Origin of the sequence: Janibacter massiliensis (genome assembly GCF_900289115.1) — a bacterium.
GTDB classification, from domain to species: domain Bacteria; phylum Actinomycetota; class Actinomycetes; order Actinomycetales; family Dermatophilaceae; genus Janibacter_A; species Janibacter_A massiliensis.
On record NZ_LT985196.1, the window covers coordinates 336,405 to 392,649 of the forward strand.

The following is a 56,245-nucleotide window of genomic DNA, read 5'->3' on the forward strand; positions in this document are numbered from 1 at the left end:
CGTGGCGACCCCGCGGACGTGGGAGGAGGTCGAGACCGGCGCCGACGGCGGGCGGTTCGAGCAGGTGCTCGTGTGGGACCTGCCGCCGCGGCTCGAGAAGCACGGCGATCTCCTCGCGGATCTCGCGCCCTAGCGGGGGCAGCCGGCGCACTCCGTGCATCCGGGAACCCGCACGAGGAGGCAGCACGTCGGCCGGGCCGGGGGCGGGAGACGTTCGCCGCGGGCCGTGCGGGCGCGGTGCTCGGCGAGCGCCCACGCATCGCGGACGAGGCACCAGCGCCGGTGCGGCCCCATCGGGTGGCGGGCCGGGAACCGATCGAGGAGCCCGGCGAGCGAGTCCTCGTACCGGCGCTCGGCCGACCGGTCACCGGCCAGGGAGCGGGCGATCCACGGCGCGGCGGCCGCGTCGAGCAGGAGCATGAGGACGGTCGTGTCCGCGAGCCCCTTGGGCAGCGGATCACCCGCCCATGCACGGGCCCCGGCCGCCCACTCGTCGCGAAGACGAGCCAGCTGCGCCGGGGCCGCGGTGCGCGGATCGACCGCGTCGATCAGGCGTGCGCCTTGTCGTAGGCCGCCTGGATGTCGGCCTTGATGCGGCCGCGGTCGGAGACCTCGTAGCCGTTCGAGCGGGCCCACTCGCGGACCTTCGTCAGGTCAGCGCTGCTGCTGGCGTTGCTCGTCCGGCGGGCCGTGGTGGAGCGGCTGGTCGTCTTCCGCCCGCCGGCGCGACGGGCGTGCCCGATCCACGTCGACAGGTCGTCCCGCAGCTTCTGGGCGTTGGCATCGGTGAGGTCGATCTCGTAGGAGACGCCATCGAGGGAGAACGTCACGGTCTCGTCCGCGTCGCTTCCGTCGATGTCGTCGACGAGGAGAACCTGAACCTTCTGCGCCATGAATTTTCGACCCTTCTTGGTGGTAATGCGGAACGGCATTCCGGACCGCTGCGCTCAGGATATCTCAGGCGCGCGCAGGAAAAAACTCCCGAAACAATTCCACCCGGTCATCCACGGGGCTCGAAGCATGGCGCGCCCGTCAGCGCCGCGGGCGCTTCTCGGAATCCGGCGAGTGCTCGTCGGCAAAATTCCTGCCCGGGTTCTCGCGCTCCCACCGCGCCTGCGCTGCGCGCTCGTTCCGATCGGCGGTGATGAGGTTCTTGATGACGATCCAGAAGAGGATCGCAACCCCGATCGTCGGGAGGATCGCGGCGAGGTAGGGCCAGACCTGCGACATCTCGATCAGCTCCTACTCGTGGGCTTCAGGTGGGGAAAGAGGATCGTCTCGCGGATGCTCGCGCCCGTGAAGAGCATGACGAGCCGGTCGATGCCGCACCCGAGCCCACCCATCGGCGGGGCACCGAGCTCCAGGGCGGTGAGGAAGTCCTCGTCGAGCTGCATCGCCTCGGGATCGCCGGCGGCCGCCTTGAGGGACTGCTCGGTGAGCACCTGGCGCTGGATGACGGGGTCGATGAGCTCGGAGAACCCGGTGCCACGCTCGACCCCGCCGATGATGAGGTCCCACGCCTCGATGAGCCCGGGCTCGCTGCGGTGGCGGCGGGCCAGCGGCTGCGCCGAGGCGGGGTAGTCGTAGAGGAACGTCGGCTGGATCAGCCCGGGCTCGACGAGCTCGCCGAGGAGCTCGAGGGCGATCTTCTCGCCGTCCCACGTCGGGTCGATCTCCACGCCGCGCTCCGCCGCGATCTCCCGCAGCCGGGTGGCGGGCGTGTCGACGGTGATCGTCTCCCCGACCGCCTCGGAGATGCCGTCGTAGACCTTGAGCCAGCGCCAGTCCCCGTCGAGGTCGATCGTGCCCGCCGGCGTCTCGATCCGGCGCGAGCCGAACGCATCGGCCGCGGCGAGGATGACGTCCTGCAGGAGACGGGCGATCGTGTGCTGGTCGCCGTACGCCTGATAGGCCTCGAGCATCGTGAACTCGGGGCTGTGCGTGGCGTCCACGCCCTCGTTGCGGAAGATGCGGCCCATCTCGTAGACGCGATCGACCCCGCCGACGACCGCCTTCTTGAGGTTGAGCTCGAGTGCGATCCGCAGCGACATCGGCTGGTCGAAAGCATTCATGTGGGTGTTGAACGGACGGGCCGCTGCGCCACCGTGGACGAGCTGGAGGATCGGGGTCTCGACCTCGAGATAACCCTGGCGCTCGAGCTCGTGCCGGATCGCCGCGAGGATCGCGCCCTTCGTCCGCACCATGTCGCGCGACTCCTGGCGGACGACGAGGTCGGCGTACCGCTGCCGGACCCGCGCCTCCTCCGAGAGGTCCTTGTGCATGACCGGCAGGGGCCGCAGCGCCTTGCTCGCCATGACCCAGCTCGTCGCCATGACCGACAGCTCGCCGCGACGGGAGGAGATGACCCGGCCGGTGACGGCGATGTGGTCGCCCAGGTCCACGTCGGTCTTGAACCGGGCGAGGGCCTCCTCGCCGACCTCCGCGAGCGAGAGCATGACCTGCAGCCGGGTGCCGATGCCCTCCTGGAGGGTGGCGAACGCGAGCTTGCCCGTCGTACGGACGAAGATCACGCGTCCGGCGACGGCGACGACGTCCTGCGTCTCCTCCCCCGTCTCGAGGTGGCCCCAGCGCTCGCGGACCGCGGCGAGGGTGTGGGTGCGCCCGACGGTGACGGGATAGGCCTCGCCGCCGGTGGCGAGGATCCGGTCGCGCTTCTCCCGCCGGACCCGCAGCTGCTCGGGCAGGTCGTTCTCGTCGGGGGCGGTCGCGTTCGGCTCGGTCACGGGGCCCAAGGGTAACGATGCGGGCGCGACCGTCCGACGCCGACGCCGTCGGTCCGCCGGCCGTCAGGCGCCGGTTCCGTCGAAGACCTCGAGCGGGCCGCCCCCTGGCCCCAGGAGCATCGGACGGTTGTCGATGAGCCGGGTCGTGCCGACCTTCGCGGCGACGGCGAGCAGGGCCTCGCCGCTGTACCACTCGGGCACGTCCTTGAGGGTCGTCGGGTGGACGAGGACGAGGTAGTCGACGAGGGCCAGCGGCTCGGCCACGAGCACCGCGCGGGCCGCGCGCCGGACGGCGGAGGGGCCCTCGGCGGCAGCCGCGGCGCCGGCCGCGAGCGCCCGGGACAGGCACAGCGCCACCTCGCGGTCGGCCTCGGAGAGATAGGTGTTGCGGCTGCTCATCGCGAGCCCGTCGTCCTCCCGCACGGTCGGGACCGACACCACCCGCACCGGGAAGTCGAGGTCGCGGACCATCCGGCGGATGAGGAGCAGCTGCTGCGCATCCTTCTGGCCGAAGTAGAACGCGGTCCCACCGGTGAGGTGCATGAGCTTGGCGACGACGGTGAGCACCCCGTCGAAGTGACCCGGGCGCGAGGCTCCCTCGAGCACGTCGCCGAGCGGGCCGGCACTGACCCGCACGCCGGGGTCACCGTCGGGGTAGACGACGTCCGGGGTCGGGGCGAAGACGAGGTCGACGCCCTGGCGGCGACACAGCGCCAGGTCGGCGTCGAAGGTGCGCGGGTAGCGGCTGAGGTCCTCCTTGGGCCCGAACTGCAGGGGGTTGAGGAAGATCGTGACGATGACCTGCTCGGCCCGCTCCCGGGCGGTGCGGATGAGGGTGGCGTGGCCCTCGTGGAGCGCGCCCATCGTCATGACGACCGCGACCTCGCCGCCGGCGGCCGGCTCGATCGCGGCGCGGGCGGCCTTCATCTCGTCGCGGGTCCGGGCGACGACCGGCTCGTTCGGGGTCACGGTGCGGAAGTCTCCCCCATCCCGGCGCCGGCGTCGTCGTCCGCCGCGTCGAGCACGCGCCGGAGCTCGTCCGCAGCGGGGCCCGGCAGGCGGCCCGCCGACCCCGCGCGGCGGGCCGTCGCCCGGGCCAGGGCCAGGTAGGTCGCGCGGATGTCGGGCGACTCCTGCGTGAGCGCGGCGAGGTGGTCGGCGACGGTGCCGGCGTCGCCGCGGGCGACGGGACCGGTGAGCGCGGCATCGCCGGCCCTCAGGGCGTTGTCGAGGCTCGCGGACAGCAGCGGCCGGAGCATCGTCGCCGGGTCCTCGATGCCCGTCCCGCGGAGGATCTCCATCGCCTGCGCGACGAGGGTGACGAGGTGGTTCGAGCCGTGGGCGAGCGCGGCGTGGTAGCTGATCCGCTCGGCGTCGGGCACCCAGACCGGCTCGCCGCCCATCTCGAGCACGAGCGCCTCCGCGACCGGTCGCAGGTCCCCCGCGCAGGTGATCCCGAACGGGCAACCACGCAGCCGCTCCAGGTCGAGGGAGGTGCCCGTGAACGTCATCGCCGGGTGCAGCGCGAGACCGACGACGCCGAGCGCCCCCGCGGGGTCGAACGGCGCCAGGCCGTGACGCCCGGAGGTGTGGACGAGGATCCGACCCTCCCCCAGGGCGCCCGTGGCCACCAGGCCGGCGACGAGGTCGGCGAGGACGTCGTCCGGCACGGCGAGGAGGACGAGGTCGGCGTCCGCGACGACCTCGTCGGCGGTGCGGACCGGCACCCCCGGCAGCAGGGCCTCGGCCCGGGTGCGCGAGGCCTCGGACACGGCCGACACGGCGACGACGTCGTGCCCGGCGACCCGCAGGGCGGCCCCGAGCACGGCCCCGACCCGCCCGGCCCCGACGACGCCGACCCGGAGTCGGGCGGGGACCCGGTGGGCCCGGCCGGTCGCGTGCTCGCTCACCGTCCCATCATGCCCGGGGGGTTGTCCCTCGCGCCTCCCTGCCCTAGGGTCCTCGTCATTACCCGTGAGTAATGCTTCCCTCGGAGGGATCCTGATGAGCTTTCGCCGCCCCACGTCCGCGATCGGCGCCACCGTCCTGACGCTCGCCGCGTCGAGCATCGCCGTCGCCGGCGCGGCCTCGCCCGCGCACGCCGACCAGGTCACGAAGGACCTCACCTACGACTGCAATTTCGACGTGCTCGGGGTCGGTGACGCGGGCAACAGCACGGTGAAGGTGTCGGTGACGGCCGACATCCCGAGCACGCCGCTCCAGGTCGGCACGGCGGCTCCCCGGGTCCCGGTCCAGGCGGTCGTGACCATCCCCGACGACCGTCGCGTCGCGCTCTACGACCTCCTGGCCGTCCGGTCCGTCGACGCGCCCGACGCCGAGACGGCGACGGCCGCCGTCGACCTGAACAAGGACGGCATCGTGACGAGCGCCGACGTCCTCGTCGGGGACACGACCGTCAAGGCCCCGCTCACGGCCCCGGTCACGCTCGTGCCCGCCTCCGGTGACTTCGACGTCACCGCCTCGGGGTCGACCGAGAGCTTCACCCCGACGACGGAGGGTGAGCTCGCGATCGAGGTCGGCGACTTCACGGGCTTCATCCGGGGCTTCTCGAGCGCGGACGGCACGAACTACAAGACGAACATCAAGCTCCGCTGCACGAACACGTCCGCGGACGCCTCGATCGGCGCCTTCACCGTCGAGGCTGCGCCGGTGGACGAGCCGGCGCCCGCGCCCGAGCCCGCGCCCGAGCCGGGGGACGAGCCCGCGCCCGAGCCGACGGACGAGCCCGCCGCGGCGCCCACCGACCAGCCGACCGAGACGCCCCAGGACGGCGGCGCGGAAGCAGCTCCGCCCACGCCTTCCGTGGTGAACACCGGCTCCGGCGCCGACGGTGACGGGTACCTCGTGCTCGGCGGGTTCGCCGCGGCCGGCAGCCTCGTGGCCGGTGGTCTGCTCGGCGCCGCCAGCCGCCGCCGCAAGGACGCCGCGCACTGACCCCGTCTCGCGCTCGCCACCGCGAGCATGATGCGACGACCACCGACGTGGACCCCGATGGACGGCCCGGCGTCCCGGTCACGCGCGCGGAGGCGAGCCGACGGCGTCGCTCGTCGGCTCGCCTCGGCTGGCTGGCCGTCGTCGCCACCATCGTCGGGCTGACGCTCGCCAACGTGGTGGCGTACCGAGCCGCCGAGGGCGGGGGCACCCCCACCCCGGGTACGTACGTCGCGCCGTCGGAGATCGAGGCGTCCCCACCCTCGACGTCGACGTCCACGGCACCGACCCGCACGGCGCGCAGCCGGGCGGTCGACCCCGCCACCGGGGATCGTCGCACGGCGTCGGCCGCCACCGGAGCCACGATCGCCGTGACGCCCGGGAACGTCACGGTGACCGCGCGAGGCGGTCGGGTCCTCGTGGACACCGGAGTGGTCCCGACCTACCTGGCGGCCGGGGGCGAGCTCGCGCCCCCGGCGGGCACCGCGGGCTGGTACGCCGAGCGCGGATGGCCCAGGCCCGGCGAGCCGGGGGCCTCGATCCTCGTCGGACACGTCGACCAGGGCGGCCGGCCCGACGTCTTCTGGAACCTCCCGCAAGCAACGGCCGGGGACCGGGTGTCGGTGCGCGACGCATCCGGCAGGTCGGTCGACTTCCGGGTCGTGAGGTCGCAGGCCATGGCCAAGACCCAGGTGCCGAAGGACACGACGATCTGGGACTGGAAGAACCCGCGGCCGCTCCTGCGGCTCATCACCTGCGACCCGACGACGCCGATCAACGCCGGGCACTACGAGGGGAACTGGGTCGTCTGGGCCGAGCCGGTCTGACCGAGGGTCAGGCGGGGTCGAGATCCTCGGGGCCCAGGCCGACCGCCACGCCGGGTCCGCGGGGGTCGTCGTCGTTCTCGTCGGCGCGCACCCGGCACCACCGCTGCACGACGAGGCCGGCGACGAGAAGCACGAACGCCGACCCCGCCGCGAGGGCGGCACGGGCGAGGATCGGCCGGAACGGGGCGAAGCCGGCGTCGGGCAGCAGCGCGAGGGCCTGGCCCGCCCACACCCCCGTGAGGACCGACCCGGTGAGGATGGCCGCCTGCGCGAGCGCGAGGGTCCGCGTCGCGCGCAGGGGGTCGATGCGGCGCCGGACGGGCGCCGACCGGTCGTCCCGGCGCTGCCACGAGCGCACGCCCCAGCCGTACCCGACGACGACCCCGGCGGCACCGAGGTGGAAGAGGATCGTCATCCACGGCACCCGGCCGGGGATGGTCCCCTGCCGGAGGAGCAGGTGCCACACGACGCCGACGACGAGCGCGACGACGGCGGCGATCCACGCTGCCAGGCGCCCGCTGATCCCGGACCTCACGGGACGTCCTCGAGCGCGCGCACCGCGGAGGCGTCGAGCCCCTCGAGCAGCTCCCGGACGGACAGGGTCCGTCCGCCGGTCGCGAGCGCCGCGCGCGGGTCGGCGTCGAGCCACGGCACCAGGACGAACGCCCGCTCGTGCGCCCGCGGGTGCGGCAGGACGAGGTCACCGTCGAGCAGCGCGAGCGAGGCGGGGTCGTCGGGGTGGCCGTGCTGGACGAGGTCGAGGTCGAGGGTGCGCGCTCCCCAGCGAACCTCGCGCGTGCGCCCGGCCGCAGCCTCGATCTCGTGGAGGCGGCGCATGAGGTGGGTGGGACCGAGGGCGGTCGTGCCGACGACGACGGCGTTGAGGTAGTCCGGCTGCGGGACGCCGCCCACCGGGTCCGTCTCGAACAACGCCGACCGGCCGGTGACGGTGACGAACGACGACAGGCGGGCGATCGCGTCCTCCAGCACCGCGCGGCGGTCGCCGAGGTTGGAGCCGAGGGCGATGACGACGGGGTGGCGGCCCGGCGCCTCGAGCGAGACGGAGACGTCCCCGAAGGGCACCCCGACCGGGGCCTGCGGCTTGTGCACCGTCACCCTGGCCCGTTCGACGAACGGTCGCCGCACGACGTCGGCGAGAATGCGCGCCGCGAGGGTCTCGACGAGGTCGAGCGCGCCGTCCTGCACCCGCTGGATGACCTCCGCGGCGACGTCGGCGTAGCTCACGGTGAGCGCGAGGTCGTCGGCCGCGGCGGCGGCAGCGGCGTCGACGTCGTACTCCACGTCGACGACGAACTCCTGGCCCGCCTCCTTCTCGCTGGGCAGCACCCCGTGGTGCCCCCGGGCCCGGACGCCGCTGAGGACGATCGTCGTCAGGCCCGGCATCGCGCCGTCGGCGCCCGTCCGCGCCGTCATCGGGCACCGCTGGCGGTCAGCAGTGCCTGCGTGACGTCGAAGGCGTCGACCGTCGCGGGCACGTCGTGGACCCGCACGGCCCACGCGCCGGCGCGCATCGACGCCGCGGACACGACCGCCGTCGCGACGTCCCGGGCGTCGACGGGCCGCAGGTCGTGCGGCGCGACCTCGCCCGTCGCGGGGTCGACCGGTCGCCCGACGGAGCCGAGGAAGCGCTTGCGGGAGGCCCCGACGAGCACGCGCGATCCCGTCGCGACGAAGCGGTCGAGCGCGGCGAGCAGCTGCCAGTTGTGCTCGGCCGTCTTCGAGAACCCGATCCCGGGATCGAGGACGAGCCGTGCCGGGTCGACCCCGGCGCCGACGAGCGCCCGGACGCGGCCGTCGAGCTCGGCGAGGACGTCGGTGACGACGTCGTCGTACTCGGCGAGGTTCTGCATCGTCGCGCTGTGCGCCCGCCAGTGCATGACGACGAAGGGGACGTCGAGCGAGGCGACGGTCCCGGGCATCACCGGGTCCGCGAGGCCGCCGCTCACGTCGTTGACGATGCCCGCGCCGACCCCGACGCAGGCCCGCGCGACCCTGGCCCGGGTCGTGTCGATCGACACCTTGATCCCCTCGGCCGCGAGCGCCTCGACGACGGGCACGACCCGGCGCAGCTCCTCCGCCTCGTCGACGCGGGCCGCCCCGGGGCGGGTCGACTCGCCGCCGACGTCGACCAGATCCGCGCCCTGCGCGACGAGCCGCCGGCCGTGCTCGACCGCCGCCTCCGTCGTCGCGTGCTCGCCGCCGTCGCTGAAGCTGTCCGGGGTGACGTTGAGGATCCCCATGACGAGGGGACGACGCACGGGTCCGGCATCGCTCATCGCGCGAGCACCTCCCTCGCGGTGGCCGCGGGCTCCGCGCGCCGACGGCCCGGGAAGAGCTGCCGCAGCGGCGGGACCACGAGGAAGCCCTCGGCCTCGCCCATGGCGAACCCGACCCGGACGACGTCCCCGACGCGGGGGTAGACGACGAACCGGGGCGTCCACTCCGGCTCGAACTTCGCGTTGAAGGTGTAGAGGCTCTCCAGCTGGAACCACCGGTTGCCCCACACGAGGGAGCCGCGGAAGAGCTTCGTCAGCGGGCCGGCCCCGAGCTTCTGGCCCCGCTCGAAGGTGCTGCGGAACATCGCGAAGTTCAAGGACACCCGCCGGATCCCGAACCGGGGCGCCTGCTCGAGGGCCTCGACGATGAGCAGCTCGTTGATGCCCGGGGCGGCGTCCCGGGAGCGCCGCATGAGGTCGAGGCTCATGCCGTCCGAGCCCCAGGGCGCGAACTGGAGGAAGCCGTGGGTGACGCCGTCCTTCGTCGCGGCGATGACGAGCGCGTCGGGGTCGCGCGGGTCGAGGACCCGGCTGGTGGCCATCGAGAATCCGCGCTCGGTGCCCGCCCCGCGCCACGCCGCGGCGTCGCGGACGGCCTGACGGCGGATCTCCTCCGAGGCGTCGCGGACGCGGAACATGTGGGTGCGGTACCCCAGCCGTCGCACCCGCCCGACCATCTGCCGCACGTTGCGCATCGATCGACCCTCGAGGTCGAAGCGCCCCGTCTCGACGATCGCCTCGTCCCCGAGCTCGAGGACCTGGAAGCCGGTCTCGCGCACCCACGTCCGGCCCGCACGCTCGGAGCACCCGAGGACCGCCGGGGTCCACCCGTGCTCGTCGGCGACGGCGAGGAACGCCGCGATCGCCCCCGGCCAGGCCTCGGGATCGCCGACCGGGTCGCCCCCGGCGAGCATGACGCCCTGGACCACCCGGTAGCAGATGCCCGCCTTGCCGGACTCGGACCACACGACGGACTTGTCGCGGCGGGTGGCGAAGTACCCGAGCGAGTCGGGGTGCTCCGCGAGCAGCCGGCGGATGCGGGCGTCGTCGTCGTCGGAGAGGGTCGCCGGCTGGTTGGCCGAGCGGAAGAAGGTCCACGCGACGGACAGGAGCGTGAGGACGCCGAGGCCGAGGTTGAGGCCGTACGAGGCGAGCTCGGTCCGGTGACGGGCCTGATCGAACGTCAACCCCCCGTCGATGCCGACGAGTCCGAGCGCCACGTGGCGGGCGACCGTCACGCTCCCCGGCCATCCCCCGACGAGGGCCCGGTCGTTGACGGCGAGGTAGGCCGACCCGAGGGCGATCGACAGCGGCACGAGGGTGAGGACCGTCCAGAGGGCGTCCCAGCGGTCGCGCGGGTCAGGCTGCGCCGTGAACTGACGGCGGTAGACCACGAGCAGGACGAGCCCGACGACGCTGAGGACGAGGGCGACCGGGGCGAGCTGCCGGCCGTGGGCGAGCTGGAGGAGGATGCTGGCGACGGTCAGCCCGGTGGCGAGCGCCCAGGCCCGCCGCTTGCGCCGTCCGAGCGAGTGCGCGAGCAGGAGCAGCGCCAGCCCGGTGACGACGGTGGCGGCGGCCGCGGCATCGCTGAGCAGGCCGGGGACGGCGGTCGTGACGTCGTACAGCCGCACCCGCCAGGAGTGGATCGTCCCGCTGACGATGTCGAGGAAGGCGATGGCGTAGACGAGCCAGGCGATCCGGCGCGGCGCCCTCGAGGGGTGGAGGAAGCGATCGAGCAGCCGCCCGTCGGGCCCGTGGCCGGACCCCCGCTCGCGGGAGGCGGCGTCCATCGCCGCGACGAGATCGCGCTGCTCCCGGCGCGGTCGGCGGGTGCTCGGCGGCTGCGCCGCATCGACCCGGGCCCGGTGCGCGCGGGCGATCGCCCGGCCGCGTTCCCACGTGGCCCGGGCGACCTCCCGCTCGGCCTCCTCCAGGGAGGCACCGCGGGCGAGGGCCGCCTGAAGGACGGCCTCCCGCTCGACGCGCCGCCGGCGACGCCGGGCCCGCTGGGACTCTGCCTCGAGGAGGGGCAGGTCCTCCGTCACGAACGGCCCCCGAGCATGAGCGACATCGCCTCGGCGCGCGTGGCCGGGTCGCGCAGCTGCCCCCGGACGGCCGAGGTGACCGTCGAGGCGCCCGGCTTGCGGATGCCGCGCATGGACATGCACAGGTGCTCGGCCTGGACGACGACGAGAACGCCTTGCGCGTCGAGGTGCCGGACGAGCGCGTCGGCGACCTGGCTCGTGAGCCGTTCCTGGACCTGCGGTCGGCGGGCGTACAGCTCGACGAGCCGGGCGATCTTGCTCAGGCCGGTCACCCGACCGTTCGGCGCGGGGATGTACCCGACGTGGGCGACGCCGTGGAAGGGCACGAGGTGGTGCTCGCACACGCTGTACAGCTCGATGTCCCGGACCACGATGAGCTCGTCGTGCTCGATCTCGAAGGTCGTGGAGAGAACCTCCGCCGGGTCGGCGCGCAGCCCCGCGAAGATCTCCGCGTAGGAGCGGGCGACCCGGGCCGGGGTGTCCCGCAGACCGTCACGGTCGGGGTCCTCGCCGACGGCCAGGAGGATCTCCCGGACGGCCGCCTCGATGCGCGGCAGGTCGACCTCCCGCGCCGTGTCGACCTGCTGGGCCGTGTCGACCTCGTGCGCCGCGTCCGCTCCCGGGTCAGCGGGGCCCATCCGGGTCCACCTGGCCGTCGGGCGGGATCGGCGCGACCCGGTCGGGCTCGCCGCCGAGGTCCTCCGCGTACGGGCTGGCCCCGCCACGGGCGGCGTCGTCGATGGCCTGCCGCATCCCCGGGTCGCCCGGGGTGAGCGTCGCGCCCGCCGGCGCGTTCGCCCCCGGCGGGGGGAGGGGGGTGCCACCGAGCGGCCCGGTCGGAACGGTGCCGCCACCGGCGAGCGCCGCCTCCTCGGCCGGGGTGAGCACCGGGGGCTTGTCGGACAGCAGGCGCCGCTCGCTCGAGAGCCACGTCTCGCGCAGGGGGCGCTTGCGGACGTCGCGGAAGATCTCGGCGATCTCCTTCTGGTTGAGCGTCTCGTGCTCGAGCAGCTCGAGGACGAGACGGTCGAGGACGTCCCGGTTGTCGTTGAGGGCGTGCCACGCCTCGTCGTGCGCGGCCTCGATGAGGGAGCGCACCTCCTCGTCGACGATGCGCGCGACGTGCTCGGAGTAGTCGCGCTGGTGGCCCATGTCGCGGCCGAGGAAGACCTCGCCCTGGGACTGACCGAGCTTGATGGCACCGACCCGCTCGGACATGCCGAACTCGGTGACCATCTTGCGGGCCATCGCGGTGGCCTTCTCGATGTCGTTCGCCGCGCCCGTCGTCGGGTCGTGGAAGATGATCTCCTCCGCGACGCGCCCGCCGAGGGCGTACGCGAGCTGGTCGAGGATCTCGTTGCGCGTCGTCGAGTACTTGTCGTCCGTCGGCAGGACCATCGTGTAGCCCAGCGCCCGGCCGCGCGGAAGGATCGTCACCTTGCTCACCGGGTCGGTGTGGTTCATCGCCGCGGCGACGAGCGCGTGACCGCCCTCGTGGTAGGCGGTGATCTTCCGCTCCTTGGCGGACATGATCCGCGTCCGCTTCTGCGGACCGGCCATGACGCGGTCGATCGCCTCGTCGAGGATCGAGTCGTCGATGACCTGCTTGCCCAGCCGCGCCGTGAGGAGCGCGGCCTCGTTGAGGACGTTCGCCAGGTCCGCGCCGGACATGCCGGGCGTGCGGCGGGCGACGGCCATGAGGTCGACGTCCGGGGCCATCGGCTTGCTGCGGGCGTGCACCTCGAGGATCCGGGCGCGGCCGAGCATGTCGGGGGCCTCGACCGCGATCTGCCGGTCGAAGCGGCCCGGGCGCAGGAGTGCCGGGTCGAGGATGTCGGGGCGGTTCGTCGCCGCGATGAGGATGACGTCGGTCTTGACGTCGAAGCCGTCCATCTCGACGAGGAGCTGGTTGAGGGTCTGCTCGCGCTCGTCGTGCCCGCCACCCAGGCCGGCGCCGCGGTGCCGGCCGACGGCGTCGATCTCGTCGACGAAGACGATGGCCGGCGCGTTCGCCTTGGCCTGCTCGAAGAGGTCCCGGACGCGCGAGGCGCCGACACCGACGAACATCTCGACGAAGTCCGAGCCGGAGATCGAGTAGAAGGGCACGCCCGCCTCGCCGGCGACCGCGCGCGCGAGGAGCGTCTTGCCGGTGCCGGGCGGGCCGTAGAGCAGGACGCCCTTGGGGATCTTCGCGCCGACGGCGTGGAACTTGCTCGAGTCGGCGAGGAACTCCTTGATCTCGTGCAGCTCCTCGACCGCCTCGTCCGCACCGGCGACGTCGGCGAAGGTCACCTTCGGCATGTCCTTGCTCGCGAGCTTGGCCTTCGACTTGCCGAACTGCATGACCCGGTTGCCGCCGCCCTGGGCCTGCGACATCAGGAAGAAGAAGAGGCCGACGAACAGCAGGAGCGGCAGAAGGTTGAGCAGGAGCGTCCCGACGATGCTCGGGTGCTCGATCCGGTCGTTGCGCACGCCGTCGACGTGCTGGTCGACGAGCCGCACCAGCTGCGGAGCGCGCGCGTCGACGTACTCGGTGCGCACCTTCTGCGCATCCTTGACGTTCTCGCCGTCGGAGTAGGTCTCGCCGTCCTTGAGGTCGAGCTGGAGGACGTTGTCGCTCGTGAACTCGGCCTTGTCGACCTTGTCCTCGCGGATGAGCGTCTCCGCCGCCGAGGTGTCGACCCGCTGGTAGCCGCCGGAGCCGTCGTAGAAGAAGAAGAGACCCGCGGTAATCGCGATGAGCGCGAACCAGAACAGCGGCGTGCGGAAGACCTTGGCGGGTTTCATGTGGTTCCCGGGCGGACCCCGGTACCTCCTGCTCGTGGACGGCCGGCCGACGGGTGGCCCGGGCCGAGTGTGCTGGGGGAAGACGCTACTACGAGGCCCGGACAGCGGGCCCGATGACGGTCAACGCCCGGCCCCGTCCCCGTGTTCCGGGGGCTCAGGAGTAGACGTGGGGGGCGAGGGTCGCGACCTCGCGCAGGTTGCGGTACCGCTCGTCGAAGTCGAGCCCGTAGCCGACGACGAACTCGTTCGGGATGTCGAAGCCGACCCATCGGACTGGGATCTCGACCTTGGCCGCGTCGGGCTTGCGCAGCAGCGTGAGGATCTCGACCGTCGCGGGGCTGCGGGACTCGAGGTTGGCCTTGATCCAGCTGAGCGTGAGGCCGGAGTCGATGATGTCCTCGACGATGAGGACGTGGCGGCCGGTGATGTCGGCGTCGAGGTCCTTGAGGATGCGGACGACGCCCGAGGACTTCGTCCCCGAGCCGTAGGAGCTGACGGCCATCCAGTCCATCGGCACCGAGCCGGGCAGGGCGCGCATGAAGTCGGCCATGACGATGACCGCGCCCTTGAGGACGCCGACGAGGAGGACGTCCTTGCCCTCGTAGTGGGCCCACACCTCCTGGGCCAGCTCGGCCAGGCGCTCCTGGATCTGCTGCTCGGTGAGGAGCACGCGCTCGAGGTCGTCGGAGATCGTGCGGGCGTCCACGTCGGGCTCCTGCCGGTCGGGTCGGGGTCGACCCTTATTAGACCGCGCCGGGCGGGGCCGGTGGTGCCCCCGGTCCGGCGAGGGCGTGGAGACGACCGTCGACGCGGGCGACCCGGACCCCGCCGGGCAGGTCGGCGGGCCCCTGTCCGCGCCAGCCGACCAGAAGGGCGTCGACGCGGTCGACGTGCACGACGGCGAGCGATCCCGGCGGGCACCCCGCCTCGAGGAGCAGCACCCGCAGGACGCGGCGGCGCAGCGCGGGCTCGAGCGGGGCGAGGGTGCCGGCGTCGACACCCCCGTCGTCGAGCGCACCCGGCAGCGCGGCGCGGGCGGCTGCGGTGAGGGCGTCGAGCAGGTCGGCATCGGCGCGCAGGAGGTCGGCGGTGCGGACGAGCCCGTCGGCCAGGCCGGGGCCCAGAACGCCCTCGAGCTCGGCGAGCGCGGCCCGGGCCCGGACCCGTGCGTGGCGCCGGTCGGTGTTGTGCGGGTCGTGCCACGGGTCGAGGCCCCAGGCGTCGCAGGCGGCGAGGGTCGTCGCGCGCGGGAGCGTGAGGAAGGGACGGACGAGCCTGACCTCGCCGCGTGCGGTGCGAACGGTCCGGGCGGCGGGCATCCCCGACAGGGACCGGGCGCCGGAGCCGCGGGCGAGCCCCAGCAGCACCTGCTCGGCCTGGTCGTCCCTCGTGTGCCCGAGGAGCACGGTGACGGGCTCGCCGTCACCCAGCTCGTCGGCGACCGCTTCGATCGCGGCGTAGCGGGCGCGACGGGCCGCGGTCTCCAGGGACTCCCCCGGCCGTGGGGTCGCATCGGCCGCGACGACGGTGACCGGGGCCAGCCCGAGCGTCCGGCAGGCGGCCGCCGCCCGTTGCGCGACGGCGGCCGAGTCCTCCTGCAGGCCGTGGTCGACGACGACCGCTCCGGCGCGCAGGTCGGTTGCCGAGGACGCCTCGGCCGCCAGCGCCGCGGCGAGAGCGAGCGAGTCCGGTCCCCCGCTCACCGCCGCGAGGACCACCCCGACCGGCGGCAGGACGCCCCGCACCGCCCGCCGGCAGTCGGCCTGCGAGGGATGCCCGGCTGCCATGGCCCCCATCCTCCCGCGGCCCGTGGGGGTGCGGCGACTAGCCTCGCCGCGTGGACGACACCGGGCACCGCGACGCCGACCGGCTGGCCGACCTCGCGCACCGCAGCGCCGCGATCAGGGGCGGGGTCGTCGGCAACCTCGTCGACATGGTCCACATCTTCCTGCCGCTCGTCGCCCTCGCCCCGGCGACGAAGACCCTGGCCGGACCTCAGGCGGGCGCCTCGAGCGCGGCGCTCGTCGTCGCCACCCTCCTCGCCCGGCCCATCGGCGCCGTCATCTTCGGCACGATCGCCGACCGCGTCGGCCGCACCCGGGTGACGCGGTTCGCCATCGCCGGGACCGCGTTGTGCGCGCTCGGCGTCGCCCTCGCCCCGACGTACGAGGCGGTCGGGGCGTTCGCGTGGTGGTGGGTCGTCGCGCTCCGCTTCCTCGCCGGGGTGTTCCTGGCGGGCGAGTACACCTCGGCGATCCCCCTCGCGATGGAGTGGTCGGCACCGCGCCACCGCGGCCTGGTGTCCGGGCTCATCATGGCGATGGCCCCGTGGGCGCAGGCGCTCATCGCCCTGTCGACCCTCGGGGGGCTCGCGCTGCTCGGCCCGGGCGCGTACGCGAGCTGGGGCTGGCGCGTTCTTTTTGCCGCTGGCGCGCTCGCCTCCGGCGGGATGTGGCTCTGGTACCGCCGGTTCGTCGCCGACGCCCCGGCGTTCGTCCGGCAGGTGCCGGACGAACGCCGGCCGACCCCACGCGACCTGCTCCTCGGTCGGTGGGCCCGGCGCTTCTGGCCGATGCTCGGGCTCATGTCCGGCCTGTGGCTCATGACGAACGTCGTCGTCATCGCGCTGACCGGTCGGCTCGTCGCCCGCGACGGCGTGAGTCCCGAGTCCGTGTCGGCGGTCATGGCGGTGGCGTCGATCGGGCAGGCGATCGGGATGTCCTTCACCGGGCACCTGTCGACGCTGCTCGGCCGCCGGCGCTACCTCGTCCTCGCCGGGATCGTCGCGTCGGTGCTCGGACCGGTGCTGTGGGCCTGGACGCTCGGCCGCTCCTCGCTCGTCCTCGTCGCGCTCGGGGCGGCGGCGCTCCAGGTCGTCACCGTCACCGCGTACGGCCCGATGGGGGCCTACCTGTCCGAGGGCCTGCCGACGGCGATCCGGGCCACGGGTTACGGCGCGGCGTACAGCTGGTCGATCGTCGTCCCCGCGCTGCTGCCGATGTGGGGGCCGCCGCTGCAGGAGGCCGTCGGGGACACCGTCTCCGTGCCGGTCGTCCTCCTCGGCCTCGCCGGGCTGCTCGTCGCGGCGTGCGCGGCGCTCGGGCCCGCGCTCACCCGCCGGGATCTCGACAGCGACATCGAGTCGGTCGCCCGCGACGGCGTCCGCGGTGGGCGCGAGGTCGGTGCCCGTGCCTGACGTCGCCCCGGAGCTCGTCACGGCTGCGACCGCGATCGTCGCGGCGGTCCGCGGACGCCGGCCGCTGGTCCACCGGATCGGTCCGGGCGTGACCGCGCCGATCGTCGCCAACGGCCTGCTCGCCGCCGGCGCCCGACCACTGGTGACCGACACCGCCGACGAGGCGCCCGCCCTCGTGCGCGCCGCCGACGCCCTCGTCGTCGGGACCGGGTCGCTCTCCGGGGACGCGCGCGCCGGGATCCCGCCGACGGTCGCCGCTGCCCGGGACGCCGGAGTCCCCTGGGTGCTCGACCCCGCGGCGATCGGGGTCGCACCGGTGCGCACGCGCCTGGCCCACGATCTCCTGCGGCAGGGGCCGGCCGTCGTGCGCGGGAACGCCTCGGAGCTGCTCGTCCTCGGGTCGGGCGGCAGCGGCGGCCGGGGGGCCGACGCGGTCCACGACCCGGAGGACGCGCTCGAGGCCGCCCGCGAGGTGGCCCGCCGCTCCGGTGCCGTCGTCGCGGTGTCGGGCGCCGTCGACGTCGTCACCGACGGTGACCGGGTCGTCCGGGTCGAGCACGGGTCGCCGCTGCTCGCGCGCGTCACCGGCACCGGGTGCCTGCTCGCCGCCCTCGTCGGGGCCTGTCTGGCCGTCGCTCCGGAGGATCCCGTCGCGGCCACCCTCGCCGCGACGTGGTGGCTCACCCTCGCGGCCGAGGACGCGGACCCGCTCGGGAGCCGCACGCCGGTCGGGCCGGGTACCTTCTCCGTGAGGCTCCTCGACGCGCTCGACCGCTTCGAGCCGACCTCGCTCGCCGAGCTGACGGAGGGGAACCGTGAGCGCTGACCTCGACCTGAGGGTCTATCTCGTGACGTCGGGAATCGACGACCGGACGGTCGAGGTCGCCGCGCGCGCCGCCGCCGCCGGGGTCGGCATCGTCCAGGTCCGGGCGAAGGACCTGCGGGGGGACGCCCTGTTCGCCTTCGTCGCCCGGGTCGCCGAGGCCGTAGCGACCGCCGCACCGGGCACCACGCTGCTCGTCGATGACGACGTGGAGGTCGCGCGCCGCGCCCGGGCCGAAGGGCTCCCGGTCCACGGCGTCCACCTCGGCCAGGACGACCTGCCCGTCGTGCTCGCGCGCGAGGCCCTGGGGCCCGACGCGATCATCGGGCTGACGACGGGGACCCTCGACCTCGTGCGCGACAGCGTCGCGCACGGGCTGTCGCCCGACTACATCGGAGCCGGGCCGTTCCGCACGACGCCGACGAAGGACAGCGGCCGCCCGCCGCTCGGGGTCGAGGGCTACCCGCCGCTCGTGGCCGCGACCCCCGCCCCCGTCGTCGCCATCGGGGACATCACGCCGGCCGACGTGCCCGCCCTGTCCCGGACCGGGATCGCCGGGGTGGCGATGGTGCGGGCGATCATGACCGCCGAGGACCCGGCGGCCGTCGTGCGCGAGGCGCTCGCGGCCTGGGAGGGTGTCAGGGCCTGAGGCGCCGGTCGCTCAGCCGTGGACGCGGGCGACCCACCGCTGCGGGTCGGTGATCTCCGCGGGCCGCGGCAGCGTCTCCGGGGAGGTCCACACGGCGTTGAAGCCGTCGATCCCGACCGTGTCCTGGACGGCCCGGACGAAGGTGGCCCCGTCGCGGTACTGGCGCATCTTCGCCTCGAGCCCCATGAGGCGCCGCAGGAAGCGGTCGAGCGTCCCCGCACCCTTTCGGCGCTCGTCGAAGCGGGCGCGGATCGTCGCGACGCTGGGGATGTGCGCCGGTCCGACCTCGTCCATGACGACGTCCGCGTGCCCCTCGAGCAGGGACATCACCGCGGTGATCTCCGCCATCCGCCGCTTCTGCTCGGGCGTGGCGAAGACGTCGGCCAGGCCCTGACCGTCGCCGCCGAGCGCGCCGGGCACGTTGCGCGCCAGGGCCGCGAGCCGGTCCTTGAGAGCGGTGGGGTCGGGGACCATGTCGACGGCGAGCGCCTGGGTCCGCTCGATGAGGTGGTCGCGCAGCCACGGGACCGCGGTGAACTGCACGCGGTGGGTCTCCTCGTGCATGCACACCCACGCGCGGAAGTCGGTCGGGTCGACCTCGAGCTCGCGCTCGGCCTGGACGAGGTTGGGCGCGACGAGGAGGAGCTTCGGGGTGCCGCCGGGCGCGAGGTCGTACTGCCCCAGGACCCGTGAGGAGAGGAAGGCGAAGAGGGCACCGGCCTCGGCGCCGGTGACCTTCCCGCCGATCATCTGGGCGAGGGCCGGCGGCGGGGCGGGCGATGCCGCCGACAGCTTGCGCGCGATCGGCTCGAACATCGTCGCCATCGAGTCGGCGTTGACCGACACCCACGTCGGACGATCGACGACGAGCGGCGCGGGCGCCGTGCCGGGGGCGTGCAGGCGGGAGGTCTCGGCGACGGGGTCGACGGCGCGGCGCGCGGACCGCCGGATGTCCTCGACGACCTGCCGGGCCTCCTGCTCGGTCACGTCCGGCCCGGGGTTGACGAGCCGGGCGGCCGTCGTCTTCGCGAACTCCCAGTCCACGTACGTCGTCGGTCGTCGTGCCACGTCTTCTCCTTGGTCGTCGGGAGGTCAGCGGCACCCGCACGCGGTGAGGGCGGTGACCACCTCGTCCAACGCCGCCCGGGCCTCGAGCGTTCCCTGCCTGGCCGGCACTCGGCTGGCGACGACGACGAAGTCGAGGGGGCGCCCGTCCCTGGTCGTCGTCGTCCCGGCGAGCGCGGAGGTCCCCGTGAGGGTGCCGGTCTTCGCGCGGGCGATGCCGGCTGCCGGACGGGTTCCCGGGGTGGCGAACCGGTCGTAGAGGGTGCCGTCCAGCCCGGCGACGGGCAGCTGGGCGACGACGTCCCGCAGCTCGGGCAGGACGGGGTCGGCACCGGTCGCGGTGGCGGCGACGAGGACGTCGCCGACGAGCCGGACGGGGACCTTCTGGTTCGGGCCGAGGCCGGAGGCGTCGGTGATGCTCAGCCCCGTGAGGTCGAAGCCCCGGGCAGCCAGCTGGGTGCGGATGAACTGGGGGTTCGTCCGCGGGGAACCGGAGCCGGCGTCGCGCTTCGCGGCCCGGCGGACGAGGCCCTCGGTGAGCGCGTTGTCCGAGTGCTCCATGGCGTACGCCAGGACCTGGCCGACCGGCGCGGAGTCGACGGAGGCCAGCGGGGTCGCGCCGCGGGGGGCGGCCGTGGTCCCCGCCGTCGGGGTCACCCGCACGCCGTGGGCGGCCAGGCGGCGGGTGAAGGCGCGCAGCGCGGTGCCCTCGGGGTCGAGCGCGGGGGCGCCCGGCCGCGCGCGCGCGGTCGCGACACCGATCGCCGCGACGGGGTCGGTGTAGCCCGCGGCGACGTCGGCCTGCTTCCACCCACGGGCGATCCGCGGCCCGGGCAGGGCGGAGGTGTCGAGGCGGACGCGACGCGGACGCGCGCCTTCCGTCCTCAGCGCGGCGGCCGTGCGGGCCGCGAGGTCGTCGAGCCCGGCCCGACCGGCGACCGTCGTCGGGTCGCCGGAGCCGGTGCTCAGGAGGACGTCTCCCCCGCCGACGAGGACGACGGTGCGGGTGGCGGGGTCCCAGACGGTGCTCGTCGTCAGGGGTGCCGAGAGGTCGTCGCTGCTCGCAACGGCCGCGGCGGACAGGAGCTTCTGCGCGGACGCGACGACCCTGGGCGCGGTCGCGGCCTGCTCGAAGAGGGTCTCGCCGGTGACCCCGTCGCGGACGACGACCCCGACGCTCGGCCCCAGGCCCGGCGCCCGCAGCGGGGCACGCAGGTCGCGGGCGAGGCCGGCGCGGGTCGGGACCGGGGCGGTCGCCGGGTCGGTCGCCAGGACGGGGGTCGGTCGGGCCGCGGCGGGAACGGCCTGCGCGGCACCCGCGGGGACTGGCTCGTCACGCGTGAGGATGCCCGGGGCGTGGTCGGTGACATCGGCCCAGCCGTACCCGCCCAGCGCCAGGGCGACCACGACGAGGGTGAGCAGCAGGGCCCGGATCCGGCGCACGCGCACCCTCTCGCTCGAGGTCGGGAATGATGGGGGCAGACTGCAAGGAAGGTTAGGTCATCGGCGCCCCGCTCTTCGAACGGAGCGCTGCCCGCACCGGCGCCCCACCCGGGCGCCCGACGAGGAGGAAACGACGTGGAGTTCGACGTCACCATCGAGATCCCCAAGGGTCACCGCAACAAGTACGAGGTCGACCACGAGTCGGGCCGCATCCGCCTGGACCGTCTCCTCTTCACCGCGATGAGCTACCCGAGCGACTACGGCTACATCGAGGACAGCCTCGGCGAGGACGGCGACCCGCTCGACGCGCTCGTGCTCCTCGACGAGCCGACGTTCCCCGGTTGCATCGTGCGCGCCCGGCCCATCGGCATGTTCCGCATGCGGGACGAGGCCGGTGGCGACGACAAGATCCTCTGCGTCCCGGCGGGCGACCCGCGCCGCGACCACATCACCGATCTCGAGGACATCAGCGAGTTCGACCGCCTCGAGATCCAGCACTTCTTCGAGACGTACAAGGACCTCGAGCCCGGCAAGTCCGTCGAGGGCGCCCACTGGGCCGGCCGCGAGGACGCCGAGAAGTGCATCGAGGAGGCCCTCAAGCGGGCCAAGGACGCGGGCATGACGACGGCGCGCTGGTACATGCCGAACGGCCACGCCTCCCAGGCCGAGGACGTCGCCCACACCCAGGAGGAGACCTCGGCCGCCGCGCAGAAGGCGCGCGAGGAGCTCGCGACGAAGGACAAGCCGCTCAGCGACGACTGAGCGTCAAGAACGCGTCAAGGTCCGTAAAGAACGGCTGCGGACCGAAGCCGGCAGCGTCGGGGTGCTGTCGGATGTGCCGGTGATCGAAAATCTCATCGCCGGGATCGTCGCTGCCGGCCTCGTCATCTACCTCGTCGTCGCCCTGATCCACCCGGACCGGTGGTGACCGTGGCGCCCACCCTGACGGCCGTCCTCGGGATCGGCCTTCTCGTCCTCGCGCTCGCCCTCATCCACGTCCCGCTCGGCACGTGGATGCACCGCGTCTACACCGACGAGCGGCACTGGGCCCCCGAGCGGCTGGCCTACCGCGTCATGGGGGTCTCCCCCGACTCGCCGCAGACCTGGCGCAGCTACGCCGCGTCGGTGCTCGCGTTCTCGCTCGTCAGCATCCTGGGCCTGTGGGCCCTCATCACCGTCCAGGGCTGGCTCCCGCTCTCCCTCGACCGGGAGATGACGTGGTGGACCGCCCTGAACACCGCGGTCTCGTTCACGACGAACACCAACTGGCAGTCCTACGCCGGCGAGGCCGGCGCGGGCCACGTCGTCCAGGCCCTCGGCCTCGCGGTGCAGAACTTCGTCTCCGCGGCCGTCGGGATGGCCGTCGCCGTCGCGCTCGTGCGCGGCATCGCGGCGCAGGGCACCGACCGGATCGGCAACTTCTGGGTCGACCTCGTGCGCGGCAGCCTCCGCATCCTCCTGCCCATCGCCGTCGTCGCCGCGATCGTCTTCCTGCTGTCCGGCGTGCCGCAGAACCTCGGCGCGCCGCAGCCGGTGACCACCGTCGCCGGCGGCGAGCAGGTCGTCCAGGGCGGCCCCGTCGCCAGCCAGGAGGTCATCAAGCTCCTCGGCACGAACGGCGGCGGGTTCTTCAACGCCAACTCGGCGCACCCGTTCGAGAACCCCAACGGCTGGACGAACGTCCTGTCGATCCTGCTCGTCCTGTGCATCCCGTTCTCCCTGCCGTACACCTACGGCCTGCTCGTCGGCGACCGGCGCCAGGGCCGGGCGATCCTCGGCGCGATGGCCACCCTGTGGCTCGCGGCGAGCGCGCTCGCGGTGTGGGCCGAGCTGTCCGCCGCCAGCGGCCCCGGAGGGTCGATGGAGGGCAAGGAGCAGCGCTTCGGCCCGGTCTGGTCCGCCCTGTTCGGGGTCGCGACGACCGGGACCTCGACCGGCGCGGTGAACTCGATGCACGAGTCCTACTCGCCGCTCGGCGGCGGGGTCCTCCTCGGCGACATGATGCTCGGCGAGGTCTCCCCCGGCGGCGTCGGATCGGGCCTCTACGGGATGCTCGTCATGGCGGTGCTCACGGTCTTCATCACCGGCCTCATGGTCGGGCGCACCCCCGAGCTGCTCGGGAAGACGATCGGCCGCCGCGAGATCACGTGCGCGGCGCTGACGACGCTCGTCATGCCCGCGACCGTGCTCCTGCTCACCGGCGCCTCCCTGTCCCTGCCGGTGGCGCGCGACGCGCTGCTCGGCTCCGGACCGCGCGGGTTCACGGAGATGCTCTACGCGTACACCTCCGCGGCCAACAACAACGGCTCGGCGTACGCGGGGCTCTCGGCCGACCAGCCGTGGCTCGGCCTGACCCTGGCCCTGGCGATGGCGCTCGGACGGTTCCTGCCGATCGTCCTCGTCCTCGCCCTCGCCGGCAGCCTCGCGGCCCAGCGCCGCCGTCCGGTGACCGACGGGACCATGCCGACCCACACCGCGCTGTTCGCGGGCGTGCTCACGGGCATCGTCCTCGTCGTCGCCGGCCTCACCTTCTTCCCCGCCCTCGCCCTGGGCCCGATCGCAGAGGCGCTCCGATGACCTCCTCCACCGTGTCCGACACCACCCTCCCCGCCCAGCCGCGGCGGTCGCTGGCCGCCACCGCGCTCGAGGCGCTGCCCGACGCGTTCCGCAAGCTCGACCCGCGGCACGTCGTCCGCTCCCCCGTCCTGTTCGTCGTCTGGATCGGCTCCGTGATGACGACGGTCCTGGCGATCCTCCACCCGAGCGTCTTCGCATGGTCGGTGGCCCTGTGGCTCTGGGCGACGAACGTCTTCGCCAACCTCGCGGAGTCCGTCGCCGAGGGACGCGGCAAGGCGCAGGCGGCCACCCTGCGGGCCACCCGCACCGAGACCACGGCCCGGCGCCTGACGTCGACCGAGGTGCCGCCGCTGTCCGCGCTCGAGGCCGGCGCGCAGCTGCCGCCCGGCACGATCGAGGAGGTCTCGGGCCAGGACCTGCGCCTGGGGGACCTCGTCGTCGTCCAGGCCGATCAGGTCATCCCCGGCGACGGTGACGTCGTCCAGGGTGTGGCCACGGTCGACGAGTCGGCGATCACCGGCGAGTCCGCGCCGGTCGTGCGGGAGTCCGGCGGCGACCGCAGCGCCGTCACCGGCGGGACCACGGTCCTGTCCGACACGATCGTCGTGCGGATCACCAGCCGCCCCGGCGAGACGTTCATCGACCGGATGATCTCGCTCGTCGAGGGCGCCGCCCGGCAGAAGACCCCGAACGAGATCGCGCTGACGATCCTGCTGACGACGCTGACGATCATCTTCCTGCTCGCCGTCGCGGCGATCCAGCCGATGGCGGCCTTCGCCGGCGAGCCCCTGTCCGTCGTCGTCCTCGTCGCGCTCCTCGTGTGCCTCATCCCCACGACGATCGGCGCCCTGCTGTCGGCCATCGGCATCGCCGGCATGGACCGGCTCGTCCAGCGCAACGTCCTGGCGATGTCCGGCCGCGCCGTCGAGGCCGCGGGCGACGTGTCGACCCTCCTGCTGGACAAGACCGGCACGATCACCTTCGGCAACCGGCGCGCGACGGACGTCGTCCCCGTCGCCGGCGCGCAGCGGGCCGAGGTCCTGCGCGTCGCGCACCTCGCCTCGCTCGCCGACGAGACCCCCGAGGGCCGCTCGATCGTCGAGCACGCCCTCGAGCAGGGGCACTCCCCCGAGCACGCCGACGCCGCGGCCCTCGCCGCGACCGGGGCGGCCGTGGTCCCGTTCACCGCCCAGACGCGGATGTCCGGGGTGGACCTGCCGGACGGCAGCAGCCTGCGCAAGGGCGCCGGCAGCTCGGTCGCCGCCTGGGTCACCGAGACGGGCGGTACGTGGCCGACCGACGCGGACCCGGCGATCGAGTCCATCTCCGCCTCGGGCGGCACCCCGCTCGTCGTCGCCGAGCAGACCGCTGCCGGGCAGCGCCGGGTCGTCGGTGTCGTCCACCTCAAGGACGTCGTCAAGCCCGGCATGCGGGAGCGGTTCGACCAGCTGCGCTCGATGGGCATCCGCACGGTGATGATCACCGGTGACAACCGGGTCACCGCGGGTGCGATCGCGGCCGAGGCCGGCGTCGACGACTTCCTCGCCGAGGCGACGCCGGAGGACAAGATGGCCCTCATCCGCAAGGAGCAGGAGGGTGGCCGTCTCGTCGCGATGACCGGCGACGGCACGAACGACGCCCCCGCGCTCGCCCAGGCGGACGTCGGTGTCGCGATGAACACGGGCACGTCGGCGGCGAAGGAGGCCGGCAACATGGTCGACCTCGACTCCGACCCGACGAAGCTCATCGACATCGTCGCCATCGGCAAGCAGCTGCTCATCACCCGCGGGGCGCTGACGACGTTCTCCATCGCCAACGACATCGCGAAGTACTTCGCGATCATCCCCGCGATGTTCGTCGTCCTCTTCCCCGGGCTCGACCGGCTCAACATCATGCGCCTGAGCAGCCCGGAGTCCGCGATGCTCAGCGCGGTGATCTTCAACGCGCTCATCATCGTCGCGCTCATCCCGCTCGCCCTGCGCGGCGTGCCCTACCGCCCGATGACCGCCGACCAGATGCTCCGCCGCAACCTCCTGCTGTACGGCCTCGGTGGCGTCATCGTCCCGTTCGTCGGCATCAAGCTCATCGACCTCGTCGTCTCCCTCCTCCCCGGACTGTGACCATGTACTCCTTCCTTCGCCAGACCACCGTCGCGCTGCGGGCGCTCCTCGTGCTCACCCTCGTCCTGGGCGTCCTCTACCCCGCGCTGCTCCTGGGCATCGGCCGGGCGGTGCCGGCCCGCGCCGACGGATCGCCGCTGACCGTCGACGGGCGCGTGGCCGGCTCCCGCCTGCTCGCCCAGGAGTCGACCGGGCGCGCCTGGTTCCACCCCCGCCCCTCGGCACCCGGCCTCGACGGCTCGGCGAGCGGCGGCAGCAACCTCGGCCCGAACGAGCCGGACCAGGTCGCCGCGATCGCCGAGCGCCGCACGACGGTCGCCCGCACCGAGGGCATCGACCCCGCCGACGTGCCGGCCGACGCGCTCACCGCGAGCAGCTCGGGCCTCGACCCGCACATCTCGCCCGAGTACGCCGAGATCCAGGTGGACCGGGTCGCGCGGGCCCGCGGTCTTCAGGCCGACCGCGTGCGGGACCTCGTCGAACAGGCCACGGAGCAGCCGCCGCTGGGCTTTCTCGGTCAGCCGACCGTGAACGTCGCCGTCCTCAACGCGTCGCTCCCGGAGGCCGACCGGTCGTGACCGACACTGGTGAGGTGACCCGCGGCCGCCTGCGCATCTACCTCGGGTCCGCACCCGGCGTCGGCAAGACCGTCGCGATGCTCGACGAGGGCCGGCGGCGGGCCGACCGCGGCACTGACGTCGTCGTCGGGATCGTCGAGACCCACGGCCGCCCCCACACCACGCGGATGGTCGAGGGCCACGAGGTGATCCCTCGCCGGGTCCTCGACCACCGCGGGTCGGCCGTCACCGAGATGGACGTCGACGCGATCCTCCGGCGTCGGCCGCGCGTCGCGCTCGTCGACGAGCTCGCCCACTCCAACGCACCCGGTTCGCGCAACGCCAAGCGCTGGCAGGACGTGGACGAGCTTCTCGACGCGGGGATCGACGTCATCTCGACGGTGAACATCCAGCACCTGGAGTCCCTGAACGACGTCACCGCGCAGATCACCGGCGTCCGGCAGCGCGAGACCGTGCCGGACGAGTTCGTCCGCGCCGCCGACCAGGTCGAGCTCGTCGACATGGCGCCGGAGGCCCTGCGCCGGCGGCTCGCGCACGGCAACGTCTACCGGGCCGAGCGGATCGACGCCGCGCTGTCGAACTACTTCCGGCCCGGCAACCTCGCCGCCCTGCGCGAGCTCGCCCTGCTGTGGCTGGCCGACCGGGTCGAGGAGGGGCTGGCGCGCTACCGCGACGACCACCGGATCACCGGGTCGTGGGCGACCCGGGAGCGGATCGTCGTCGCCCTCACCGGCGGGCCGGAGAGCGCCACCGTGCTGCGGCGCGGCGCCCGCATCGCCTCCCGCGGCGCGGGCGGCGAGCTGCACGCCGTCCACGTGGGGCTGGCCGACGGCCTGGCCGGGTCTGACCTCGCCGAGGTCGCCCGGCTCAAGCGGCTCACCGAGGAGCTCGGCGGCCGCTTCCACACCGTGACCGGTAGTTCCGTGGCCGAGTCGATCCTCGACTTCGCCCGGGGGCTCAACGCGAGCCAGATCGTCATCGGCACGAGCCGGCGCGGGCGGCTGTCCTCGCTCCTGCGGCCCTCGATCGGCGACAGCGTCGTCCGTGACTCCGGGGACATCGACGTGCACATGGTCACCCACGAGCTGGCCGGCGGCCAGCCCCGGGCGCACCGCCCGGCGCCGGTGGCCGGGCTCTCACCACGACGAACCGTCGCCGGCCTGCTGCTGGGGATCCTCGGCGTCGTCGCCCTCACCGTCGCCCTGTCGCTGGCCGGGGTGCAGCCGGGGCTCCCCCTCACCGTCCAGGCGTACCTCGTCCTCACCGTCGTCGTCGCGCTCGTCGGCGGCCTCTGGCCGGCGCTGCTCACCGCTGTCGTCTCGTCGCTGACGATCAACTGGTTCTTCACCCCGCCGGTCCACACCTTCACCATCAGCAGCCCCGAGAACGCGCTCGCGCTCCTCGCCTTCGTCCTCGTCGCCGGCGGCGTGGCCTCGGTGGTCCACCTCAACGCCCGCCGGACGGCCCAGGCCGAGGCAGCGCGCGCCGAGTCCGACACCCTCCTCGAGCTCTCCCACTCGCTCCTGTCCTCCGACCACCAGCTCCAGCTGCTCCTCGACCGGAGCGTCGAGCTGTTCGGCGCCCAGGCGGCCGCGGTGACCAAGGGGCGCGGCCGGGACCGCCGGGTCGTGCAGGCGACCCAGGGCTGGGAGGAGGAGTCCCGCACCGCCGACGGTGCGGGTGCCTGCGTGATCATCGCCGGGTGGATCGTCGAGCAGATCGACGAGGAGCACGACCTCGTCCTCACCGGGGCGCCGACGAGCGCGCGCGACCGACGGCTCGTCGCGGCGCTCGCCGCGCACGCCGGCGCGGTGCTCGCCCGTCGTCAGCTGCAGGCGAGCGCCTCCCGCTCGGACGCGCTCGCCCGGGACAACCGGGCCCGGGTCGCCCTCCTGTCCGGCGTCTCCCACGACCTGCGCAGCCCGCTCGCGGGCATCAAGGCGGCGATCGGGTCGCTCCGCAGTTCGGACGTCGAGTTCTCCGAGGAGGACCGGGCCGAGCTCATGGAGGCGATCGAGACCTCGACCGATCGGCTCGACGCGCTCATCGGGAACCTGCTGCACGCGTCCCGCCTCCAGCTCGGCTCGCTCAGCGTCGCCGCCCGCGCGGTCGACGTCGCCGAGATCCGCCCGGCGGTGCTCGAGGGCGTGCCGGACCCCGACCGGATCGTCTGGGGCGTCGAGCCCGGCACCCCGGCTGCCTGGGCGGACTCGGGCCTGCTCGAACGGGTCGTCGCCAACCTCGTCGAGAACGCGGTGCGCCACACCCCGCCGAGCTCCCCCGTGCTCGTGCAGGTGAGCGCGGTCGAGGACCGGGTCGAGATCCGGGTCGTCGACCGGGGGCCGGGCATCCCTCCGGAGGCGCGGGAGCGGATCTTCCTGCCCTTCCAGCGGTACGGGGACGTGCCCGCGGGCGACGGCGTGGGCCTGGGACTGGCCGTGGCGCGGGGTCTGACGGAGGCCATGGGTGGCACGCTCGAGGCCGAGGACACCCCCGGCGGCGGGCTGACCATGGTGGTCAGCCTCCGCCGCGCGACACCCGAGGAGGGGGCATGACCGCACGCGTCCTCGTCGTCGACGACGATGAGACCATCCGTCGGACGCTGCGCATCAACCTGCGGGCCCGCGGCTACGAGGTCGAGGTCGTCGGGGACGGCCGCAGCGCCCTGGACGCGCACGCCGCGCAGCCCCCGGACGTCGCCATCCTCGACCTGGGGCTGCCGGACCTCGACGGCATCGAGGTGCTGCGCCGGATCCGCGAGACGCACGCGACGCCGGTCATCGTCCTCTCTGCCCGCCACGAGTCCGACGACAAGGTGGAGGCGCTGGACGAGGGTGCGGACGACTACGTGACGAAGCCCTTCGGGATGGACGAGCTGATGGCGCGGGTGCGGGCCGCGCAGCGCCGGGGCGCCGACACGCCCCCGGGCACCGCACCCGTCGAGACAGCAGACTTCCGGCTCGACTTCGACCGGCACCTGGCGCAGGTCCGCCGGGCCGGGACGCCGGGGTGGGAGGCGATCCACCTCACGCCGACCGAGTGGCGGATTCTTGCCTGCCTCGCGACGAACCGGGGCATCGTCGTGCCGCACCAGACGATCCTTCGGTCCGCGTGGGGTCCGGCGTACGGGCGGGAGTCGAACTACCTTCGGGTGTACGCCAACCAGCTGCGCCGCAAGCTCGAACCCGAGCCCGGCGCGCCGCGGTACCTGCGCACCGAGCCCGGGATCGGGTACGTGCTCGACGTGGACTGAGCCGGCGGCTCAGCCGATGGTCGTCGTCGTGAGGTCGGTGCTGCCCAGGACCCGCGGCGAGGTCGGGGTCGCCGGCTGACCGTCGTACTGCGCGCGCATCACCGTGGCGGACGCCGAGGCCGGCACCACGATGTTCGCCCTGCCCCAGGCCGAGAGGCGAGCGTGGCCGAGGACGGTCGTGCCGTTGCTGAAGGTGACCGTGCCCCGAGCCGGGCCGGTGGTCGTCGCCACCGAGGCCGTGAGCCGGACCGAGCCGCGGGAGACGCGGTCGGTCTCGAGGTGGGTGCTCGACCACCCCTTCGGTGCGCCGAACCGAACATGGGTCATCGCGTGGTCGACGCCCGAGCAGCGGGTCGAGACGTCCGCGCTGAGCCAGCGCAGCGACCCGTCGCGGTTCCACGCGACGGAGTTGATGCGGCTGGGGCCCTGCTGGGCGCACCGGCCGGAGCCGCTCGTCATCGACACGGGCAGGCCGTAGGGCATCGTCCCGTAGGTCCGAGCCTTGAGCACCCCGCCCCCGGCCCGGCCGAACGTCGTCCGCAGCGGGCTCGTCGACCCGCCCGAGACGACCGTGACGCGCTCGCGGCCGGAGCTGCTGACGCGCACGGCGCCGCGGTCGCGGGCGGTCCAGCCCCCGATCGCGCCGCGCCCGACCCAGTCCCCCGCCGTCGAGGTCGTCGTCACCGAGGTGTCGCCGTGGCGGACGAGCTGGCGGATCGCGACGGGCGCGCCGACCGGGGCGTTCGTGCGCAGGTCGAGCCGCTGGGCGGTGATCCGGTGGACGCCCGCGGGCAGCGCGTTCGTCATGAACCGCGCGACGCCGTCGGAGTCCGGGAGGGCAGCGCCGATGACCTTCTCCCCGGCGCGGAACGCAACGCGGTATCGCTGGCCCGGCCGCTGCACCGCGGTGAAGGCCGTCGCCTGGCCGGCGACGGTCACGGGCGACTGCGACGAGAGGGACAGGTCCTTGCCGACCGGGGCGTTCTCCCGGATGCGGAGGTGGAGGCGGGTGCCGGTGTCGTAGCGGAGGTGGACCTCGGCGTCGATGGCCGTGACGCGCCCGCTGGGGTCGGTCCGCAGGTGGCGAAGGACGACCTCACCACGGGCGCTCTGCTCGGGAAGGCCGACGTGGGCGATGTCGGCCTCGACGCCGACCCGGGGCCGGTCGTCCGAGACGCGGTGGTCGCTCTCGTGGTGGCCGGTCGTCAGCCGCTGCCCGTCGGCCGGTCGGAGCGTGATCCGCCAGCCGGAGCGGTCCGCGCGGCTGCCGGCCTCGACCGTGACGCCGCCGAGCGTGCCGGGGACCATGCCCGGCGGGGCGATCGCGATGAGCCCGGTCGACGCGTCGAGCGCGCCGGAGCGCACCACGCCCCGCGGGCTCGTCGTCGTCCATACGAAGGACGAGGACGGCAAGGTGCTCGAGGTGATCGCCGTGGGCGCGGGGCTCGTCCCCGCGGCGTCGGCGGCCGACGGGGCGATCGAGGTCGCGAGGCCGGCGGCGGTGGTCGCGGCAGCCGCGAGGGCGAGGGCTGCTCGGGTGCGGGTGGTCGGTCGGGTCATGGGGTCCTCCGGGTCGTCGTCACCGGCCTCGTGCCGGCGGCATGACCCGACCGTGGCCCAGCCTGACGACATCGCGCCCTCGGTCGTCCACAGGCTCGGCGCCTGTGGACGACGGACCCGCGGCCCGCCGGGACGACCGACCATCCGTGCGGCCGTCCCGGACGTGGCTCAGTCCGCGGTGGGGGCGGGAGCGTCGTGGACGAGGTCCTGGAACTCGGGGTGCTTCTCGATCCACCCCTTCATGAAGGGACACTCCGGCACGACCTTCGTGCCCTCCGCCCTGATGTCCTCGAGGGCGAACCGGGCAAGCGCCCCGCCGACACCCTGGCCCTCGTGGGCGTCGTCGACCTCGGTGTGGGTGAGGACGACGAGATCGTCCGTGCGCTCGTACACGGCAACGCCCGCCAGGGCCCCGTCGATGCGGGCCTCGTACCGGTGCTCCTCCGGGTTGTGGGTGACCTGGACGTCGGGTCGGTCGCTCATGGGGATCTCCTCTGCTGGGTCAGGACACGGCGGGTGGTTCGGTCAGGGGCAGTCGGCGCCGCCCGCGCAGGCGGACGGGTGGCAGGGGCGGTGCGGGGAGGCGGCGGTCGTCGCCCGGGACGACGCCGAAGCGATCGCTGCCCGCCTCCCACTCCCGCCGGGCGCGGTCGATGGCCTCGTGGTCGGGACCCATGAAGTTCCACCACATGACGACCTCATCCTCGAAGGGCGCCCCGCCGAGCAGGATCGCCCGGGCCCCCTCCGCGCCGGCGTCGAGGCGCAGGTGCGACGGTCCGGGATTGAGGACGCCCAGCTCTCCCACCTCGAGGCGGCGCTCGTCGAGCGTCACGGCCCCGGAGTCGAGGAGGAGGGCGTGCTCGAACGTGGGGTCGACGTCGAGGGTGACGCTCGCTCCGGGCCCGAGGTCGAGCTGAGCACCGAGCAGCGGCGTCGCCGTCCGGATCGGCGAGGTCGACCCCAGGAGGGACCCGACGAACACCCGGGCGTGCAGTCCGTCGCCGACGACGGGGTCGGGCGCGTGGTGCTGGAACTCGCGGTCCCCCTCCCGCGCGTGCGCGGGCAGCGCGACCCAGAGCTGGACCCCGTGGAGCACCTGCGTCGCGCTGGTCGACACCTCGGAGTGGGCGATCCCGTGCCCGGCCGTCATGAGGTTCACCTCGCCGGGCCGCACAAGGGCGACCACGCCCCCGGAGTCGCGGTGCTCGATCTCCCCCTCGAACAACCACGAGACGGTCGCGATCCCGGTGTGCGGGTGCGGCGGGACGTCCATGCCAGCCTTCGTCGGACCGTAGTGATCCGCGAAGCACCACGCGCCGACGAAGGGGCGCGCCCGATGCGGCAGGGTGCGTCGGACGTCGAGCGCGCGCACACCGCCGAGCGGGACCTCGCGCGGGGCCAGGACCTGAACCACCCGGCCAGACTAGGCGTACGCGCCCCGGGACGCAGCGATGCCCCCGACCCGGGGTCGGGGGCATCGTATGAGCCGCCTGTCGGAATCGAACCGACGACCTATTCATTACGAGTGAATCGCTCTGGCCGACTGAGCTAAGGCGGCGGGCACCCGGCAGCGCCGGGCACGGAGGACCAGTATAGGGCCACCGGCCACCCGCGCGCGAACCCGGCTGACGCCGGGTCCAGGCTCTGTCAGCAGCGCAGGTCCTCGCCCGGCAGCGTCCCGTCGAGCAGGTAGGCGTCCACCGCGCCGTCGACGCAGTCGTTGCTGCGGGTGTACGCGGTGTGGCCGTCGCCGTCGAAGGTGATGAGCCGGCTGTCGGGCATCTGCTCGTGGACGCGCGTGGCCCACTCGTACGGCGTGGCGGGGTCGCGCGTCGTGCCCACGAGGACGATGGGCGCCGCCCCCGTGGCGTCGATCGGGTGCGGCGTCCCCGTCGCCTTGACGGGCCAGTAGCCGCACGACATCGAGCTCCGGGCGATGAACTCGCCCCACACGGGCGCGACCTTCTCGGCCTTCGCCGCTGCCGTGTCGTAGTCGGCGGGGTCGCTCGACTCCTGCCGGTCGAGGCAGTTGACGGCGTAGATCGCCTCCATGATGTTGCCGCGGTACTCGCCGTTGCCGGTCCGGTCGGCGTAGAGGTTCGCCAGCGCCATGAGCGCCCGGCCCTCGCCGTCGCGGGCGTCGACGAGCGCCTCGGTCAGGCTCTTCCACTTGCTCTGGTCGTACAGGGCCGCGCCGACACCGAGCGCGGCCCAGCCCTCGCCGAGCGTGATGCCGTCGACCTCGATCGGCTCCTTGTCGAGCACCTTGAGGATGCGCTGGAGCTCTGCGACGACCGCGTCCTCGGTGCTCCCGAGCGGGCAGGACCCGCCGTCGACGCACGACGTCGCCCACGTGCGGGTGGCCAGCTCGAAGCCCTTGGCCTGGCCGTCGGTGAACTCCTGCGACGTCAGGTCCGGGGCGACGACCCCGTCGAGGACGAAGCGGCCGACGTTCTTCGGGAACTGCTCGGCGTACGTCGCCCCGAGGAAGGTGCCGTACGACTTGCCGAGGTAGTCGAGCCGGTCCTCACCGAGCGCGGCGCGCAGGACGTCCATGTCCTTGGCGGCCTCGACGGTCGACATGTGCGCGGTCAGGGAGCCGCCGTTCTTGGCGCAGCCGTCGGCCATCGTCTTCGCGTTCTTGGCGAAGTCCTTCTTCTCCCGGGCGTCGTCCGGGGTCGGGTCGAACCCGAGGAAGGTGTCGAGCTGCTCGCCGTCGAGACAGTCGATCGGCTCGGACTGCCCCACCCCGCGCGGGTCGAAGCCCACGACGTCGTACGCGCGGCGGACCTTCGGGGTGACGATGAAGTCGGCGTACCGGGCGTACTCGACCCCCGACCCGCCCGGCCCGCCGGGGTTGACGACGAGCGAGCCAGCCCGCTTCCCCTTCGCCGGGGCGCGCAGCACCGCGATCCGCAGCGTCTCGCCGTCGGGGTTGGCGTAGTCGACCGGCACCTCGAGCTCGGCGCACTCACCGCCCTCGCAGTTCGCCCAGTCGAGCGTCTGCGCGTAGAACTTCTCGAGCCCCCGGGGCGCCGCGGCGGTGCTCGAGGTCGTCGCCGAGGGCGTTCCCGAGTCCCGCTGGACGAGCCCGCAGCCGGCGAGGGAGCCGGCGCAGAGCAGCGCGATCACGGTCGGGACGAGGCGGCGGGAGCGCTGCGGCATGGCCGAACGCTATCGCGGGAGCTGGAGCGAGACGGCCATCGCCTCGAGGGCCAGCTGGGGTGGGACGTTGGCCGCGACGCGCTCGCGGGCGGTGCCGATCGCATCCATCGCGGCGAGGATCCGCTCGGGCCGGAGCGCGAGCGCGACCCGGTCGACGAGCTGCCGGTGGTCCTCGTTGACCAGGCCGATGTCGCCCGCCCCGCTCTGCACGACGAGCGCGTCGCGGTAGACCGACAGCAGGTCGACGAGGCAGCGGTCGACGACGTCGGTGATGAACCGGCGCTCGCGTTTCTTCTGCTCCTTCTCCAGCGCGGAGATCTGGGACCGGACGTGCGGGGGCTGGGTGCGGGCGGAGGGGTCGGCGCCGAGCTGCTCGAGGAGGGTGGCCTTCTCGGTCGCGTGCCGCTCGGACAGGGCGCTGTCGCGCTCGGCGGTCGCGATGGCGACGAGCTGCTCGGCGCCCCGGACGGCGGTCCCGACCCCGTCGATGCGGACCGCGAGCGCGAGGGTGTCGGCCCGCCGGCTGCGGGCACCCTCGTCCCGGGCGAGCCGGCGGGCGATGCCGATGTGGTTCTGGGCTGCCCGCGCGGCGGTGAGCGCCGTGGCGTGGTCGATGCCGTCGCGCCGGTGGAGGAGGTCGGCGATCGCCTGCGCCGGGGGGATCCGCAGCCGAACGTGGCGGGCGCGGCTGCGGATCGTCACGAGGACGTCCTCGAGGCTGGGGGCGCACAGGACCCAGACGGTGCGCTCGCTCGGCTCCTCGATCGCCTTGAGCAGCGCGTTGCCCGACGAGTCGTTGAGACGGTCGGCGTCCTCGACGAGGAGGACGCGGTACCGACCGACCGACGGCGAGCGCGCCGCGAGGGCGACGAGGTCGCGGGCGGTGTCGACGCCGATCTGCATGTTCTCCGTCGCGAGGACCGTGACGTCGGCGTGGGTGCCGTCGAGGGCCGTGCGGCACTCCTTGCACGTGCCGCAGCCGTGCTCGGCGCACTGGAGGGCCGCGGCGAAGGCCCGGGCGGCGGTGGAGCGGCCCGAGCCCGGAGGGCCGGTGAGCAGCCACGCGTGGGTCATCGCAGCGGGATCGCGGACGGCGCGGTCGAGGGTCGCCACCGTCTCGTCCTGCCCGACGACGTCGTCCCAGACGGTCACGTCGCCGGCCCGATCAGCCGGTCCGCCTCGAGCCGCTCGAGCACCCGGGCGTGGATGGCCTGCGGGTCGGGGGTTCCGTCGACGACGAGATAGCGGGTGGGGTGGGCGGCGGCACGGTCGAGGAAGTGGGTGCGGATCGCCGCGTGGAAGTCTTCGCCCTCGGCCTCGAGCCGGTCGTGAACCTGCCCCCGCCGGCGGCGGCCCTCGTCGGGGGTGACGTCGACGACGACGGTGAGGTCGGGGGCCAGTCCGCCGACGGCCCAGTCCTGGACGCGCTCGACCTCGTCGGCGCCGACCCCCCGACCGGCGCCCTGGTAGGCGACGGAGGAGTCGACGTAGCGGTCGCAGACGACCGTGGTCCCGGCGGACAGGGCCGGCTCGATGACGTCGGCGACGTGCTGCGCCTTGTCCGCGGCGAAGAGGAGGGCCTCGGCGCGCGCGCTCATCGGATCGCCGTGGAGGACGAGGTCCCGGAGGGCGTTGCCGAGCGGCGTGCCGCCGGGCTGCCGGGTGCGCAGGACGGGAACACCGCGGTCGGCGAGGGCCTCGACGAGGAGCTGCACCTGGGTCGACTTCCCGGCCCCGTCGCCGCCCTCGAAGACGACGAACGCCCCGCGCCGTCCGCCGCCGTCCGCCTGCGCTCCGCCCGAGCTCGCGATCATCACCACCCGGCCGAGCCTAGGCGAGCCCCCCGACACCCCCCACGGTTCCCGCAATTGCGCGCGCAATTGCCATCTGCGCGCGATATCTCACGCGCGGATGTCATGTCTCGCGCGCAGATTCGCACGCCTCGAATCAGCGGCGCTTGCGCAGAACCTTGAGGACCTCGTCGGCGACGCCGGCTGCCGACATCGGGTTCTGACCCGTGATCAGCAGACCGTCGCGCACCACCTTCGAGGTCATCGGGACGCGGCCCTTGGTGTACTTCGCACCCGCGCCCTTCATCGCCTCGTCGAGCCGGAACGGGACGGCGTCGCGTCGGCCGGCGAGCTTCTCCTCAGCCCAGCTGAAGCCGGTCGCCTTGCGGCCGGCGAGCAGGGGTGTGCCATCGGCGCGCTTCGCCGGGACGAGGCCGGCGGGGCCGTGGCAGACCGCGGAGACGACCTTGTCCGCCGCGTCGAAGTCGGTGATCAGCCGCTGCAGACCGGCGGCGTCGAAGTCGAACATCGTGCCGTGACCGCCGGTGAGGTAGATCGCGTCGAAGTCCTCGGCACGCACGTCGTCGACGGAGACGGTGTCGACGAGCAGGTCCATGAACTCGCGGTCCTCGTACCGCTTGCCCGTGCCGCCCATCTTGAGCATCGGTGCCGAGAGCGACTCGGGGTCGAGCGGGACACGGCCGCCCTCGATGCTCGCGATGGTGATGTCGTACCCGGCCTTCGTGACGCGGTCGTAGAAGTGGGTGAGCTCCCCCAGCCACAGGCCGGTGCGGTAGCCGGTCGTCGTGTACTCGGGGGTGCTCGTGACGACCACGAGGATGCGACGGGTGGGCTCGACGGTGGGAGACTTGGGGGTGCGTGCCATGCCTCCACCCTCGCAGACATGGCCGGGCACCGTCAGCCCCCCGGGTGTCGCCGTCGGCGCGGCGGACGGTGACCCGTCGAGATCCGCGCGCCGTGTGGTGCATCTGCGCGCGATATTCGGCGCGCAGATGTCAATTGCGCGCGCAAATGCAGAAAAAGGGGGGTGGGTCAGGTGAAGTGCTTGCGCAGCTCTCGGGCGAGGACCTTGCCTGTTGCGTTGCGGGGGAGCTCGTCGAGGAAGACGACCTCTCGGGGGATGCAGTGGCGGGCGCGTTCGGCGCGGACCAGCTCGCGCACCTCGTCGGCCTCGAGGGACTCCCCCTCGCGCACGACGACGAACGCCGCGAGCCGCTGGCCGAACTCCGGGTCGGGCACACCGACGACCGACACCTCCTGGACCGCCGGGTGCTGCACGAGCAACGACTCGACCTCCGCGGGGTACACGTTCTCCCCGCCGCTGACGATCATGTCGTCCTCGCGCCCGGCGACGAAGTACAGCCCGTCCTTGACGTAGCCCAGGTCACCCGTCGCGACGAGCCCGTCCATCCGGTCCTTGTCGGCGCCGGAGGTGTACCCGTCGAACACGAGCTCGTTCCCGCAGAAGATCCGCCCCTTCTGCCCCTCGGGCACCTCGTTGCCGTCACCGTCGACGATCCGCACGACCGTCCCCAGCGGCGGGGTTCCCGCGGTGTCGGGGTCGCGGCGCAGGTCCTGAGGGGTCGCGATCGCGACCCACGAGGCCTCGGTCGAGCCGTAGAGGTTGTAGAGCACGTCCCCGACCGCGTCCATGAACCGCGTCGTGAACCCGCTCGGGTACGCCGATCCGGACGTCGCGATGACCCTGAGCTTCGTCAGCCGCCGCGCGTGCTCGGCCAGGTCCGGCACCTGGTCGACCATCCGCTGGAGCATCACCGGGATGGCGAAGACCGCCTGGACGTCGTTGCGCACCATCGCCTCGATCGCCGACTCCGGCTGGTACCGGCGCTGCATCACCATCGTCGAGCGCATCGCGATCGACAGCTGCATCGCCGCGTAGCCCCAGGTGTGGAAGATCGGGGCCGCGATGAGGATCCGGTCGCGCGCGTGCAGCGGGATCCGGTCGATGATCGAGATCAGGGGCCCGAACCCACCGGGCGTCCGACGCGCCGCACCCTTCGGCGTCCCCGTCGTGCCCGACGTGAGGATGATCGTCCGCCCGACCCGCGCCGGGGGCGTCATCCGCGGCGGCTGCGGCGTCGCGGCGACCGCCTCGCGCAGCTCGCTCTCGCTCATCGCCCCGATGCCCTCGGGCAGCTCCGCGGCGACGTTCGCGAACTCGTCGTCGTGCACGAGGAAGGCGATCTCCTGCTGCTGCGCGACGACCGCGAACTGCTGGGGGGCCAGACCGGTGTTGCCCAGGACGACGTCGGCACCGAGAGCGCTCGTCGCGCACATGAACGCGACGGCCCACGCGTGGTTGCGGGCCAGCAGCCCGATCCGGTCGCCCTCACCGAACCCGCGCGCCGCGAGGACCGCAGCGATCCGCTCGCTCCGGTCGAGCAGCTGCGCGTAGGTCACCTTCTCCTCGTCGTCGATGATCGCCACCGCTCGGGGGCTGCGGGCCGCCGCCTGCCGCAGCTCACCGGCGAGGCCGAAGCGCCAGCGGCGCAGCGCAGCGAGCTGGAAGGCGGAGCGATGGGCGCCGTCGACACCGAGCATCCCCCGGCGGGCCATCGTCAGGCCGACCTTCGTGGGGCCGATGCCCCCGGTGAGCTCGGCGATCTTCGTGTTCAGAGAGTCACCCACGGTCACGTATCAACCCTTCGGGACGGCGAAGTAGGAGCTGAAGGACTTGGCCAGGCCGAGGTCGCCGCGGACCTTGATCTTGCCCCGCACGACCATGAGCGTCGGGTTCCCGCGGCCGGTGAGGACCTTCGCGAGCTCCACGGGCCCCAGCATGAGCGAGGCGTCGGGCTCCCCGGACGGGTCCCGCTCCGTCCGGGCCGCGCCGTCGTCGATCGTCACGCGGTAGGTGTCGCTCGACCCCCCGGGGCCGCCGGTGACCCGGAAGTCCACGGTCTTGTGCACGCCGGCGGTGCGATCGGCGCGCACGGCGGAGGGGAAGCGGCGGAAGATCGCATCGAGGATCGTCCGACGGCGCTCGCCCCCCATGATCTCCTCGACCTGGCGGTCGGACATCGCCGCGACCGTCCGCGAGAACTCCTGCGGAGTCATGGTCGAGAACGTGCTCGGGTCGAGCGTCATCGGGGGCCCCTCGTCGTTGATGCGGTCCGGCACCTGACCCTAGGGGTGCGCCGATCCCCGCGTCCACCGGGTGACCGACCACCGGACGGATCCCGGTGGACCCTGCCTCACGGAGCCATCGACAGTGCGATGAAGGCCGCGCCGAGGACGAGGTGGACGACGCCCTGGAGCCGAACGGCCCGTCCGGGCACGACGGTGAGGATCGACACCGCGATCGTGATCGCCAGCAGCACGATGTGGCTCGTGCCGAGCCCCAGGTGGAGCGGGGAGCTCAGCCAGATCGTCGCGATCGCCAGGGTCGGGATCGTCAGGCCGACGCTCGCCATCGCCGAGCCGTAGGCGAGGTTGAACGCGTTCTGCATCCGACCGCGCCGGGCCGCCGTCACCGACGCGATCGTCTCGGGGCCCAGGACGAGCAGGGCGATGACGACACCGACGAACGACTGCGGCAGACCCGCGGCGGCGACGGCCGACTCGATCGCCGGGGAGGCGACCTTCGCCAGACCGACGACGGCGACGAGGGAGACGAGGAGCAGGCCGAGGCTCGTCAGCGACTGGCGGTTGCTCGGCGGGTCGGCGTGGTCGTCCTCGAGGAGATCCCCACCGGCGGCGACCGGGAGGAAGAAGTCGCGGTGCCGCACGGTCTGGGTGAACACGTAGGAGGCGTAGAGAACGGCGGAGGCGGTCGCGGCGAAGAGGAGCTGGACCGGGGTGAACTCTGGCCCGCGAGCCGAGAGGGTGAACGTCGGCAGGACGAGGCACAAGGTCGCGACCACAGCTGCGGCCGTCAGTCCCGAGCCGGCACCCTCGGCGTTGAACCACACGGTGGAACCGCGGCGGGTGCCGGCGAGGATGGAGGCGCCGACGATGAGGTTCATCGTGATCATCACGGCCGCGAAGACCGTGTCCCGGGCCAGGGTCTTGGCCTCGGAGCCGCCCCCGCTCATCAGCATGAGAATGAGCCCGACCTCGATGACGGTGACGGCCACGGCAAGGATGAGGGAGCCCAACGGCTCTCCCACCCGGTGCGCGACCACCTCGGCGTGGTGGACCGCGGCGAGGACCGCCGCGCACAGGAGCGCCCCGACCAGGATCATGACGGCCCACGGCAGGCCGTACCTCCCCCACGTCGCGGCGAGGACCGCGGCCGCCGCGGCCGGGGCGATCCTGGTCCAGGACCTCATCCCGCGTCCTTCCCGGCCGCGGTCTTCTTCGCCGCTGCCGTCTTCTTCGCGGCCGTCTTCTTCGCCGTCGTCTTCTTGGCGGTCGTCTTCTTCGCTGCCTTCTTCGCCGTCTTCTTCGCGCTCTTGCGGGTCGTGGGGCCCTTCGCGCGTTTCTCGGCCAGCAGCCCCTGCCCGCGCTCGGGGGTGATCGTCTCCGGGTCGTCGCCGCGGCGCAGGGTCGCGTTCGTCTCCCCGTCCGTGACGTACGGCCCGAAGCGCCCGTCCTTGACGACGATCGGCTTCTTCGACACCGGGTCCTCGCCGAGCTCCTTCAGCGGCGGCTTGGCAGCAGCGCGGCCACGGCGCTTCGGCTCGGCGTAGATCGCCTTCGCCTCGTCGAGGGTGATCGTGAAGATCTGGTCCTCGGACTCGATCGAGCGGGAGTCCGTGCCCTTCTTCAGGTACGGCCCGTACCGACCGTTCTGCACGGTGATCTCGACGAGAACGATCTGCTCGCTCCCGTCCTCGGCGGTCCGCGTCTCCTCGACGGTCCCGACGACGCGCGGCAGCGACAGGAGCTTGAGTGCCGTGTCGAGGTCGATCGTCGCCAGGTCCATGCTGGCGAAGAGGGAGGCGGTGCGCGGCTTGACCTTCGCCTTCCCGGTGCGGCCGGACTCCTCCTCGGTGAGGACCTCGGTGACGTACGGCCCGTACCGGCCGGCCTTGGCCACGACCTCGCGGCCGGTGTCCGGGGCGGCGCCCAGGACCCGACCGTCGTCGGCGGCGGTGTCGAGCAGATCCCGGGCCTTCGCCGGGGTGAGCTCGTCCGGAGCGATGTCGTCGCGGATCGTCGCCCGCCGCGGCGTGCCGTCCGCGTCCTGGGCCATCTCCCCCGTAGCGGGGTCGACCCCGGCGGGCGTCGTCTCCTCGACGTAGGGCCCGTAGCGCCCGACGCGCACGACGATCCCGTCGCCGAGCTCGACCGTGCTGATCCCGCGCGCGTCGATCTCTCCGAGGTTCTCGACGAGCCGGCGCAGGCCCTCCATCGCCTCGTCGTCACCGCCGAAGTAGAACCGCGTCAGCCACGCGACCCGGTCCTCCTGCCCGCCGGCGATCCGGTCGAGGTCCTCCTCCATCGCGGCCGTGAAGTCGTAGTCGACCAGGCGCGCGAAGTGCTCCTCGAGCAGCCGGGTGACCGCGAACGCGAGCCACGTCGGGATGAGCGCCGAACCGCGGCTCCACACGTACCCGCGCTGCTGGATCGTGTCCATGATCGAGGCGTAGGTCGAGGGGCGACCGATGCCCCGCTCCTCCATCGCCTTGACGAGCGAGGCCTCGGTGTAGCGCGGCGGGGGCGAGGTCTCGTGGCCGTTGGCCTCCGCCGAGAGGACGGCGAGCGCGACCCCCTCGGACAGCTTCGGCAGACGGGCCTCGGAGTCCTTGTCGTCGTGCCCCGGGCGGGCCTCGTCCCGGCCCTCCTCGTACGCGGCGAGGAATCCCTTGAAGGTGATGACCGTGCCGCTCGCGGTGAACTCGGCGTCCGTGGCGACGTCCGCCGCGCCCGAGCCGGACAGGTCGACAGCGAGCCGGATCGTCGCCGTCGAGCCCTTCGCGTCGGCCATCTGCGAGGCGATCGTCCGCTTCCACACGAGCTCGTAGAGGCGGAACTCCTCGCCGCGCAGCTCACCGGCGACCTGGGCGGGGGTGCGGAACCGGTCACCGGCGGGCCGGATGGCCTCGTGCGCCTCCTGGGCGTTCTTCGCCTTCTTGCCGTAGCGGCGGGGGGCGTCGGGAACGTGGTCGGCGCCGTACATGTCGCGGGCCTGGGAGCGGGCGGCCTCGATCGCCGACTGCGACAGCTCGGTGCTGTCGGTCCGCATGTACGTGATGTACCCGTTCTCGTAGAGGCGCTGCGCGACGCTCATCGCGTGCTTGCTGCCCATCCCGAGCTTGCGGGAGGCCTCCTGCTGGAGGGTGCTCGTCGTGAACGGCGCTGACGGGCGGCGGGTGTAGGGCTTCTCCTGGACGCTGCGGACGACGGCGTCGCGCTCCGCGACGGCGGTGGCGATCGCGGTCGCGGCCGCCTCGTCCAGGTGCGCGGCGTCACTCTTCAGGCGCCCGTCGTCGCCGAAGTCCCGGCCGGTGGCCACCTTCGTGCCGTCGACGTGGCTGAGCCGGGCGCGGAACGCCTGACCGCGGGAGCCGGGGGGCGCGAACTCGCCCTCGACGTCGTGGTACCCCGCCCGGACGAAGGCCATCCGCTCGCGCTCGCGCTCGACGACGAGCCGGGTCGCGACCGACTGGACACGACCGGCGGAGATGCCCTGGGTGATCTTGCGCCAGAGGACGGGCGAGACCTCGTAGCCGTAGAGCCGGTCGAGGATGCGGCGGGTCTCCTGCGCGTCGACGAGCCGGGTGTCGAGGTCCCGGGTCTGCTGCGCGGCGCGCTGGATGGCCTCCTTGGTGATCTCGTGGAAGACCATGCGCCGCACGGGGATCGTGGGCTTCAGCGCCTCGAGCAGGTGCCACGCGATGGCCTCGCCCTCACGGTCCTCATCGGTGGCGAGGTAGAGCTCGTCGGCGTTCTTCAGGAGGCGCTTGAGCTCGGCGACCTTCTTCTTCTTGTCGGCATCGACGACGTAGTACGGCTCGAAGCCCCCGTCGACGTCGACCCCGAAGCGGCCGAATCGTCCCTTCTTCACGTCGGCCGGCATCTGCGACGGGGTCGGGATGTCCCGGATGTGACCGACCGACGCCTCGACGTCGAAGTCGGGACCGAGGTACCCGGCGATGGTCTTGGCCTTGGCGGGGGACTCGACGATGACGAGCTTGCGCGTTCCCACGTACGCACCTTCCTGTTCCGGCCGTCGTCGCCTCGGATTCGTCGAGGCGGGTGGACGAGCGGCCGGGGGAACGGTAGCCCGTCCCCGTCAGCGGCGCCGCGCGCCGGTGGCCCACCCCCGGGTGGCGCGCCCGGCCACCAGCCGGGAGGATGTCGGCCATGAGCGCTGCACCTCCGCCCCCGCCAGGCCCCGGACTCGGGGGTCGCCCCGGCCCCGGTCCGATGCCCGCCGGTCCGTCCCCGTACGGCGGCGGGTCGAACGGCTCCTACGGCGCCCCGCAGCAGGGCGGCCCCAGCCCGTACGGCGCGGGTGGCCCCTACGGCGGCCAGGCCCCGATGCCGCCGTCCGGTGGCGGCTACCTGCCCGCCGACGGCGGCGGCTCCCGCGGCGGTGCCACGAAGTGGATCATCCTCGCGGTGGTCGGCCTCCTCCTGCTGTGCTGCTGCGGAGGCATCGGTGCGTACTTCCTCACCAAGGACTCCGACAGGACGGTGTCGGGCACACCCGAGCAGACCGTCCGTTCCTTCTTCCAGGCGATGGAGGACCGGGACGAGGCCGCAGCCTGCGACCTGATCGACCCCACCGCGATGAAGGCCGGGGACGACTGCGAGGCGACCCTCGGCCGGACGTTCGACCAGATGCCCTCGACGTTCGACGCCGACACCGTGACGGTCACGCGGACCGACGGCGGCAGCGACACGTCGGGCACCGCCCGGTGCGACGCGACGTACGGCATGGGCGGGACGAACTCCACCGCCCGCATCGACCTGCGGGTCGTCGACGGCGAGTGGAAGATGACGGACCTCGACGTCTGACTCGCCGGCACGGCGTGCGCCGGTCGGCCGGTCAGGGCAGGATGGCGGCATGAGCTCCGCGACGCCGCCCCCGCCCGGTCCGGGCATGTCCCCCCAGCAGCCGATCCCGGGCGCCTCGTCCGGGGCACCCACCCCCGCCTACGGCGCGCCCGCACCGGCGCCCGACGCCGCCCCCGGGATGCCTCCGGCGCCCAGCGCGTCCGCGCCCTACGGGCAGCCGCCGGCGAAGAAGGGCGGCGCGACGAAGTGGATCCTCATCGGGCTCGCCGCTCTCCTGGCGCTGTGCTGCTGCGGCGGAGGTGCGGCCTTCCTCATCGCCAAGCAGATCAACGACGGGCCGAAGGAGGCCGTCACCACCTTCATGGACGCCGTCGCGGACGGCGACAAGGCCGAGGCGTGCTCGGTGGTCGACCCCGCGCTGTTCCAGTCGGTGGGCGGGTGCGAGACGGCCCTGGCCGGCGCTGGTGACACCTCGGGCGCGGTCGACAAGGGCTCGACGAACATCTCGAGCTCGTCCGTCACCAACGACACCGCGACCGTCCAGGCGAGCTACACGCAGAAGGGCGCGCCGAAGACGGCGACCTTCAGCCTGAAGAAGATCGACGGCAGCTGGAAGATCAGCAACGTCGAGGGCGTCAGCTGACGAGGAAGCCCCGGGCGACGAGCTCGCGCAGGGTCGGGAGCACCTCGGCGGTGACCTCGTCCGTCTCCCGCTCGACCAGGCCGCTGATCGCCGCGAGCGCGGCACCGGCCGTCAGGTCCCCGTCGCACACGGACAGCAGCGCGGCGGCAGCCGTACCCAGGTCGACGCTCGGCCGCAGGCCCCCGCCTCGGCGCGCGCGGATGATCTCCGGCCCCGGCGCACCCGCCCGCTGGTGCTGCTCGACGGTGACGTCGGCGGCGGCGCGCCACGGGGTCGAGAGCAGCTCGTCGTCATCGGCCGAGGCCAGCGCCGACCGGGCGGCGACGACCGCCGCGACCTCCTCCCCCATCGCGGGACCGACCGGGTGCCGCACGTCGAGGAGCTCGACCCACGGCTCACGCGCCTGCGTCGGGCGGTGCAGCGTGATGATGCCGAACCCGATCGCCGTGACGCCGCGGGACTCGAAGTCCTCGAGCCAGGCGGTGAGCATCCGGTCGAAGGCAGCCGTCCCGTCGCGGTGCCCCCCGTCGCGAGCCCACGTCTGGGCGTACTCGACGGGGTCCTGGACCTCGCGCTGGACGACGAGCGCGTCGAGACCGGTTCCCTCGAGCCACGACCTGACGCGCTCCTGCCAGGACTCCTCGTCCGCGATCTCCCAGTTGCCGAGGAGCTGGGCGGTCCCGCCGGGCGCGAGCAGCGGAGCGACACCGCGGACGAGACCGGCGACGACCGCATCGCCGGTCGACCCGCCGTCGCGGTACTCGAAGAGGGGGACGTCCCCCGATCGCGGCGTGATGACGAACGGGGGGTTCGACACGACGAGGTCGAACTGCCGCCCGGCGACGGGCTCAAGCATCGACCCGGCGAGGACCTCCCAGTCCTGTCCGGCGAGCGCGGCGTTGAACCGGGCGTAGGCGAGGGCTCGCTCGCTGACGTCGGTCACGGTGACCGCGTCGGCGTGACCGGCCAGGTGCAGGGCCTGCACCCCGCACCCCGTGCCGAGGTCGAGTGCTCGCCCGACCTGCGACCGCGGGGTCCACGACGCCAGCGTCGTCGACGCGCCCCCGATCCCGAGCACGTGGTCGACGCGCAGCGGGCTGCCCGTGGCCATCTCCGAGAGGTCGGAGGCGACCCACCACGTGTGCGACTCGTCGCCGTACGGGCGCAGGTCGCAGGTCGCGCGGACGGCCGCGCCCTCGATCTCGAGCAGACCCAGGCGGGTCGCGCCCGCGACACCCAGGGTCGGCAGCGCCGCCTCGACGAGGTCGTGGTCGACCGGGTCGCCGAGGGCGAACAGGCGGGTGAGGGTCGCGAGCGGGTCGTCGGCCTCGACGAGGGCACGACGTGCGGGCAGGGCCAGCTCGCGGTGGAGGGCGGTCGAGGCGGCGGGGCCGAGGCGGTCCTCGATCGACTCGACCGTCCATCCTGCGGCGCGGAGGTCGTCGCGGAGCCGCTCGATCAGGTCCGGCACGAGGACCGGTGTCGGGGACGGGGCGCTGCGGGGGTCGGTCACGGTGAGATCGTAGGCGGCTGCCCCGGCTCCTCGGCCAGGGCGATGTCCCGGGCCGTGCTCGCGGCCCCTCAGCCCCCGACGGTCCCCGCGTCCCGGGCGCCGGCGAGAGCCTCGTCCACGGTGTCGTGGACGGCGAACAGGGCGTCCAGCCCCGTGATCTGCAGGACCCGGGCGACGGACGGCGAGGTCACGACCAGCTCGATCGAGCCGCCGGCCGGGGCGATGCGCCGCAGGCAGCCGACGAGGACACCGAGGCCCGTGGAGTCGATGAGGTCCACACCACCGAGGTCGACGACGAGACGGCAGGCACCGGCGGCGACGCGGGCGTCGAGGGCCGCCCGGAGCCGCGGGGCGGTGTAGACGTCCACCTCGCCCGTCACCGAGATCACGCTCGTGCCGTCGACGTCGTGGGCCGCCAGTCGCATGGGGTCCTCCGGGCGTGGGCGCCGCGAGACCGCCACGGCGCGGTGGATTCAGGTCGAACTACCGTAGACGACCGTGACCAGCCCGCTCGACGCCCTCGCCGCCGGGCGCGGGGAGCGGCTGCGCCACGTGACCCACCTGCCGGCGCGGCCCGGCCGGACCGCGCCGTGGCCCGGGTGGGTCGCCCCGCCGGTGTCCGAGGCGTTCCGCTCCGCCGGGATCGACGCGCTGTGGACCCACCAGGCGCAGGCGCTGGAGCACGTCGCCGCCGGCCGGCACGTCGTCGTCGCGACGGGAACGGCGAGCGGGAAGAGCCTCGTCTACCTGCTGCCCGCCCTCACCGCCGCGGTCGACGGGTACGCCCCCGGCGCCGGGCCGGACGAGGGTCCGGGGTCGTGGCGGCCGCGCGGGGCGACGGCCCTGTACCTGTCGCCGACGAAGGCGCTCGCGGCCGACCAGCTGGCCCGGATCGAGGCGCTCGCGGTGCCGGGGGTGCGCGCGGCCACCTACGACGGGGACACCCCGACCGACGAGCGGCGGTGGATCCGTCAGCACGCGAACGTCGTCCTCACCAACCCCGACCTCGTCCACCACTCCCTGCTGCCGCACCACGACCGGTGGGCGGGGCTGCTGCGCTCGCTGACGTACGTCGTCGTCGACGAGTGCCACACCTACCGCGGGGTGTTCGGTGCGCACGTCGCGCTGCTCCTGCGGCGGCTGCGCCGGGTGGCGCAGCGGTACGGGAGCGACCCGGTCTTCGTCATGGCGTCGGCGACGGTGGCCGACCCGGGAGGCCTCGGAGAGCGCCTCATCGGATCGCCGGTGGAGGCGGTGACGGACGACGGATCACCCCGCGGGCCGATGACGGTCGCCTTCTGGGAGCCACCGACGGACGAGGACGGCCCCCGCCGCTCGGCGACGACGGAGGCCGGCGAGCTGCTCGGCGACCTCGCGTCCACCGGGGTGCAGACGGTGGCCTTCGTCCGATCGCGCGCCGGGGTCGAGGCCGCGGCGGCGGGCGCCGCCCGGCGGGTGGAGGCGCGCGGCGGCGACCCGGGCGAGGTCGCGGCCTACCGGGGTGGGTACCTCCCCGAGGAGCGGCGGGCGCTCGAAGCGCGCCTGCGGGAGGGGTCGCTGCGCGGGCTCGCCGCGACGAACGCGCTCGAGCTCGGGGTCGACGTCGCGGGGCTCGACGCCGTCGTCGTCGGGGGCTGGCCGGGGCGCCGGGCGTCGTTCTGGCAGCAGGCCGGCCGGGCCGGGCGGTCGGGGTCCCCTGCGACGGTCGTCCTCGTCGCCGCGGACGACCCGCTGGACACCTACCTCATGGCCCACCCCGCGGCGGTCCTCGGTGAGCCCGTCGAGGGATCCGTCTTCGACCCCTCCAACGTCCACGTGCTCACGCCGCACCTCGCGGCCGCGGCGGCCGAGCTCCCCGTGACCGAGGCCGACGAGCGGTGGTTCGGCTCGCGGATGCGTGGCGTCCTCGACGACCTCGTCGGGCGCGGGGTGCTCCGGTGGCGCCCGACGGGCTGGTACTGGACCCGGCAGGACCGGGCGGTCGACCACGTCTCGCTGCGCGGGATCGGGCAGGTCGTGTCCGTCGTCGAGCGGCGGACGGGGCGGGTCGTCGGGACGGTCGACGGGGCGTCCGCCGTGGCCCAGGTCCACGCCGGGGCCGTCCACGTCCACCAAGGGGTCACCTACGTCGTCACCGATCTCGACCTGGAGGACGCGACGGCCCACGTCGTCCGGGGCGATCCCGGGTGGACGACGCACGCCCGCGCCGAGTCGGCCTTCGACGTCGTCGCGGAGGAGGACGGCGTGACCCACGGGCCGGTGCGGGTCAGCCGCGGCGTGGTCCGGGTCCGTTCCCGGGTCACCTCGTTCGTCCGACGGCTGCCGAGCGGCGAGGTCATCGGCACCCACCCCCTCGACCTGCCGGAGCAGAGCCTGACGACCCGTGGGGTGTGGTGGACGATGACGCCGGACGCGCTCGCCGCGGCCGGGATCGACGAGGTCGACGTGCCGGGCGCGGCCCATGCCGCCGAGCACGCGGCGATCGGGATGCTCCCGCTGCTGGCGACGTGCGACCGGTGGGACATCGGCGGGGTCTCGACCGCGCTCCACCCGGACACCGGCCTGCCGACCGTCATGGTCTACGACGGGTATCCCGGGGGTGCGGGATTCGCCGAGCACGGGCACCGGGTCGTCGACGGCTGGCTGATGTCGACACGCGACGCGATCGCCGCCTGCCCCTGCGACCGGGGTTGCCCGGGGTGCGTGCAGTCCCCCAAGTGCGGCAACGGCAACGAGCCGCTCGACAAGGCGGGCGCGGTCCGGCTGCTCGACCTCGTCCTGGCGGCCCTGTCAGAGGGGTGAGCCAGCCCTCAAGGTCCTGCCCCCGGGGCGCGCGCCGACTACGCTCGCCCGTGTGCTGATCCTCGGAGCTCTCCTCGTCCTGCTCGCGCTGGCCTTCGCCGCCTTCCTCGTCCTCGGCAGTCGCGGCAGCGACCAGCTCGTCGACCTCACTCTCGGCGGCCAGACGTTGAGCCTGTCCCCGCTCGCGCTCGTCGTGGCCTCGCTCGCGACGATGGCGGTCCTGTGGCTCGGCACGATGCTCGTCCGCCTCGCCCTCGCGTCGCGGGCGAAGAAGCGCCGTCAGCGCAAGGAGGAGGAGCGCGCCGCCCGCGAGCGCCTCATGGCCCGTGAGGACGAGCGGATCCGCGAGATCGAGGAGCGGGAGCGGGCCCTGGAGGAGCAGCGGGTCTCGACGGAGATCGCCCGCGAGCGCGCCGAGGCCGCCGAGCGCGAGGCCGAGGAGCTGCGGCGCTCGCAGAGCGCGCCGATCTACGACGGGGGTCCGACCGCCGCGTCCGAGCGGCGTGAGGGTGTGACGACCGAGCGGGTCGACGTCGCCCCCGAGCCGCGGTACGTCGACCGCCACGACATCGACCCGGACGGGACGGGCGCCACCCGCGCCTGATCGAACCGTCCGCGGTTACCCCGTCGGCCCCGCACGGGCAACCGCGGACGCGGGGCCCACGTCGGCCGGGACGATCGGCGTGAACGGCACGGTGACCGTCGCCCGGAAGACGCCCCCGCCCTCGTCGACACACGTCGTCAGCTCCCCGCCGTTGGCCCGGGCGGTCTCGGCGCCGACCACACAGCCGTCTGCCCCAGACCGCGCCGCCGTCGCGGCGGCCAGCGCGCCGAGGTCCGCGGCTGCCTGGGCGCGGCGGGACGTCGCGACCGCGTCGAGCACCGTCAGCGCCCCGACGAGCACGGCGACGAGCACCCCGATCCCGGCGACGACGAGGACGGTTGCGGACCCTCGCTCGTCAGCGAGCACCGGGCACCTCGGTCGACTCGGTGACCGCGGTCGACGTCGAGCTCGGTCCCGGCACCCCGATCGCGCGCAGCGCCGGTGACCCCGGGGCGGTCACGGTGACCCGAACCGCCGGCAGGCCGGCGACCGTCGTCGCAACGGTGTCGACCGACGCACCCTGCGGCGCCTGGGCGACCGCGGCCGCGCGGGCCGTCCCGGCGTGCTCTCCCCGGGCGAGCACGCGCGCCGAGGTGCGGGCCGCGTCAGCGCACCGGATCGTGTCGATCCCGTGCCCGACCGCTGCGAGCGCGAGCAGCAGCACCGCGACGAGCGCGGGGATGGCGACCGCGAGCTCGGCCGTCACCATCCCCGCGTCGCCGCCACGAAGGGGGTGGCTCATCTCAGCGCTGGGCGAGCGCGTCGGTGATGATCCCCGACAGGGCGGACTGCACCGGACCCGACTTGACGACGAGCATGAGCACGAGCGCGAACGCCACCGCGGCGAGCGTGCCGACCGCGTACTCCGCGGTCGTCATCCCGGCCTCGGCGGCCTCCTGCACGTGCCGCCAGCGGCGCACGAGGTAGTTCTTCACGTGGTCCTCCTTCGACGAGGGTGACCGGTCGTCACCCGTTCGCCGACCACGCTCCCGGCCCGTCGCCGTCGGGAACACCACCGTCACCGCCCCTGTGGACGGAGGTGGCGGCGGGCCAGCCGCTGTGGACGTCGCTGCGCGCCAGATCCGTGCGATGGCTCAGACGATGCGCAGGGCCGACCACGCCCACCACGTCGACAGCGCGAGGACGACGAGGAAGGAGAGGTTCCACAGCAGGCGCGGGATCCCCGTGAGCCTGGCGAGGACCGCCGGGTCGCTCGTGCGGGATCGATCGCCCAGGACGGCTGCGAGGTGCCGCCACGCCCCGACGAGCAGCACCAGCCCGACGCCGACGAGCAGCCGGGCCTGGAGCGAGTCCGAGCGCCACCACCACGCCGATCCGACGGCCGCGAGGAGGGAGACGGTGACGACGGCCGTGAGTGCCGAGCGCGCCCGGACGAGGGCGACGAGAAGGACCGGCAGGGCGAGCGCGAGAACCGGGGCCGCCCATCCGCGACCGGCGGCGACGATGACCGCGGCCCCGACGACGGCCGGCGCGGGGTACCCCGCCCACGTCGTCGCGACGCGCCCGGCACCCTTCGCCGGGCCGACCGTGACGGCGTGCCCCGACATGTCGCCGTTGACGACGAAGCCGGTGAACCGCCGACCGCACAGGACGCCCACGAGCGCATGACCGAGCTCGTGGACGAGCGTGACGAGGAGCCTGACGAGCGACCACACGTACGGGGCCAGCACGACGAAGCCGACGACGGCGAGCAGGACGAGGAGCTGGACGGCCTCGAGCGGGACGGGGTCGGTCGGCGTGACGCGGCGGATCAGGTCGGTGGCGTCCACCGGGTCAGCCCCCGACGACGCGCCACTGGCCCTTGATCTTCTTCACCCCGATGTCGTGAACCCGCCCGTCGTTGGCCTTGACCTGGACCGTCCCGGTGCCTGCGTCCTCGTCGATGTCCGAGCCGGCGACCTCGAGCTCGCCCGAGACGTCGCGGAAGAACTGCTCGTCGTCGCCGACGGACCTCTCCATGGCGTTCTCGCAGGACCCGGCCTCCTTGTCGAAGAGGTCCTTCAGACCCGGGTCGATCCGCTCGCACACGCCCTCCCAGTCCTTGCCCTGCAGCGCGGTGTGGAACTCGACGACGGCCCGCTCGGCATCGTTCTGGGGACCGTCCTGTCCGCACGCCCCGAGGCCGAGGGCGACGACGGCGGCAAGGGCGAGGGAGACGGCGGTGCGCATGCGGGTCCTTCTCGGGTGGGAGGCGAAGCGGAACGCCGGGTGCACGGCGCAAGAACCAGCCTACGGAGCGTGCCTCACGATCCGCTGAGCGCCCGACCCGCCAGGGCCGCGACGACCGGCACGACGGCGGTGCACACGAAGGCCGGGAGGAAGAGCAGCCCCAGCGGCACGACGAGCATGACCCCGGCCTTCGCCGCGGCAGCCTCCTGGCGGCGGCGGGCATCCTCCCGGATGCGGGCCGCCGCGCCCAGGACCGCGGCGGCGGGCGGCGCCCCCGTGCGGTGCGCGACGGTGAGCGCGAGCGCCGCCGGGCGCCACACGGGATGGGCGTAGGCCCACGCCTCCTCGGGGGTCCGGTCCCACCGCATCGCCGCCGCGACGACCCGCAGCTGCCGCCCGGCCACTCCCCCGGCGACGTCCGCGGTCTCCTCGATCGCCTCGGCCGTGCCGCGCCCCGCCCGCAGCGCGACGGCCAGGAGGACGAGCGCATCGGCGCAGTCCTCGACGACGAGGTCGTCCCGCGGTTCGGCCCGTCGTTCACCCCCGGCCTCGGTCGTCGCCCGGTCACGCATCGACAGCGACCGGAACCCACCCCCGCGCCGGGTGGGCCACAGGGCGACGGCGGCGGCAAGCAGGACGAGCACGAGGATCACGAGGCCACCTCGACCACCGGCGGGCGGACGGCCCGCGCGAGCAGCCACTGGCCCACGACCCAGCCGCTCGCGGCGAGCGCGACCCCGAGCCCCGTCACGAGGAGGACGACCGGGTTGCCCGTGTAGGCCTCGAGCGGGTCGAGCCCCAGGAGGAGGGTGACCCCGGGGCCGAGCGCGGGCAGGCAGCACAGGAGCGTCATCGTGGCCCGCGACCCGGCCGTCTCCGCGTCGAGCCGGGCCCGGGCGGCCTCGGCCGACCGGAGGGCCTCGGCGACGGTCGCCACGGCGTCCGCGACCGGCGCCCCCGTCCGTTCGCTCAGCTCCCACGCGTCGGCGAGCAGCCGCACCCGGGGTTCGAGCCGCGCCACGCGCTGCAGCTCGCGCCCGAGCCCGAGCGACCCGCCCCGCTCGGCGACGGCCGCGAGCTCGGCCCACCACGGCGGCGGGTCCTGCAGGTCCGGCCAGCCGTCGACGACGACGCGCAGCGCGGCCGACGGGGTGAGCCCTGCGGACAGCGTGAGCGCGAGCACCTCGACGACGGAGGCGAGGTCGGGGCCCTGCTCGCGGCGTCGGCGCAGCCGCTCCCCGACCCACGCGGACGGGGACCGGCCGGCCTGCGACGGCAGGAGGCGCCGGCGTCCCGGCCACAGGGCGACCGCCGCCGCGAGGCAGAGGAGGACCCACGTCATGCGACACCACCGAGTGGCTCGATCGCCTCGACCACCCGCCCGCCCGGCCCGCGTCGCAGGTGGACCACCCACTCGATCGCGCTGCGCAGCTGCGTCGCGACCGCGTGGGCGTCCATCCCGGCCAGCGCCCCGAGCGCCTCGAAGCGCGCGGGCACGTCGGCGGCCCGGTTGGCGTGGAGCGTGCCGCACCCACCGTCGTGGCCGGTGTTCAGGGCCAGGAGCAGCTCGCGGACCTCGGCCCCGCGCACCTCGCCGACGACGAGCCGGTCGGGCCGCATCCGCAGCGCCTGCCGCACGAGGTCGACGAGATCGACCCGCCCGACGCCCTCGACGTTCGCCTGGCGCGCCTGGAGCCGCACGGTGTGCGGGTGGTCGACGGCGATCTCGGCGACGTCCTCGACGACGAGGACCCGCTCGGACGCGGGGACGAGCGCGAGCATCGCCGCGAGCAGCGTCGTCTTGCCCGTCCCGGTCCCACCGGTGACGACGAACGATCGGCGGGCGCGGACGATGTCCTCCAGCCGGTCGCGCTGCCCGGGGGTCATCATCCCGCTGGCCGCGAGGTCGGCCAGGGTGCGGGCCATCCGGCGGGGGATCCGCAACGACACGTGCGCTCCGTCCCCGGCGAGCGGCGGGAGGATCGCGTGCAGCCGGACCCCGCCGTCGAGGAGGCCGTCGACCCAGGGCTGCCCCTCGTCGAGGCGCCGACCGGCCAGGCCTGCGAGCCGCACCGCGAGCCGGCGCACCGCCTCCGGGCCGTCGAGGTCGTGCTCGACCGACCGCTGGACACCGCGCCCGCGATCGACCCAGACCCGGCCGTCGCCGTTGACGAGCACGTCGGTCACGGCGTCGTCGCCGACGAGCGGAGCGAGGGGGCCCAGGCCGACGAGGTCGTCGGCGAGACGGACGGCCGTCGCCAGCGTCCCCGTCTCACCCAGCCTCGCTCGGTCCGCCGCGGCCACGTCCTGGAGCACCCGGGTGGCGGGGGTGGTCCCGGCCCGGATCCGTTCCTCGATGGCGCCGTCGATCCCCCGCGCGGATCGCGGTCGCCCCGTCACGAGGCCACCGCCCGGTGCCCCGGCTCCACGACCGAATCGAGGACCCGGTCGGCCACGCGGGCGAGCGAGCCAGCGGTCCCGGGCCAGCGACCGGCGGCCTCGTCGACGGGGAAGCGCGGGACGTCCGGGAGGTGGGCGGCCAGGGGCAGCCCCAGGTGGGCCGCGACGACCTCGGCGAGGTCCTCGTCCCGGCGCGGCCCCCGCGTGACGAGGACGGGCAACCCCTCGTCGGCGGGCCACCCGAGGACGACCCGGTCGGCATCGGCCACCCGTCTCGGGGACACCCCCGCGACGAGCACCGTCGAGGCGTCGGCGTCGGGCCCGCCGGGACCGGGGCCGTCGACGACGACCACGTCGGCGACCTCCGTGATCGCGGCGAGCACCGCGCGGTGGACGGCCTCGGGAACGCGCGCGCCGGAGACGTCCCCGGCCAGGACCGGGCACTCGTCCTTCGGCAGGCCCGCTGCGAGGAGCCGGCCGTCGACCGCGCCGTCGAGGTCGGTCAGGTCCGACCAGCGGTAGCCGTCCTCGTGCTCGATGCCGCAGGTAACGTCGAGCGCCCCGAGGGGGTCGCCGTCGACGAGGACGGTCCGCAGTCGGCGACGCGCCGCGCGGGCGGCGAGCGCGGCGGCGAGGACCGACGCGCCAAGGCCTCCGGAGGCGCCGGTGACATGGATGGCGGGCATGCGCCGAGTCCACCCCGGGGGGTCGGCGCCCAGCCATCCCCGGCGCCCGCCTGTGGACGACGCCCCGGCGCGGGCTGCGCTGTGGACACCGGCGCCGGAACTGCTCGCGGGAACGGGGACGGCCCCGGTCCTGGGGGGGAGTGGACCGGGGCCGTCGACGTCGGGGTTCGAGGGGGGGAGGAGCCCCGACGCCGTCGCTCGACCCGCAGGGAGCGACGGCGCAATCGTGTGCCATGCGACCCACCCAGCGCAAGTGTGGAATCCGCGCCGCCGCCGTACCGCAGGACGCCGGCGCAGCCGTGCCGCCTACCCCAGCCGACCTGCGAGAACGGCGTCGGCGATGCCCTGGCCCTCGAGCGCGCCCGCGACGACCGCGTCACCGCAGTGGGTGAGCCACAGCACGAGCCCGTCGGGGCCTCCGGTCGCGTACGCGGTGAGCGCCCCGAGGTAGGCGGTCCCACCCTGCGCCCCGTGGCCCGCCTCCGGCACGACGACGGCGGTCGGGTCGAGCCCCCCGGCCTGGATGATCGCCCGTTCCATCGCCCGGGCGACGACGCCGTTGCCCCGGGTGAACGGGCGGACGGCCGCAACCTCGGCGTGGACGATCGCCGCGACGACGAGGGTCGGGATCCGCCCGTGGGCCGCGACGACCCGGGTCAGCGCGTCGAGCCGCGCGCGCATCTCGCTCACCTCGGGCGCGGGACCGAGGTCGACGAGCTCGCCGCACTCCTCGCCGGGGTTCCGGGGCCGTCCGAGCTGCGCCGGATCCTCGACGAGGTCGGCCGCCGCCGCCAGGTGCAGGCGGGCCAGCGCTTGCAGCGGCGCCGCGAGGACGACGGACCGCACGTGCTCAGCCTCGCTCGTCGCGGTGACGGCACCGCGCAGCACCCGCTCGCCCGGGTCGGGGTCTGGCGACCAGTGCCGCGCCCCGCACGCGAGATCACGGACGATGTCGGCCGAGCTGCGCGCGCCGTCCAGCTCGGCGCTCGCCCACGCCCCCCGGACCCGCGACTCCGCGGCCGCCTCGGGGATCCGCCGGCGCAGCGCCTGGTGCCACCGCAGCCGGGTGCACGCCTCGCGAGAGTCGTCGACCGCCGTGACGACGGCCGGCAGGGCGGCGATCTGCGAGAGGGCGTCGACGACGGGGTCCGGTTTCGAGCTCACGCGCAGAGCGTAGGTGGGCCCTGCGCCCGGCCCGCCACGGCACGGGGAGCCGCGCACCCGGCTAGCGTGCCCGGGTGACCACGGGCCTGCACCTGCCGACGGCGATCGTCGTCGCGACGACGCTGGTCCTGCTGTGGGTGCTCGGCCAGGTCATTGTCCGCACCCGGCGCCCGCGCGGAGGTTTCCTCAGCGACGCCGACCGCGCCACCCACGAGACCCTGCACACCGCCTCGCTCGCCGCCCGGGAGCTGCGCGAGGGGCTCGACGACTCCGGCGTCACCCGCGCCGCACCGCACCTGCGCGCGATGCTCGGCACCCCCGCGATCGCGGTGTGCGACCCGACCGGGCCGATCGTCTGGGAGGGCGTCGGCGAGCACCACCTGACGAGCGCCCACGGGCACGCCGAGCAGGCCCGTCGC

The 56,245-nt window shown here is 74.1% G+C and carries 57 protein-coding genes and 1 tRNA gene (2 of these 58 only partly in view); 18 read left to right on the forward strand and 40 right to left on the reverse strand.

Annotation, left to right across the window (positions count from 1 at the left end; all coding sequences use genetic code 11):
* Positions 1–133, forward strand: the 3' portion of a protein-coding gene (ligD, locus tag DAA34_RS01670; RefSeq protein WP_106817345.1) for a non-homologous end-joining DNA ligase. 749 nt of this gene lie to the left of the window's left edge; 133 of the gene's 882 nt are visible here — the last part of the coding sequence; the start codon falls outside the window, past its left edge; the stop codon is at positions 131–133.
* Here the strand turns inward: ligD and DAA34_RS01675 are convergent.
* From DAA34_RS01675 to DAA34_RS01700, 6 genes are all read right to left on the reverse strand, one after another.
* The gene (locus DAA34_RS01675; RefSeq protein ID WP_106817346.1) at positions 130–420 is read right to left on the reverse strand and encodes a hypothetical protein; all 291 of its coding nucleotides are present in this window, start codon (positions 418–420) and stop codon (positions 130–132) included. The two genes, ligD and DAA34_RS01675, sit on opposite strands and share 4 nt — an antisense overlap.
* Positions 421–548: 128 nt before the next feature.
* Entirely contained in the window at positions 549–893 is a 345-nt protein-coding gene (locus DAA34_RS01680) for a histone-like nucleoid-structuring protein Lsr2 (protein WP_106817347.1), read from the reverse strand.
* A 139-nt stretch (positions 894–1,032) separates the two neighbouring features.
* Positions 1,033–1,230, reverse strand: a complete 198-nt coding sequence (locus tag DAA34_RS01685; protein ID WP_106817348.1) for a hypothetical protein — start codon at positions 1,228–1,230, stop codon at positions 1,033–1,035.
* A gap of 5 nt (positions 1,231–1,235) precedes the next feature.
* The gene (gene lysS / locus DAA34_RS01690) at positions 1,236–2,744 is read right to left on the reverse strand and encodes a lysine--tRNA ligase (RefSeq protein WP_106817349.1); all 1,509 of its coding nucleotides are present in this window, start codon (positions 2,742–2,744) and stop codon (positions 1,236–1,238) included.
* A 63-nt stretch (positions 2,745–2,807) separates the two neighbouring features.
* Complete coding sequence (panC, locus tag DAA34_RS01695) at positions 2,808–3,671, reverse strand: pantoate--beta-alanine ligase (RefSeq protein ID WP_106819655.1); 864 nt, start codon at positions 3,669–3,671, stop codon at positions 2,808–2,810.
* A 38-nt stretch (positions 3,672–3,709) separates the two neighbouring features.
* Positions 3,710–4,654: a Rossmann-like and DUF2520 domain-containing protein gene (locus DAA34_RS01700; protein ID WP_234354061.1), complete on the reverse strand. Its 945-nt coding sequence runs from the start codon at positions 4,652–4,654 to the stop codon at positions 3,710–3,712.
* 94 nt (positions 4,655–4,748) lie between these two features.
* On the opposite strand from DAA34_RS01700, the gene DAA34_RS01705 reads away from it, so the two are divergent.
* Positions 4,749–5,699, forward strand: coding sequence for a DUF6801 domain-containing protein (locus DAA34_RS01705; RefSeq protein WP_106817351.1), 951 nt, complete (start codon positions 4,749–4,751; stop codon positions 5,697–5,699).
* Positions 5,700–5,746: 47 nt separating this feature from the next.
* Positions 5,747–6,523, forward strand: a complete 777-nt coding sequence (locus DAA34_RS01710; protein WP_106817352.1) for a class F sortase — start codon at positions 5,747–5,749, stop codon at positions 6,521–6,523.
* Between the two features lie 7 nt (positions 6,524–6,530).
* On the opposite strand, the gene DAA34_RS01715 is transcribed toward DAA34_RS01710, so the two are convergent.
* The 8 genes from DAA34_RS01715 to tilS form a co-directional block, all read right to left on the reverse strand.
* Positions 6,531–7,058: a DUF3180 domain-containing protein gene (locus tag DAA34_RS01715; RefSeq protein WP_158707550.1), complete on the reverse strand. Its 528-nt coding sequence runs from the start codon at positions 7,056–7,058 to the stop codon at positions 6,531–6,533.
* Complete coding sequence (folK, locus tag DAA34_RS01720) at positions 7,055–7,957, reverse strand: 2-amino-4-hydroxy-6-hydroxymethyldihydropteridine diphosphokinase (protein WP_234354062.1); 903 nt, start codon at positions 7,955–7,957, stop codon at positions 7,055–7,057. The genes DAA34_RS01715 and folK overlap by 4 nt, the downstream gene beginning before the upstream one ends.
* Positions 7,954–8,820 (reverse strand): dihydropteroate synthase, encoded by an 867-nt coding sequence (gene folP, locus DAA34_RS01725; RefSeq protein ID WP_199847393.1) that lies wholly within the window; start codon positions 8,818–8,820, stop codon positions 7,954–7,956. The genes folK and folP overlap by 4 nt, the downstream gene beginning before the upstream one ends.
* Positions 8,817–10,868, reverse strand: coding sequence for a phosphatidylglycerol lysyltransferase domain-containing protein (locus DAA34_RS01730; protein WP_106817354.1), 2,052 nt, complete (start codon positions 10,866–10,868; stop codon positions 8,817–8,819). The genes folP and DAA34_RS01730 overlap by 4 nt, the downstream gene beginning before the upstream one ends.
* Positions 10,865–11,506: a GTP cyclohydrolase I FolE gene (folE, locus tag DAA34_RS01735; protein ID WP_106817355.1), complete on the reverse strand. Its 642-nt coding sequence runs from the start codon at positions 11,504–11,506 to the stop codon at positions 10,865–10,867. Before folE ends, DAA34_RS01730 begins: the two co-directional genes overlap by 4 nt.
* The gene (gene ftsH / locus DAA34_RS01740; protein WP_106817356.1) at positions 11,493–13,655 is read right to left on the reverse strand and encodes an ATP-dependent zinc metalloprotease FtsH; all 2,163 of its coding nucleotides are present in this window, start codon (positions 13,653–13,655) and stop codon (positions 11,493–11,495) included. Before ftsH ends, folE begins: the two co-directional genes overlap by 14 nt.
* A gap of 154 nt (positions 13,656–13,809) precedes the next feature.
* The gene (gene hpt / locus DAA34_RS01745) at positions 13,810–14,361 is read right to left on the reverse strand and encodes a hypoxanthine phosphoribosyltransferase (RefSeq protein WP_106817357.1); all 552 of its coding nucleotides are present in this window, start codon (positions 14,359–14,361) and stop codon (positions 13,810–13,812) included.
* Between the two features lie 37 nt (positions 14,362–14,398).
* The gene (tilS, locus tag DAA34_RS01750; protein ID WP_106817358.1) at positions 14,399–15,442 is read right to left on the reverse strand and encodes a tRNA lysidine(34) synthetase TilS; all 1,044 of its coding nucleotides are present in this window, start codon (positions 15,440–15,442) and stop codon (positions 14,399–14,401) included.
* Positions 15,443–15,492: 50 nt separating this feature from the next.
* Between tilS and DAA34_RS01755 the strand changes: the two genes are divergently transcribed.
* Genes DAA34_RS01755 through DAA34_RS01765 form a run of 3 tightly spaced genes read left to right on the forward strand, consistent with a single transcriptional unit; the run spans position 15,493 to position 18,323 of the window.
* Positions 15,493–16,851, forward strand: coding sequence for an MFS transporter (locus DAA34_RS01755; protein WP_234354063.1), 1,359 nt, complete (start codon positions 15,493–15,495; stop codon positions 16,849–16,851).
* The gene (thiM, locus tag DAA34_RS01760; RefSeq protein ID WP_199847394.1) at positions 16,844–17,677 is read left to right on the forward strand and encodes a hydroxyethylthiazole kinase; all 834 of its coding nucleotides are present in this window, start codon (positions 16,844–16,846) and stop codon (positions 17,675–17,677) included. Before DAA34_RS01755 ends, thiM begins: the two co-directional genes overlap by 8 nt.
* Positions 17,667–18,323 (forward strand): thiamine phosphate synthase, encoded by a 657-nt coding sequence (locus tag DAA34_RS01765; RefSeq protein WP_106817359.1) that lies wholly within the window; start codon positions 17,667–17,669, stop codon positions 18,321–18,323. Before thiM ends, DAA34_RS01765 begins: the two co-directional genes overlap by 11 nt.
* 12 nt (positions 18,324–18,335) lie before the next feature.
* Here the strand turns inward: DAA34_RS01765 and DAA34_RS01770 are convergent, their stop codons facing one another.
* Together DAA34_RS01770 and DAA34_RS01775 are read right to left on the reverse strand one after the other, a co-directional pair.
* Complete coding sequence (locus DAA34_RS01770) at positions 18,336–19,391, reverse strand: zinc-dependent metalloprotease (protein ID WP_106817360.1); 1,056 nt, start codon at positions 19,389–19,391, stop codon at positions 18,336–18,338.
* Between the two features lie 24 nt (positions 19,392–19,415).
* A complete protein-coding gene (locus DAA34_RS01775; protein ID WP_158707551.1) occupies positions 19,416–20,831 on the reverse strand; it encodes a D-alanyl-D-alanine carboxypeptidase/D-alanyl-D-alanine-endopeptidase in 1,416 nt (471 codons plus the stop codon).
* A gap of 135 nt (positions 20,832–20,966) precedes the next feature.
* Here DAA34_RS01775 and DAA34_RS01780 point away from each other — a divergent pair, with 135 nt between their 5' ends.
* From DAA34_RS01780 to DAA34_RS01810, 7 genes are all read left to right on the forward strand, one after another.
* Entirely contained in the window at positions 20,967–21,593 is a 627-nt protein-coding gene (locus DAA34_RS01780; protein ID WP_106817362.1) for an inorganic diphosphatase, read from the forward strand.
* Between the two features lie 73 nt (positions 21,594–21,666).
* A complete protein-coding gene (gene kdpF / locus DAA34_RS01785; protein WP_199847395.1) occupies positions 21,667–21,759 on the forward strand; it encodes a K(+)-transporting ATPase subunit F in 93 nt (30 codons plus the stop codon).
* A gap of 2 nt (positions 21,760–21,761) precedes the next feature.
* Positions 21,762–23,408 (forward strand): potassium-transporting ATPase subunit KdpA, encoded by a 1,647-nt coding sequence (kdpA, locus tag DAA34_RS01790; RefSeq protein WP_106817363.1) that lies wholly within the window; start codon positions 21,762–21,764, stop codon positions 23,406–23,408.
* A complete protein-coding gene (kdpB, locus tag DAA34_RS01795; RefSeq protein WP_106817364.1) occupies positions 23,405–25,528 on the forward strand; it encodes a potassium-transporting ATPase subunit KdpB in 2,124 nt (707 codons plus the stop codon). The genes kdpA and kdpB overlap by 4 nt, the downstream gene beginning before the upstream one ends.
* 2 nt (positions 25,529–25,530) lie before the next feature.
* On the forward strand, positions 25,531–26,106 hold the full coding sequence (gene kdpC / locus DAA34_RS01800) for a potassium-transporting ATPase subunit KdpC (protein WP_106817365.1): 576 nt from the start codon (positions 25,531–25,533) through the stop codon (positions 26,104–26,106).
* A gap of 14 nt (positions 26,107–26,120) precedes the next feature.
* Positions 26,121–28,661 (forward strand): ATP-binding protein, encoded by a 2,541-nt coding sequence (locus DAA34_RS01805; protein ID WP_106817366.1) that lies wholly within the window; start codon positions 26,121–26,123, stop codon positions 28,659–28,661.
* Positions 28,658–29,359, forward strand: coding sequence for a response regulator transcription factor (locus DAA34_RS01810; protein WP_106817367.1), 702 nt, complete (start codon positions 28,658–28,660; stop codon positions 29,357–29,359). Before DAA34_RS01805 ends, DAA34_RS01810 begins: the two co-directional genes overlap by 4 nt.
* 9 nt (positions 29,360–29,368) lie before the next feature.
* Here the strand turns inward: DAA34_RS01810 and DAA34_RS01815 are convergent, their stop codons facing one another.
* The 12 genes from DAA34_RS01815 to topA form a co-directional block, all read right to left on the reverse strand.
* The gene (locus tag DAA34_RS01815) at positions 29,369–30,919 is read right to left on the reverse strand and encodes a hypothetical protein (protein ID WP_158707552.1); all 1,551 of its coding nucleotides are present in this window, start codon (positions 30,917–30,919) and stop codon (positions 29,369–29,371) included.
* Positions 30,920–31,087: 168 nt separating this feature from the next.
* The gene (locus tag DAA34_RS01820; protein ID WP_106817369.1) at positions 31,088–31,402 is read right to left on the reverse strand and encodes a GNAT family N-acetyltransferase; all 315 of its coding nucleotides are present in this window, start codon (positions 31,400–31,402) and stop codon (positions 31,088–31,090) included.
* Positions 31,403–31,421: 19 nt separating this feature from the next.
* Entirely contained in the window at positions 31,422–32,333 is a 912-nt protein-coding gene (locus DAA34_RS01825) for a pirin family protein (protein WP_106817370.1), read from the reverse strand.
* 70 nt (positions 32,334–32,403) lie between these two features.
* Positions 32,404–32,477: transfer RNA gene (locus DAA34_RS01830), tRNA-Thr, on the reverse strand.
* Positions 32,478–32,566: 89 nt separating this feature from the next.
* Positions 32,567–34,084 (reverse strand): alpha/beta hydrolase, encoded by a 1,518-nt coding sequence (locus DAA34_RS01835; protein WP_106817371.1) that lies wholly within the window; start codon positions 34,082–34,084, stop codon positions 32,567–32,569.
* Between the two features lie 9 nt (positions 34,085–34,093).
* Positions 34,094–35,236 carry a DNA polymerase III subunit delta' gene (locus DAA34_RS01840; RefSeq protein ID WP_106817372.1) on the reverse strand — a complete coding sequence of 381 codons (1,143 nt, stop codon included), beginning with the start codon at positions 35,234–35,236 and terminating at the stop codon, positions 34,094–34,096.
* A complete protein-coding gene (gene tmk / locus DAA34_RS01845) occupies positions 35,233–35,898 on the reverse strand; it encodes a dTMP kinase (RefSeq protein WP_106819667.1) in 666 nt (221 codons plus the stop codon). Before tmk ends, DAA34_RS01840 begins: the two co-directional genes overlap by 4 nt.
* 133 nt (positions 35,899–36,031) lie before the next feature.
* On the reverse strand, positions 36,032–36,760 hold the full coding sequence (locus DAA34_RS01850) for a type 1 glutamine amidotransferase domain-containing protein (protein WP_106817373.1): 729 nt from the start codon (positions 36,758–36,760) through the stop codon (positions 36,032–36,034).
* A gap of 167 nt (positions 36,761–36,927) precedes the next feature.
* Positions 36,928–38,544: an AMP-binding protein gene (locus tag DAA34_RS01855; protein ID WP_234354064.1), complete on the reverse strand. Its 1,617-nt coding sequence runs from the start codon at positions 38,542–38,544 to the stop codon at positions 36,928–36,930.
* A 9-nt stretch (positions 38,545–38,553) separates the two neighbouring features.
* The gene (locus tag DAA34_RS01860; protein WP_106819671.1) at positions 38,554–39,003 is read right to left on the reverse strand and encodes an SCP2 sterol-binding domain-containing protein; all 450 of its coding nucleotides are present in this window, start codon (positions 39,001–39,003) and stop codon (positions 38,554–38,556) included.
* A gap of 107 nt (positions 39,004–39,110) precedes the next feature.
* A complete protein-coding gene (locus tag DAA34_RS01865) occupies positions 39,111–40,187 on the reverse strand; it encodes a calcium:proton antiporter (RefSeq protein WP_106817374.1) in 1,077 nt (358 codons plus the stop codon).
* Positions 40,184–43,009 carry a type I DNA topoisomerase gene (topA, locus tag DAA34_RS01870; protein ID WP_106817375.1) on the reverse strand — a complete coding sequence of 942 codons (2,826 nt, stop codon included), beginning with the start codon at positions 43,007–43,009 and terminating at the stop codon, positions 40,184–40,186. Before topA ends, DAA34_RS01865 begins: the two co-directional genes overlap by 4 nt.
* Positions 43,010–43,167: 158 nt before the next feature.
* On the opposite strand from topA, the gene DAA34_RS01875 reads away from it, so the two are divergent.
* Together DAA34_RS01875 and DAA34_RS01880 are read left to right on the forward strand one after the other, a co-directional pair.
* Positions 43,168–43,824, forward strand: a complete 657-nt coding sequence (locus tag DAA34_RS01875; protein ID WP_158707553.1) for a hypothetical protein — start codon at positions 43,168–43,170, stop codon at positions 43,822–43,824.
* A gap of 49 nt (positions 43,825–43,873) precedes the next feature.
* Positions 43,874–44,467, forward strand: a complete 594-nt coding sequence (locus DAA34_RS01880) for a nuclear transport factor 2 family protein (protein WP_106817377.1) — start codon at positions 43,874–43,876, stop codon at positions 44,465–44,467.
* Here DAA34_RS01880 and DAA34_RS01885 read toward each other — a convergent pair.
* Entirely contained in the window at positions 44,460–45,980 is a 1,521-nt protein-coding gene (locus DAA34_RS01885) for a DUF7059 domain-containing protein (RefSeq protein WP_234354065.1), read from the reverse strand. The genes DAA34_RS01880 and DAA34_RS01885 overlap by 8 nt on opposite strands.
* Positions 45,981–46,048: 68 nt before the next feature.
* Positions 46,049–46,405, reverse strand: a complete 357-nt coding sequence (locus DAA34_RS01890) for an STAS domain-containing protein (RefSeq protein WP_106817378.1) — start codon at positions 46,403–46,405, stop codon at positions 46,049–46,051.
* A gap of 73 nt (positions 46,406–46,478) precedes the next feature.
* Between DAA34_RS01890 and DAA34_RS01895 the strand changes: the two genes are divergently transcribed.
* The gene (locus DAA34_RS01895) at positions 46,479–48,782 is read left to right on the forward strand and encodes a DEAD/DEAH box helicase (RefSeq protein ID WP_106817379.1); all 2,304 of its coding nucleotides are present in this window, start codon (positions 46,479–46,481) and stop codon (positions 48,780–48,782) included.
* Between the two features lie 52 nt (positions 48,783–48,834).
* On the forward strand, positions 48,835–49,386 hold the full coding sequence (locus DAA34_RS01900; protein ID WP_106817380.1) for a hypothetical protein: 552 nt from the start codon (positions 48,835–48,837) through the stop codon (positions 49,384–49,386).
* 15 nt (positions 49,387–49,401) lie between these two features.
* Here DAA34_RS01900 and DAA34_RS01905 read toward each other — a convergent pair whose 3' ends face one another.
* From DAA34_RS01905 to DAA34_RS01950, 10 genes are all read right to left on the reverse strand, one after another.
* Positions 49,402–49,752 (reverse strand): Rv3654c family TadE-like protein, encoded by a 351-nt coding sequence (locus DAA34_RS01905; RefSeq protein WP_106817381.1) that lies wholly within the window; start codon positions 49,750–49,752, stop codon positions 49,402–49,404.
* Positions 49,742–50,128 (reverse strand): TadE family type IV pilus minor pilin, encoded by a 387-nt coding sequence (locus tag DAA34_RS01910; RefSeq protein WP_106817382.1) that lies wholly within the window; start codon positions 50,126–50,128, stop codon positions 49,742–49,744. Before DAA34_RS01910 ends, DAA34_RS01905 begins: the two co-directional genes overlap by 11 nt.
* Position 50,129: 1 nt before the next feature.
* Positions 50,130–50,321 carry a DUF4244 domain-containing protein gene (locus DAA34_RS01915; RefSeq protein WP_106819675.1) on the reverse strand — a complete coding sequence of 64 codons (192 nt, stop codon included), beginning with the start codon at positions 50,319–50,321 and terminating at the stop codon, positions 50,130–50,132.
* A gap of 159 nt (positions 50,322–50,480) precedes the next feature.
* Entirely contained in the window at positions 50,481–51,176 is a 696-nt protein-coding gene (locus DAA34_RS01920; protein ID WP_106817383.1) for a M50 family metallopeptidase, read from the reverse strand.
* A gap of 4 nt (positions 51,177–51,180) precedes the next feature.
* The gene (locus DAA34_RS01925) at positions 51,181–51,576 is read right to left on the reverse strand and encodes a lipoprotein (protein WP_106817384.1); all 396 of its coding nucleotides are present in this window, start codon (positions 51,574–51,576) and stop codon (positions 51,181–51,183) included.
* 74 nt (positions 51,577–51,650) lie between these two features.
* Entirely contained in the window at positions 51,651–52,229 is a 579-nt protein-coding gene (locus tag DAA34_RS01930; RefSeq protein ID WP_158707554.1) for a type II secretion system F family protein, read from the reverse strand.
* A complete protein-coding gene (locus tag DAA34_RS01935) occupies positions 52,226–52,918 on the reverse strand; it encodes a type II secretion system F family protein (protein WP_106817385.1) in 693 nt (230 codons plus the stop codon). Before DAA34_RS01935 ends, DAA34_RS01930 begins: the two co-directional genes overlap by 4 nt.
* Positions 52,915–53,976 carry a TadA family conjugal transfer-associated ATPase gene (locus tag DAA34_RS12350; protein WP_234354066.1) on the reverse strand — a complete coding sequence of 354 codons (1,062 nt, stop codon included), beginning with the start codon at positions 53,974–53,976 and terminating at the stop codon, positions 52,915–52,917. The genes DAA34_RS01935 and DAA34_RS12350 overlap by 4 nt, the downstream gene beginning before the upstream one ends.
* The gene (locus tag DAA34_RS12355) at positions 53,973–54,662 is read right to left on the reverse strand and encodes a hypothetical protein (RefSeq protein ID WP_106817386.1); all 690 of its coding nucleotides are present in this window, start codon (positions 54,660–54,662) and stop codon (positions 53,973–53,975) included. The genes DAA34_RS12350 and DAA34_RS12355 overlap by 4 nt, the downstream gene beginning before the upstream one ends.
* A 306-nt stretch (positions 54,663–54,968) precedes the next feature.
* Positions 54,969–55,826 (reverse strand): Fic family protein, encoded by an 858-nt coding sequence (locus DAA34_RS01950; protein WP_106817387.1) that lies wholly within the window; start codon positions 55,824–55,826, stop codon positions 54,969–54,971.
* Positions 55,827–55,900: 74 nt separating this feature from the next.
* On the opposite strand from DAA34_RS01950, the gene DAA34_RS01955 reads away from it, so the two are divergent.
* Positions 55,901–56,245 carry the beginning of a histidine kinase gene (locus tag DAA34_RS01955; RefSeq protein WP_106817388.1) on the forward strand. The gene runs 852 nt beyond the window's last position, so only the first 345 of its 1,197 coding nucleotides appear in the window; its start codon is at positions 55,901–55,903; its stop codon lies beyond the right edge, outside the window.

Excerpts from the sequence above, each read along its gene's own strand:
- tmk (WP_106819667.1), bottom strand. The coding sequence starts at position 35,898 with ATGATCGCGAGCTCGGGCGGAGCGCAGGCGGACGGCGGCGGACGGCGC.
- DAA34_RS01875 (WP_158707553.1), top strand. The coding sequence starts at position 43,168 with ATGAGCGCTGCACCTCCGCCCCCGCCAGGCCCCGGACTCGGGGGTCGC.
- DAA34_RS01820 (WP_106817369.1), bottom strand. The coding sequence starts at position 31,402 with ATGAGCGACCGACCCGACGTCCAGGTCACCCACAACCCGGAGGAGCAC.
- DAA34_RS01835 (WP_106817371.1), bottom strand. The coding sequence starts at position 34,084 with ATGCCGCAGCGCTCCCGCCGCCTCGTCCCGACCGTGATCGCGCTGCTC.
- kdpC (WP_106817365.1), top strand. The coding sequence starts at position 25,531 with ATGTACTCCTTCCTTCGCCAGACCACCGTCGCGCTGCGGGCGCTCCTC.
- DAA34_RS01910 (WP_106817382.1), bottom strand. The coding sequence starts at position 50,128 with ATGAGCCACCCCCTTCGTGGCGGCGACGCGGGGATGGTGACGGCCGAG.
- DAA34_RS01850 (WP_106817373.1), bottom strand. The coding sequence starts at position 36,760 with ATGGCACGCACCCCCAAGTCTCCCACCGTCGAGCCCACCCGTCGCATC.
- DAA34_RS01680 (WP_106817347.1), bottom strand. The coding sequence starts at position 893 with ATGGCGCAGAAGGTTCAGGTTCTCCTCGTCGACGACATCGACGGAAGC.
- DAA34_RS01865 (WP_106817374.1), bottom strand. The coding sequence starts at position 40,187 with ATGAGGTCCTGGACCAGGATCGCCCCGGCCGCGGCGGCCGCGGTCCTC.
- DAA34_RS01890 (WP_106817378.1), bottom strand. The coding sequence starts at position 46,405 with ATGCGACTGGCGGCCCACGACGTCGACGGCACGAGCGTGATCTCGGTG.
- DAA34_RS01685 (WP_106817348.1), bottom strand. The coding sequence starts at position 1,230 with ATGTCGCAGGTCTGGCCCTACCTCGCCGCGATCCTCCCGACGATCGGG.
- DAA34_RS01675 (WP_106817346.1), bottom strand. The coding sequence starts at position 420 with ATGCTCCTGCTCGACGCGGCCGCCGCGCCGTGGATCGCCCGCTCCCTG.
- DAA34_RS01860 (WP_106819671.1), bottom strand. The coding sequence starts at position 39,003 with ATGACGCTCGACCCGAGCACGTTCTCGACCATGACTCCGCAGGAGTTC.
- panC (WP_106819655.1), bottom strand. The coding sequence starts at position 3,671 with ATGAAGGCCGCCCGCGCCGCGATCGAGCCGGCCGCCGGCGGCGAGGTC.
- DAA34_RS12355 (WP_106817386.1), bottom strand. The coding sequence starts at position 54,662 with ATGCCCGCCATCCATGTCACCGGCGCCTCCGGAGGCCTTGGCGCGTCG.
- DAA34_RS01705 (WP_106817351.1), top strand. The coding sequence starts at position 4,749 with ATGAGCTTTCGCCGCCCCACGTCCGCGATCGGCGCCACCGTCCTGACG.
- DAA34_RS01935 (WP_106817385.1), bottom strand. The coding sequence starts at position 52,918 with ATGACGTGGGTCCTCCTCTGCCTCGCGGCGGCGGTCGCCCTGTGGCCG.
- ftsH (WP_106817356.1), bottom strand. The coding sequence starts at position 13,655 with ATGAAACCCGCCAAGGTCTTCCGCACGCCGCTGTTCTGGTTCGCGCTC.
- DAA34_RS01815 (WP_158707552.1), bottom strand. The coding sequence starts at position 30,919 with ATGACCCGACCGACCACCCGCACCCGAGCAGCCCTCGCCCTCGCGGCT.
- DAA34_RS01880 (WP_106817377.1), top strand. The coding sequence starts at position 43,874 with ATGAGCTCCGCGACGCCGCCCCCGCCCGGTCCGGGCATGTCCCCCCAG.
- DAA34_RS01925 (WP_106817384.1), bottom strand. The coding sequence starts at position 51,576 with ATGCGCACCGCCGTCTCCCTCGCCCTTGCCGCCGTCGTCGCCCTCGGC.
- folK (WP_234354062.1), bottom strand. The coding sequence starts at position 7,957 with ATGACGGCGCGGACGGGCGCCGACGGCGCGATGCCGGGCCTGACGACG.
- DAA34_RS01810 (WP_106817367.1), top strand. The coding sequence starts at position 28,658 with ATGACCGCACGCGTCCTCGTCGTCGACGACGATGAGACCATCCGTCGG.
- folE (WP_106817355.1), bottom strand. The coding sequence starts at position 11,506 with ATGGGCCCCGCTGACCCGGGAGCGGACGCGGCGCACGAGGTCGACACG.
- kdpB (WP_106817364.1), top strand. The coding sequence starts at position 23,405 with ATGACCTCCTCCACCGTGTCCGACACCACCCTCCCCGCCCAGCCGCGG.
- tilS (WP_106817358.1), bottom strand. The coding sequence starts at position 15,442 with ATGGCAGCCGGGCATCCCTCGCAGGCCGACTGCCGGCGGGCGGTGCGG.
- folP (WP_199847393.1), bottom strand. The coding sequence starts at position 8,820 with ATGAGCGATGCCGGACCCGTGCGTCGTCCCCTCGTCATGGGGATCCTC.